At 58.1% G+C, this 57,671-nt stretch carries 50 protein-coding genes and 2 pseudogenes (2 of these 52 running past the window's edge); 30 read left to right on the top strand and 22 right to left on the bottom strand.

From position 1 onward, the window contains the following. A protein-coding gene (locus tag AC3ISI_RS17225) for an RtcB family protein (RefSeq protein WP_489337741.1) crosses the window boundary here: on the top strand, positions 1 to 814 show its 3' portion. Its footprint begins 413 nt before the window's first position; the window shows 814 of its 1,227 coding nt (coding positions 414–1,227); its start codon lies beyond the left edge, outside the window; its stop codon occupies positions 812 to 814. Positions 815 to 875: 61 nt separating this feature from the next. Here AC3ISI_RS17225 and AC3ISI_RS17220 read toward each other — a convergent pair whose 3' ends face one another. From AC3ISI_RS17220 to AC3ISI_RS17210, 3 genes are all read right to left on the bottom strand, one after another. Next, positions 876 to 1,289, bottom strand: a complete 414-nt coding sequence (locus tag AC3ISI_RS17220) for a VOC family protein (protein ID WP_489333014.1) — start codon at positions 1,287 to 1,289, stop codon at positions 876 to 878. A 183-nt stretch (positions 1,290 to 1,472) separates the two neighbouring features. After that, the gene (locus tag AC3ISI_RS17215) at positions 1,473 to 2,075 is read right to left on the bottom strand and encodes a TetR/AcrR family transcriptional regulator (protein WP_489333013.1); all 603 of its coding nucleotides are present in this window, start codon (positions 2,073 to 2,075) and stop codon (positions 1,473 to 1,475) included. Then, positions 2,062 to 2,913: a 3-hydroxybutyryl-CoA dehydrogenase gene (locus AC3ISI_RS17210; RefSeq protein WP_489333012.1), complete on the bottom strand. Its 852-nt coding sequence runs from the start codon at positions 2,911 to 2,913 to the stop codon at positions 2,062 to 2,064. Before AC3ISI_RS17210 ends, AC3ISI_RS17215 begins: the two co-directional genes overlap by 14 nt. 166 nt (positions 2,914 to 3,079) lie before the next feature. Here AC3ISI_RS17210 and AC3ISI_RS17205 point away from each other — a divergent pair, with 166 nt between their 5' ends. Then, the gene (locus tag AC3ISI_RS17205; protein WP_489333011.1) at positions 3,080 to 4,099 is read left to right on the top strand and encodes an AraC family transcriptional regulator; all 1,020 of its coding nucleotides are present in this window, start codon (positions 3,080 to 3,082) and stop codon (positions 4,097 to 4,099) included. Positions 4,100 to 4,104: 5 nt separating this feature from the next. Continuing rightward, positions 4,105 to 5,910 carry an ABC transporter ATP-binding protein gene (locus tag AC3ISI_RS17200; protein ID WP_489337740.1) on the top strand — a complete coding sequence of 602 codons (1,806 nt, stop codon included), beginning with the start codon at positions 4,105 to 4,107 and terminating at the stop codon, positions 5,908 to 5,910. Here AC3ISI_RS17200 and AC3ISI_RS17195 read toward each other — a convergent pair. The 3 genes from AC3ISI_RS17195 to AC3ISI_RS17185 form a co-directional block, all read right to left on the bottom strand. Then, on the bottom strand, positions 5,882 to 6,817 hold the full coding sequence (locus AC3ISI_RS17195) for an alpha/beta hydrolase (protein ID WP_489333010.1): 936 nt from the start codon (positions 6,815 to 6,817) through the stop codon (positions 5,882 to 5,884). The genes AC3ISI_RS17200 and AC3ISI_RS17195 overlap by 29 nt on opposite strands. Before the next feature lie 224 nt (positions 6,818 to 7,041). Further along, positions 7,042 to 8,040, bottom strand: a complete 999-nt coding sequence (locus AC3ISI_RS17190) for an NAD(P)H-quinone oxidoreductase (RefSeq protein WP_489333009.1) — start codon at positions 8,038 to 8,040, stop codon at positions 7,042 to 7,044. Between the two features lie 58 nt (positions 8,041 to 8,098). Further along, positions 8,099 to 9,310, bottom strand: a complete 1,212-nt coding sequence (locus AC3ISI_RS17185; RefSeq protein ID WP_489333008.1) for a YbfB/YjiJ family MFS transporter — start codon at positions 9,308 to 9,310, stop codon at positions 8,099 to 8,101. Positions 9,311 to 9,423: 113 nt separating this feature from the next. Between AC3ISI_RS17185 and AC3ISI_RS17180 the strand changes: the two genes are divergently transcribed. Further along, positions 9,424 to 10,299, top strand: coding sequence for a LysR family transcriptional regulator (locus AC3ISI_RS17180; RefSeq protein WP_489333007.1), 876 nt, complete (start codon positions 9,424 to 9,426; stop codon positions 10,297 to 10,299). 101 nt (positions 10,300 to 10,400) lie between these two features. On the opposite strand, the gene AC3ISI_RS17175 is transcribed toward AC3ISI_RS17180, so the two are convergent. Next, positions 10,401 to 11,123: a pirin family protein gene (locus AC3ISI_RS17175; RefSeq protein ID WP_489333006.1), complete on the bottom strand. Its 723-nt coding sequence runs from the start codon at positions 11,121 to 11,123 to the stop codon at positions 10,401 to 10,403. A 349-nt stretch (positions 11,124 to 11,472) separates the two neighbouring features. Between AC3ISI_RS17175 and AC3ISI_RS17170 the strand changes: the two genes are divergently transcribed. Then, complete coding sequence (locus AC3ISI_RS17170; RefSeq protein ID WP_489333005.1) at positions 11,473 to 12,423, top strand: GlxA family transcriptional regulator; 951 nt, start codon at positions 11,473 to 11,475, stop codon at positions 12,421 to 12,423. A gap of 185 nt (positions 12,424 to 12,608) precedes the next feature. After that, positions 12,609 to 14,117, top strand: coding sequence for an ATP-binding protein (locus AC3ISI_RS17165; RefSeq protein ID WP_489333004.1), 1,509 nt, complete (start codon positions 12,609 to 12,611; stop codon positions 14,115 to 14,117). On the opposite strand, the gene AC3ISI_RS17160 is transcribed toward AC3ISI_RS17165, so the two are convergent. Next, on the bottom strand, positions 14,038 to 16,842 hold the full coding sequence (locus AC3ISI_RS17160) for an ATP-binding protein (protein ID WP_489333003.1): 2,805 nt from the start codon (positions 16,840 to 16,842) through the stop codon (positions 14,038 to 14,040). The genes AC3ISI_RS17165 and AC3ISI_RS17160 overlap by 80 nt on opposite strands. A 315-nt stretch (positions 16,843 to 17,157) precedes the next feature. Between AC3ISI_RS17160 and AC3ISI_RS17155 the strand changes: the two genes are divergently transcribed. Further along, positions 17,158 to 17,733 carry a flavodoxin family protein gene (locus tag AC3ISI_RS17155; RefSeq protein ID WP_489333002.1) on the top strand — a complete coding sequence of 192 codons (576 nt, stop codon included), beginning with the start codon at positions 17,158 to 17,160 and terminating at the stop codon, positions 17,731 to 17,733. A 31-nt stretch (positions 17,734 to 17,764) separates the two neighbouring features. After that, entirely contained in the window at positions 17,765 to 18,589 is an 825-nt protein-coding gene (locus AC3ISI_RS17150; protein ID WP_489333001.1) for an alpha/beta fold hydrolase, read from the top strand. A 101-nt stretch (positions 18,590 to 18,690) separates the two neighbouring features. On the opposite strand, the gene AC3ISI_RS17145 is transcribed toward AC3ISI_RS17150, so the two are convergent. Next, positions 18,691 to 19,131 (bottom strand): helix-turn-helix domain-containing protein, encoded by a 441-nt coding sequence (locus AC3ISI_RS17145; protein WP_489333000.1) that lies wholly within the window; start codon positions 19,129 to 19,131, stop codon positions 18,691 to 18,693. 239 nt (positions 19,132 to 19,370) lie between these two features. On the opposite strand from AC3ISI_RS17145, the gene AC3ISI_RS17140 reads away from it, so the two are divergent. From AC3ISI_RS17140 to AC3ISI_RS17115, 6 genes are all read left to right on the top strand, one after another. Continuing rightward, complete coding sequence (locus AC3ISI_RS17140) at positions 19,371 to 20,291, top strand: LysR family transcriptional regulator (protein ID WP_489332999.1); 921 nt, start codon at positions 19,371 to 19,373, stop codon at positions 20,289 to 20,291. Between the two features lie 369 nt (positions 20,292 to 20,660). Then, positions 20,661 to 21,077 (top strand): DoxX family protein, encoded by a 417-nt coding sequence (locus AC3ISI_RS17135; RefSeq protein ID WP_489332998.1) that lies wholly within the window; start codon positions 20,661 to 20,663, stop codon positions 21,075 to 21,077. Continuing rightward, positions 21,070 to 21,663, top strand: coding sequence for an antibiotic biosynthesis monooxygenase (locus AC3ISI_RS17130; protein ID WP_489332997.1), 594 nt, complete (start codon positions 21,070 to 21,072; stop codon positions 21,661 to 21,663). Before AC3ISI_RS17135 ends, AC3ISI_RS17130 begins: the two co-directional genes overlap by 8 nt. After that, positions 21,660 to 23,498: an amidohydrolase gene (locus tag AC3ISI_RS17125; protein ID WP_489332996.1), complete on the top strand. Its 1,839-nt coding sequence runs from the start codon at positions 21,660 to 21,662 to the stop codon at positions 23,496 to 23,498. Before AC3ISI_RS17130 ends, AC3ISI_RS17125 begins: the two co-directional genes overlap by 4 nt. A 69-nt stretch (positions 23,499 to 23,567) precedes the next feature. After that, the gene (gene ycaC / locus AC3ISI_RS17120) at positions 23,568 to 24,194 is read left to right on the top strand and encodes an isochorismate family cysteine hydrolase YcaC (RefSeq protein WP_489332995.1); all 627 of its coding nucleotides are present in this window, start codon (positions 23,568 to 23,570) and stop codon (positions 24,192 to 24,194) included. Between the two features lie 217 nt (positions 24,195 to 24,411). Further along, positions 24,412 to 25,308, top strand: coding sequence for a LysR family transcriptional regulator (locus tag AC3ISI_RS17115; RefSeq protein ID WP_489332994.1), 897 nt, complete (start codon positions 24,412 to 24,414; stop codon positions 25,306 to 25,308). A gap of 72 nt (positions 25,309 to 25,380) precedes the next feature. Here AC3ISI_RS17115 and AC3ISI_RS17110 read toward each other — a convergent pair whose 3' ends face one another. The 8 genes from AC3ISI_RS17110 to AC3ISI_RS17075 form a co-directional block, all read right to left on the bottom strand. Beyond that, positions 25,381 to 26,217, bottom strand: a complete 837-nt coding sequence (locus tag AC3ISI_RS17110; protein WP_223511106.1) for an IS3 family transposase — start codon at positions 26,215 to 26,217, stop codon at positions 25,381 to 25,383. Between the two features lie 45 nt (positions 26,218 to 26,262). Beyond that, positions 26,263 to 27,612: an IS110 family RNA-guided transposase gene (locus AC3ISI_RS17105; RefSeq protein WP_489332993.1), complete on the bottom strand. Its 1,350-nt coding sequence runs from the start codon at positions 27,610 to 27,612 to the stop codon at positions 26,263 to 26,265. Between the two features lie 126 nt (positions 27,613 to 27,738). Next, positions 27,739 to 28,095: a transposase gene (locus AC3ISI_RS17100; protein ID WP_489332992.1), complete on the bottom strand. Its 357-nt coding sequence runs from the start codon at positions 28,093 to 28,095 to the stop codon at positions 27,739 to 27,741. Positions 28,096 to 28,277: 182 nt separating this feature from the next. Next, positions 28,278 to 28,964, bottom strand: coding sequence for a dTMP kinase (locus AC3ISI_RS17095; RefSeq protein WP_489332991.1), 687 nt, complete (start codon positions 28,962 to 28,964; stop codon positions 28,278 to 28,280). Next, positions 28,961 to 30,097, bottom strand: coding sequence for a radical SAM protein (locus AC3ISI_RS17090; RefSeq protein ID WP_489332990.1), 1,137 nt, complete (start codon positions 30,095 to 30,097; stop codon positions 28,961 to 28,963). Before AC3ISI_RS17090 ends, AC3ISI_RS17095 begins: the two co-directional genes overlap by 4 nt. Before the next feature lie 29 nt (positions 30,098 to 30,126). Further along, positions 30,127 to 30,963 carry an inositol monophosphatase family protein gene (locus tag AC3ISI_RS17085; RefSeq protein WP_489332989.1) on the bottom strand — a complete coding sequence of 279 codons (837 nt, stop codon included), beginning with the start codon at positions 30,961 to 30,963 and terminating at the stop codon, positions 30,127 to 30,129. Continuing rightward, the gene (locus AC3ISI_RS17080) at positions 30,960 to 32,018 is read right to left on the bottom strand and encodes a hypothetical protein (protein ID WP_489332988.1); all 1,059 of its coding nucleotides are present in this window, start codon (positions 32,016 to 32,018) and stop codon (positions 30,960 to 30,962) included. The genes AC3ISI_RS17085 and AC3ISI_RS17080 overlap by 4 nt, the downstream gene beginning before the upstream one ends. 61 nt (positions 32,019 to 32,079) lie before the next feature. Further along, the gene (locus AC3ISI_RS17075) at positions 32,080 to 32,706 is read right to left on the bottom strand and encodes an MATE family efflux transporter (protein ID WP_489337739.1); all 627 of its coding nucleotides are present in this window, start codon (positions 32,704 to 32,706) and stop codon (positions 32,080 to 32,082) included. Positions 32,707 to 32,923: 217 nt separating this feature from the next. Between AC3ISI_RS17075 and AC3ISI_RS17070 the strand changes: the two genes are divergently transcribed. Next, on the top strand, positions 32,924 to 33,283 hold the full coding sequence (locus AC3ISI_RS17070; RefSeq protein ID WP_489337809.1) for a hypothetical protein: 360 nt from the start codon (positions 32,924 to 32,926) through the stop codon (positions 33,281 to 33,283). 193 nt (positions 33,284 to 33,476) lie between these two features. Here the strand turns inward: AC3ISI_RS17070 and AC3ISI_RS17065 are convergent, their stop codons facing one another. Then, positions 33,477 to 34,535 carry a hypothetical protein gene (locus AC3ISI_RS17065; RefSeq protein WP_489332987.1) on the bottom strand — a complete coding sequence of 353 codons (1,059 nt, stop codon included), beginning with the start codon at positions 34,533 to 34,535 and terminating at the stop codon, positions 33,477 to 33,479. 304 nt (positions 34,536 to 34,839) lie between these two features. Between AC3ISI_RS17065 and AC3ISI_RS17060 the strand changes: the two are divergent. Next, positions 34,840 to 35,145, top strand: a pseudogene (locus AC3ISI_RS17060) (LysR substrate-binding domain-containing protein); the annotation flags it as partial. Between the two features lie 143 nt (positions 35,146 to 35,288). Here AC3ISI_RS17060 and AC3ISI_RS17055 read toward each other — a convergent pair. From AC3ISI_RS17055 to gspG, 4 genes and pseudogenes are all read right to left on the bottom strand, one after another. Continuing rightward, entirely contained in the window at positions 35,289 to 35,576 is a 288-nt protein-coding gene (locus tag AC3ISI_RS17055) for a hypothetical protein (RefSeq protein WP_489337808.1), read from the bottom strand. Between the two features lie 36 nt (positions 35,577 to 35,612). Further along, positions 35,613 to 36,338 (bottom strand): annotated as a pseudogene (locus AC3ISI_RS17050) (hypothetical protein); the annotation flags it as partial. A 154-nt stretch (positions 36,339 to 36,492) separates the two neighbouring features. Continuing rightward, complete coding sequence (locus AC3ISI_RS17045) at positions 36,493 to 37,680, bottom strand: type II secretion system F family protein (RefSeq protein WP_489332986.1); 1,188 nt, start codon at positions 37,678 to 37,680, stop codon at positions 36,493 to 36,495. A gap of 12 nt (positions 37,681 to 37,692) precedes the next feature. Beyond that, positions 37,693 to 38,127, bottom strand: coding sequence for a type II secretion system major pseudopilin GspG (gspG, locus tag AC3ISI_RS17040; protein WP_489332985.1), 435 nt, complete (start codon positions 38,125 to 38,127; stop codon positions 37,693 to 37,695). Positions 38,128 to 38,322: 195 nt separating this feature from the next. Between gspG and AC3ISI_RS17035 the strand changes: the two genes are divergently transcribed. The 14 genes from AC3ISI_RS17035 to AC3ISI_RS16970 all read left to right on the top strand — a co-directional run. Continuing rightward, a complete protein-coding gene (locus tag AC3ISI_RS17035; protein WP_489332984.1) occupies positions 38,323 to 38,931 on the top strand; it encodes a lytic transglycosylase domain-containing protein in 609 nt (202 codons plus the stop codon). Between the two features lie 205 nt (positions 38,932 to 39,136). Next, on the top strand, positions 39,137 to 44,950 hold the full coding sequence (mnxG, locus tag AC3ISI_RS17030; RefSeq protein WP_489332983.1) for a manganese-oxidizing multicopper oxidase MnxG: 5,814 nt from the start codon (positions 39,137 to 39,139) through the stop codon (positions 44,948 to 44,950). 157 nt (positions 44,951 to 45,107) lie between these two features. Next, positions 45,108 to 47,060, top strand: coding sequence for a YncE family protein (locus tag AC3ISI_RS17025; RefSeq protein WP_489332982.1), 1,953 nt, complete (start codon positions 45,108 to 45,110; stop codon positions 47,058 to 47,060). A gap of 13 nt (positions 47,061 to 47,073) precedes the next feature. Next, a complete protein-coding gene (locus AC3ISI_RS17020) occupies positions 47,074 to 47,730 on the top strand; it encodes an SCO family protein (protein WP_489332981.1) in 657 nt (218 codons plus the stop codon). After that, positions 47,727 to 48,335 (top strand): SCO family protein, encoded by a 609-nt coding sequence (locus tag AC3ISI_RS17015; protein WP_489332980.1) that lies wholly within the window; start codon positions 47,727 to 47,729, stop codon positions 48,333 to 48,335. Before AC3ISI_RS17020 ends, AC3ISI_RS17015 begins: the two co-directional genes overlap by 4 nt. A 9-nt stretch (positions 48,336 to 48,344) precedes the next feature. Next, positions 48,345 to 49,895, top strand: a complete 1,551-nt coding sequence (locus AC3ISI_RS17010) for a cytochrome c/ABC transporter substrate-binding protein (protein WP_489332979.1) — start codon at positions 48,345 to 48,347, stop codon at positions 49,893 to 49,895. 13 nt (positions 49,896 to 49,908) lie between these two features. Next, entirely contained in the window at positions 49,909 to 50,862 is a 954-nt protein-coding gene (locus tag AC3ISI_RS17005) for a peptidylprolyl isomerase (RefSeq protein ID WP_489332978.1), read from the top strand. A gap of 219 nt (positions 50,863 to 51,081) precedes the next feature. Further along, complete coding sequence (locus AC3ISI_RS17000; RefSeq protein ID WP_489332977.1) at positions 51,082 to 51,615, top strand: response regulator; 534 nt, start codon at positions 51,082 to 51,084, stop codon at positions 51,613 to 51,615. An 85-nt stretch (positions 51,616 to 51,700) separates the two neighbouring features. Next, positions 51,701 to 53,407 carry a GspE/PulE family protein gene (locus tag AC3ISI_RS16995; protein WP_489332976.1) on the top strand — a complete coding sequence of 569 codons (1,707 nt, stop codon included), beginning with the start codon at positions 51,701 to 51,703 and terminating at the stop codon, positions 53,405 to 53,407. Then, entirely contained in the window at positions 53,388 to 54,191 is an 804-nt protein-coding gene (locus AC3ISI_RS16990) for a hypothetical protein (protein WP_489332975.1), read from the top strand. The genes AC3ISI_RS16995 and AC3ISI_RS16990 overlap by 20 nt, the downstream gene beginning before the upstream one ends. 1 nt (position 54,192) lies before the next feature. Next, positions 54,193 to 54,738 (top strand): PilN domain-containing protein, encoded by a 546-nt coding sequence (locus AC3ISI_RS16985; protein ID WP_489332974.1) that lies wholly within the window; start codon positions 54,193 to 54,195, stop codon positions 54,736 to 54,738. Next, entirely contained in the window at positions 54,725 to 55,273 is a 549-nt protein-coding gene (locus AC3ISI_RS16980) for a pilus assembly protein PilO (protein ID WP_489332973.1), read from the top strand. Before AC3ISI_RS16985 ends, AC3ISI_RS16980 begins: the two co-directional genes overlap by 14 nt. After that, the gene (locus AC3ISI_RS16975; protein WP_489332972.1) at positions 55,273 to 55,788 is read left to right on the top strand and encodes a hypothetical protein; all 516 of its coding nucleotides are present in this window, start codon (positions 55,273 to 55,275) and stop codon (positions 55,786 to 55,788) included. Before AC3ISI_RS16980 ends, AC3ISI_RS16975 begins: the two co-directional genes overlap by 1 nt. Further along, positions 55,785 to 57,671, top strand: the 5' portion of a protein-coding gene (locus tag AC3ISI_RS16970) for a secretin N-terminal domain-containing protein (RefSeq protein WP_489332971.1). Its footprint extends 60 nt past the window's final position; the window shows 1,887 of its 1,947 coding nt (coding positions 1–1,887); its start codon is at positions 55,785 to 55,787; the stop codon falls past the right edge of the window. The genes AC3ISI_RS16975 and AC3ISI_RS16970 overlap by 4 nt, the downstream gene beginning before the upstream one ends.

Here is a 57,671-nt window from a genome sequence, read left to right as displayed (position 1 = left end):
GGCCGCATTGGATACACGGTTCAAGAAGATCACCGCCAAGTACCCAAAACTCGCCAACACCAACAGTCGCGTGCACTTGGGCACGTTGGGCAGCGGCAACCATTTCATTGAGGTGTGCCTGGATGAGACCAACCGGGTCTGGTTCATGCTGCACAGTGGTTCCCGTGGTGTCGGCAATGCCATTGGCAACCTGTTCATTCAACTGGCTCAGGCCGACATGCGCCAGCACCTCGCTAATCTGCCGGACCGTGACCTGGCCTACTTTAACGAAGGCAGCCGCCACTTCAATGACTACGTTGAAGCGGTGGGCTGGGCCCAGGACTTCGCCAGGCAGAACCGTGCGTTGATGATGCAGTCCGTGATTCAAGCGACACGCAAAGTGATCAGAAAACCCTTTGAGGTGGCGCTGGAGGCAGTGAACTGCCACCACAATTACGTGCAAAAAGAACGGCACTTTGGTCAGGACATACTCGTCACCCGCAAGGGCGCGGTGTCGGCGAAGAAGGGCGAGTTGGGGATTATTCCGGGATCGATGGGCGCGAAAAGCTTCATCGTCCGTGGGCTCGGCAACGAGCAGTCGTTCTGTTCCTGCAGCCACGGCGCCGGCCGCACCATGAGTCGCACCAAGGCGAAAAGCCTGTTCACCGTCGAAGACCAGATCCGCGCCACCGCCCACGTCGAATGCCGCAAAGATGCGGCGGTCATCGATGAAATCCCGATGGCCTACAAGGACATTGATGACGTTATGCACGCCCAGCGCGAACTGGTGGAAGTGCTGCACACGCTGCGTCAGGTGGTGTGCGTCAAGGGCTGAGCCCTTCGCCAACAATAGAAAGCCCAGTCTGTTCAGGCTGGGCTTTTCAGGCCTGACACTGTCACTGATCCTTCTCGCAATTGACCATCCACGACACACCAAACCGATCCACCAACATGCCGAATCGCGCCGCCCAAAACGTCTGTTCCAGTGGCATTTGCACGGTGCCGTCTTCCGACAAGGCAGTGAAGACCCGTTCCGCTTCCGCGATGCTGTCGACATTCAGTGAAACCGAAAAACCGGCCATATCATCGACAGGACGATCCGGTGTGGTGTCGGACCCCATGATGGCCTGGTCTCCCACGACGAGGCGGGTGTGAATGATCAGGTTGTGAAGATCCGTCGGCACGTGTTCGCCGGCCGGGGTTTCGCCAAAGGTCATCATGGCTTCGATTTTGCCAGGCAAGCTTTGGGCATAGAAGGTGAAGGCCGCTTTGCAGTTGCCGTTGAAGATCAGGTAGGGATTGATTTTCATGATTTGCTCCCGGTAACGAAGGAAGCCGAACGAGTTTGAGTTAACCGCCAGCTCCGAAATGATTGGACGTCATTAGCAAAGCGTTAGAGGGAGTGATAGGCAAAATTTGTTTAGATGTTTTTTCTATTGATGCGCTGCGTTTTATGGCCTCGAGCGCGGTAGACCCGACATTGCGTCAGGTCTTCAGGCCACAGCGCGTGGTGCCGACGGCCGCAGCAGGCGCTCAATGGCCCCGCTCACCAGATTCTCCAGCAGCTCATCACGCTCATGTTCGTTCAGCGAATGTTGCATCAGCCAACCAGGGGCGCTGTTGAGCAAGTTGGCGATGGCGTGCGCTGTGGCACGTTGCGCCTGTTCACCGACCCGGGGTTTGGTACCGATCATCAGCAGCAATCGCTGTTCGTATTGCTCGCGCAATTGCCGGACGCGCGCTTGTTGCTCGTCATTGAGGCAACCGGCGTCACGCTCCGCCAGGCGAAAATGCCAAGGCATTTCCCGGTGCAGATTCAAGTGCGCACGGATCAGGCTTTGCAGTTTGTCGCGTTTGGCCGGGCCTTTTTGATCGAGGCGACCCAGGGTCGCCAGCAGTTCTTCGTAGAACTCCTCGATCAGGTCCAGCAGCAAGTGCTGCTTGCTCGGGTAATGGTGATACAACGAGCCCGAGGAAAGCCCCAGGCACGCGGCCAGCTCACGCATGCCGACCTGACCGAAACCCTTGCTGGAGAACAACTCCAGCACTTTGTCCCGATACTCGGAAAAGCGTGAGCAACGTTCAGGCATAGGCATAGAATCCACGTCCTGTTTTGCGCCCCAGATAGCCAGCGGCGACCATCTCCTTGAGCAGTGGAGCCGGGCGGTATTTGCTGTCGTTAAAGCCGTCGTGGAAGGCTTCCATAATGGCCAGCAGGGTATCCAGACCGATCAGGTCCGCCAGGGCCAGCGGGCCGATCGGCTGATTGCAGCCCAGACGCATGCCGGCGTCGATGTCTTCGGCACTGGCCAGACCTTCCTGAAACACCAGAACCGCTTCGTTGATCATCGGTACCAGAATCCGGTTGACCACGAAACCCGGGCGGTTGCCCGCGGTGATCGCGGTTTTGCCCAAAGTTGTCGCCATGTCCAGGGCGAGGGCGTGCGTGCTGTCGCTGGTTTGCAGGCCGCGAATCACTTCAATCAGGCCCATCACCGGCACCGGGTTGAAGAAGTGCAGGCCGATGAAACGCTCAGGCTGGCTGACGCTGGCGGCGAGTTGGGTAATCGACAGCGACGACGTGTTGGAGGCAATCACGCACTCGGCACTGACCTGCGCGGCAATTTGTTGCAGCACGCGCAGTTTCAAGTCGAGGTTTTCGGTGGCCGCTTCGATCACCAGTTGCGCGTTCTGCAGGCTATCGTATTGGGTGCTGGTGCGAATCTTGTCGAGGGCTACGTTTTTCTGCTCCTCGGTCAACGTTGCCTTGGCGACCTGGCGATCGAGGTTTTTGCTGACGGTTGTCAGGGCTTTTTGCAGGGCGCTGTCGGAGATGTCGATCAGGGTCACGTTGAAGCCGGCCAGCGCACAAACCTGCGCAATGCCGTTGCCCATGGTGCCTGCGCCGATCACGCCAATGTTTTGCAGATTCATGTTGCCGTCCTTCCACTCATACCTTGCGATACCTTGGCCGTCGTAACGGTCGAAGGCGTACTATTGGCCGCGAGTCTAGAACCGGCCGGTCAGTTGTCCTATGCCGCAACTGTTCAACGGTGCTGGTGTTTTTTGCCATTCAAGTGTCAGGGAGCGAAACGTTCACATGCGGGAAAACGACTCGGTTGCCGTTTATTTCGTGCAAGCCATGATCCACGCGCTGGAAGGAGATTCGCAGCGCCTGAAGGCTGTGCTGGAACTGGCCGGTATCGACCCGGCGTTGATGTCTGAGCCCACGGCGCGGGTGGCGGCCAGTGCGTTTGCCGAGCTGTGGCTGATTCAGATCCGCGAGTTGAACGATGAGTTTTTCCGCCTCGACTCCCACGGCATGCCGCCGGGCAGCTTCGCCTTGATCTGCCGCGCCTTGATTCAGGAGCCCGACCTGCACAAAGCCATGCGCCAGTGCCTGGCCAATTTCGGTCTGTTCCTGCGCGACTTCCGCGGCACCCTGACCGTGCGCGGCAAGCGCGCATTCATCAGCCTGGACACCCACGCGCAAAACGACGACGTCAGCCGTTTTGGCGAAGAGACGTTCCTGGTGCTGATGATCAGCCTGCTGTGCTGGCTCGGCGGACGACGCATTCCCATCGACCGCGCGGACTTCCGTCATGAACGCGTGTCCCTCAGCGATGACCGTCTGTTGTGGGGCCCCAACCTGACCTTCGGCGCCGAGCGCACCGAAATCGAATTCGCCAGCCACTACCTGCGCCTGCCAGTGGTGCAAGACCTGGCCTCACTGAAAGTATTCCTGCGCACGGCCCCGCAATGGCTGGTGATCCGCTTCCGCAACCAGCATGGCCTGGCCTCGCAAGTCCACCAGCGCCTGCGCAACAGCGACTACAGCGAATGGCCGACGTTGCAGGACTTCGCCCTCGAGCAACACCTGAGCCCCAGCACTTTCCGCCGCAAACTGGAGCGCGAAGGCTGCTCGTATCAGGAGATCAAGGACGAGGTTCGGCGCGGCGTGGCCTTTGAGCAATTGCGCCAGAGCAAGGCGAGCATCAGTGATATTGCTGAACGGCTAGGCTTTCAGGAACCGAGTGCGTTCCATCGGGCGTTCAAGAAATGGACAGGGGAGAGCCCGGGGCGGTATCGGGCGCGGTTTCAGGTGGAGTGTTCGGGGTGATCCTCATGGTGGGTCGCTTCACCGCCTTGTTCGACCAGGCCCGACGCGCCTTGCTGCTGGTCTGGGGCACTTCTCGCGGTCTATTCCTCGGCCTGGTCCTGGCCACCCTGATCGCCGGTGTACTCCCGGCGCTGGCCGCCTGGATAGGTCAACGCATCGTCGACGCGGTGGTCAGTGCCATGCAGTTGCACACGCAGCAAGGCAGTGCGCCGTTGTGGCCGGTGGTGCGTTATGTGCTGATGGAGGCGGGGGTGTTGGCGTTGTTGTCCGGTACTCAGCGGGCGTTGTCGGTTCAGCAGTCGCTGTTGCGGGTGCAGTTGGGGCAGAAGGTCAACACGATGATTCTGGAGAAGGCCCAGACGTTGTCGTTGGTGCAGTTCGAGAATTCCGAGTTTTACGACAAGCTGGTGCGAGTGCGGCGCGAGGCGTCGACCCGGCCGCTGGCGTTGGTGATGAAGTCGTTGGGGCTGATCCAGAACCTGATTGTACTGATCAGCTTCGGCGTGTTGCTGGTGCACTTTTCGCCCTGGGCGCTGGTGCTGTTGGTGGTCGGCGCATTACCGGTGTTTTTCGCCGAGGCGCATTTTTCCGGGGATGCTTTTCGGCTGTTCACCCGCCGGGCGCCGGAGAGCCGCCAGCAGAGTTACATCGAGACGCTGCTCTCTCATGAGGGGTATATCAAAGAGGTCAAACTGTTCGGTTTCGCGCCGCTGCTGTTGAAGCGTTATCGCGACACGTTCGCCCGTCTCTACGCTGAAGATCGCCGGTTGACGTTACGTCGCGATGGTTGGGGATTTGTCCTCGGCCTGCTCGGCACGTCGGCGTTTTACCTGGCGTATGCGTGGGTGGTGGTCGACACCGTTCACGGCAACATCAGCCTGGGGCAAATGACCATGTACCTGGTGTTGTTCAAGCAAGGGCAAACCGCGGTCAGCAGTAGCTTGAGCGCCATCAGCGGTCTCTACGAAGACGGGCTTTACCTGTCGAATCTTTATGAATACCTGGCCGAACCGGTGGTGGCCGATTCCGGACATCTCACCGAGGGCGTGTTGCCCGGCGATGGTTTGCGTTTCGAGAACGTCGGTTTTCGTTATCCGGGGGCGACTTGTGCGGCACTCGAAGGCATCGACCTGCATCTGGTTCCGGGGTGCAGTCTGGCGCTGGTGGGGGAGAACGGTTCGGGCAAGACCACGCTGATCAAGTTGCTGACCCGTTTGTACCGACCCGATCAAGGCCGCATTTTGCTCGATGGCAGCGATTTGCAGACCTGGAAGGAGGAGGTGCTACGACAGCGCATAGGCGTGATTTTTCAGGATTACATCCGCTACCAATTCTCGGTGGGTGAAAACATCGGCGTCGGTGACACGTTGGCGTTCAACGATGAACAGCGCTGGCAGGACGCGGCAACGCAGGGCATGGCCGCGCCGTTCATCGAGCGTCTGGATCGAGGGTATGCCACGCAATTGGGGCGATGGTTTGCCGGTGGGCAAGAGTTGTCTGGCGGGCAGTGGCAAAAGATTGCGCTATCGCGTGCCTACATGCGTCGCGACGCCGATATCCTGATTCTCGATGAGCCGACGTCGGCACTCGATCCGGCGGCGGAAGCCGCGGTGTTCGAGCATTTCAGTGAGCACACCGAAGGCCGCATGACGTTGCTGATTTCCCATCGGTTTTCCAGCGTGCGCAATGCAGACCACATCATCGTGCTGGACCAGGGGACGATCCTTGAGCGTGGCGATCACGACAGTCTGGTGAGCGCGGGCGGGCGTTACGCGCAGTTGTTCAACCTGCAAGCCCGGGGTTACCGCTAGGTTTGGCTTTCATCAAACCATCGATTGCCTGGCGATATTGGCTGCCACCCAGGCTCATGCTGTTGTTGTGCGTGCCTCCGGGCACCAGCAGCAGGCTCTTGGGTTGATTGGCGGCGTTGAATAACTGCTGGCTGAAGCGCGAGGGCATGAACGGGTCGGCCAGGCCGTGGACCACCAACAGCGGCATATCGATGTCGACGATCTTGTCGATGGAATCGAATTTTTGCGACACCAGCCAACGCACCGGCAGCCATTTCACCGGCAGATTGCTGTCGGCCACTTGTGCCACGGCATCGCCCAACGTGGTGAACGTGGACTCGATCACCAGACCGCGCACCGGCACCGCGACATGCTGTTTTTTTGCCTGTGCGGCCAGGTCCGCCGCGAGGTCGATGGCCACCGCGCCGCCCAGGGAATGGCCGTAGATCAGACGCTTGTTGGCGTCCGGTTGCATCTGGGTGAAACGCTCCCAAGCGACTCGGGCGTCTTCATAAACGCTGGCTTCCGAGGGCAGATCACCTTTGCTTTGGCCGAAACCACGGTAGTCGATGGCCAGCACCGAGTAGCCCATGGCGCGCAGTTGTTCGATGCGAAACGCCTGGCCGGTCAAGTTCCAGCGCACACCGTGCAGGTAGAGGATCGCCGGCGCATCCCGGCGTGCGGCGGGCCACCACCAGGCGTGCAGGTTTTGCCCTGCCTTGAAACTCGCGGGTTTGATGTCGAATTCCTGCACGTCGTCCGGCAAGCCGCTGTACCAACCGGCCGTGCCCGGTTCGATGCGAAACAACAACTCGCGCTCTTTGTACTTGAGCACGCCACAACTGACCGGCAGGCCGACGATCAGCGCAGCCATGCACAGCAGCGGTAGCCAGCGACGGCCCAAGCGGCTCATCAAATTCGACAACATGCGGTGGTCCGGAAGATCAGCGGGAAAGGTCGGGTTTTAACAGATGCGTGGCGGGGGTGGGAACAATTGCGACAGCCGTATGAGGTTTTGTGGTGAGTTTTCTGGCCTCATCGCGAGCAAGCTCGCTCCCACAGGGGATATGCGTCGCGCCATAGTTCCAATGTGGGAGCGAGCCTGTTCGCGAAAGGGCCAGTGCTGCCAAAGCTGATCTTACTGGTGCCCGCTCAATCCACCGTCAACACAATCTTGCCTACATGATCCCCACCCTCCATCCGCGCATGGGCCTGTGACGCATCGGCCAGCGCATACACCTTGTCGATCATCGGCAGGCAACGCCCGGCGGCGAGCACGGGCCAAACGTACTCTCGCAACTGTTCAGCAATCGAGGCTTTTTCTTCACGGGTACGTGAGCGCAACAGCGAACCGGTGATGATGGCGCGCTTGGCCATGATCGCCAGCAGGTCGACATCCTTGGCGTGAGCGCCGCCGAGAAAGCCCAGCATCACCAGTCGACCTTCCATGCCCAGCGCCGCGATGTTCGGATTCAGGTACGAACCGCCCATGATGTCGAGGATCACGTTCACGCCTTTGCCGGCGGTTTTCTGCGCGATGACCTCGGCGAAATCCTGGTCGCGATAGTTGATCGGCTCGGCCCCCAACTGACGGATCACCGCACACTTGTCCTCGCTGCCCGCCGTGGCGAATGCCTTGACCCCGAATTCGCGGCACAGCATCAACGCGGTGGTGCCGATGCCGCTGGTGCCGCCGTGGATCAATGCGCGCTGGCCTTTGCTGGCGCCGCCCATCTCGAACAGGTTGGCCCAGACAGTGAAGAAGGTTTCCGGGATCGCCGCCGCGTGCACCCAATCCATTCCATCAGGGATCGGCAGCGTCTGGCTGGCCGGTGCCACGCAATACTGCGCATAGCCGCCGCCGTTGGTCAGCGCGCAGACTTTATCACCGACAATAAATTCGCTGACGTCTGCGCCGATGGCCACCACTTCCCCGGCCACTTCCAGTCCGGGGATCGGGCTCATGCCGGGTTTCATCGGGTATTTACCGGCGCGTTGAATCACGTCGGGACGGTTGACCCCGGCCGCGTGCACGCGGATCAGCACTTCGCCCGCAGCCGGTGTGGGGACCGGCTCCTGGCGTGGTTTCAACACCTCGGGGCCGCCGGGCTCGGTGATTTCAATCAGGGTCATGGTTTGAGGCAATGTCATGTCGAAGTCCTGGGATAGAGAAGTCATAAAAGTGGGACCGCATCGAAGGAGCGGTGATTCAGTTCAAGGCAGGCAACAGATCATCACGACGGTTGAGCAAACGCATGCCCTGTTCCAGCAGCAGTGCAACCACAATCGCACCGGCCGCGATGACAAACAACAAGGCGTGATGACCACCACTGGCATTGAACAGCGCCGAATAGGCAAACCCGGCGATGGCCTGAAATGTTGCGAACGAAACCGTCGCGCGGCTCCAGGCCACTTGCTGCCGGTGATGCTGCGGGATCAGCTCGTGAACCCGTGCCAGTGCCAGCGGGACGATGCCCGGCGGGAATGAGCCGAGAATCACTGCCAGTAAGGCCAGCGCCGTATAAGAGTTCGAGACTGACAGCAGACCAACGGCAATCGCCTGCACCGCCAACACCAGACGAATACTGACCTTCGCGCCGAACTGATCCGCCAGAAATCCATAACTCACCGGCCCGATAATCGCGCCGACGCCATACATCACCCAAATCAGCGCTCCGACGTGTGGCCCAGCTCCAAGGCCACGGGCCACGTAATCCACCAGGAACACCATGGCGGGCACCAGCCCGGCGGCCATGAACGCGTATTGAGCGAACAGCAGGTAAACGCGCGGATCAGTGGCTGTCTTAGGGTCGGCGACTGCTAGGGTGATGGCAGTGTGGTGAGTTTCTGACGGCCAGCCGAACCAACTGGCAGAGGTGAGAACCAAAGACAACAAGCCAAGGCCGAACCAGGTCTGCTGCAAGCCAAGACTCAGCAACGGCGGAACAATCGTCCCCGAGCCGGCAATGCCCAGGCCAATGCCCAGAAAAATTGCGCCGCTGGCCAAACCTCTACGCGATGCCGGCACATGTGGCAGCACCGTCGCGGCCACCAGCACCATGATCGCGCCGCCGGCAATGCCCGACAGCAGGCGCCAGCCGAAGAACCAGCTCACCGACAAGGGAAAGCCACAGGCGAAGAACGACAAAGTCACGGCAAGCATCATCAGCCGCAGCGCGGTTTTGTTGGACGTGCGTTGCGCGACAGGGCGGCCAATCAGGGCGCCAATCAGATAACCGACGAGGTTGGCAGCGCCGAGGTACACGACGTCGCTGGCGGAAAACCAGTGGGCCTGGATCAACGAGGGAATCAACGGTGTGTACGCAAACCGCGCCAGGCCTATGCTGACCAGGCTGGCGCTGAGACCGGCGAAGATCGGCAGCCAGATCGCGCTGCGCGAGGGGGGCGATAAACTGTGCATGAGCAGGGTCCCGAGAGGTGGTTGCTGGCCTTAAGCCTATCGCGATTTATTGATGCAATAACGCAGCGATTTTGCGTTACTGTGATGCGTTTATGCATCGGTTGGAGAGCTGCATGAATTGGGATGACGCACGGATATTTCTCGCGGTTTGCCGAGAGTCGACACTGCGCGGTGCAGCGCGGGTGCTGGGGGTTGATCAAGCCACGGTGGGCCGGCGCATTACAGCGTTGGAAAAGTCATTGAGTGCGACGTTGTTTCTGCGCACCTCGGAAGGCTATGCACTGACCGCGGTCGGCGAGGCGGCACTGGCGGCCGTGGAAAAAATGGAGCGTTCGGCATTGGAGCTGGAGCGGCAGATTCAGGGGCTGGACGACCGGCTGACCGGGCTCGTTCGGGTCAGCACCACGGACTCCCTGGCCATCGATTTTCTGATCCCGGCCATTGCGCGCCTGCATCAACAGCACCCCGACGTACGCGTGCAACTGGACGCCTCGACGCAGATTCTCAGCCTGGCCAAACGCGAAGCCGACATCGCCGTGCGCAATACCCGGCCGGAAAATCCGGACCTGATTGCGCGACGCATCGCCCGCTGGCCGGTGGGGCTTTTTGCGTCCCAGGCCTATGTGGACGCCCACGGCGTGCCGACACCTGGCTCGGCGTTTGAAGGGCATGATCTGGTGGTGTATCAGCCGTACCTGCAAAGTCAAAAGGAGATGACGCTGGTGTCGGAACCGCTGACTCGCGGGCGGATCGTGTCGAGCCTGAGTTCCAGCCTGCTGGTGCGTCGATCCATTGCGGCGGGCATCGGGTTGGGGGAAGTTCCGGTGTACATGGGGGAGAGGGACGGGTTGGTCAGGCTCTGGCTGGAGCGCACACGGCCGCTGCCGTATGACGTCTGGCTGGTGACCCACGCCGACTTGCGGCACACCGCGCGCGTGCGGGCGGTGATTGATGAAATTGTCGCGGTGTTTTCAGGTACGGGTGAGTGAAGGCAAAAAGATCGCAGCCTCGTTTCACTCGACAGCTCCTACAGGTGAACGCAAAACCCTGTAGGAGCTGTCGAGTGAAGCGAGGCTGCGATCTCTTGACCTTATGGCATTTCAGGCAGTTCTTGTGGGCGCAAGTCGAACACCAGTACTTCGGCATCCACACCGTTGCTCAACGTCAGCACCTGCTCATCACGAACCCGCACGCCATCACCTTCCTGCAACTGCACGCCGTTGAGTTCAACGCTGCCACGGGCCACGTGCACATAGGCATAACGATTCGCGGCCAGTTCCAACGCGGCGTTTTCCTTGCCGTCGATCAGCGCGGCGTACACCCGTGCATCCTGGCGCACCTTCAGCGAACCCTTGTCGCCGTCGGGGGAGATGATCAGTTGCAGACGCCCGCGTTTCTTTTGCGTGCTGAAATGCTCTTGCTGATAACGCGGTTTAGCGCCGCTGACTTCTGGCACGATCCAGATTTGCAGGAAGTGCACGGGCCGTGTTGCCGAGTGGTTGTACTCGCTGTGAGCCACGCCACTGCCGGCGCTCATCAACTGCACGTCACCCGGACGGATGACCGAACCAGTACCCAGCGTGTCCTTGTGTTCCAGCGCGCCTTCAAGCACGTAGGAGAAAATCTCCATGTCGCGGTGTGGGTGCTGGCCGAAACCTTTACCGGCTGCCACGCGATCATCGTTGATCACCAACAGATCGGAAAAACCTTGTTCTTTCGGGTTGCGGTAGTTGGCGAAGGAAAAGGTATGGAACGACTTCAACCAACCGTGATTGGCCGCGCCGCGATCCGAGGCTTTGCGAAGGGTCAGCATGATGAAATCTCCTGTTGGGACGTTGATTCGTCCGAGTGAGGAGAAGGTTAATGGTTACTGGCTGGTGCAATAAGTAGGTGAAGATTGAAACACTGTCCCTGTCAGGTTGACAGTTGTGTGCGGGGGATCACGTATTCTTCTCCGACGTTAATGCCACGATTGGCCATAATGCACAGCACACTTTTAATGCCGGACGCATAACCCCTGTGGGAGCGAGCTTGCTCGCGATGACGGTGTCACATTCAACGACAATGGCGACTGTAAGGCCGCCATCGCGAGCAAGCTCGCTCCCACAGGGGACTGGTGTTCAGCCGATGGATCTTCCTTTGACTTCAGTGATTTTTAACTCATGAAAACCGTGGCAATGGTGTTGTTCCCGGGCTTTCTGCTGCTCGACATGGCCGGCCCCATGGAGGTGTTTTCCATCGCCAACCGCTACCTGTCCGCGGCTGATCGCTACGAGCTGACGACCATCGGCACCGAACCTGGCGCATTGCGTGCGTCCAACGGCGTCAGCGTCCAGGCCGATCTGCACATTGATCAGGCGAATCAAGGTTACGACCTGCTGCTGGTGCCGGGCGGTCCCGGTGCCTATAACGAGAAACACCCACCGTTGCTCAGCTGGCTCAAGAGCGCGGTGAATCGCGCCGGGCGCTATGGTTCGATCTGCACCGGCGCCTTTATATTGGGGTACGCCGGCTTGCTCGATGGTTATCACGTGACCACCCACTGGCATTACACCGAACGGTTGATCAAAGGTTTTCCCAAGGCCACGGTGCAGACCGATCAGATTTACGTGCAGGATCGCAACCTCATCACTTCCGGCGGCGTAACCGCCGGCATCGATCTGGCGCTGGCGGTGGTCGCCGAAGACCATGGCAAAAAAGTCGCACAGGACGTGGCCAAAGTGCTGTTGGTGGTGATGAAACGCCAGGGTGGACAGGCACAATTCAGCCCGTTGATGACGGCGGTCGCACCGCACGAAACGCCGATCACCCGCGTGCAAAACTATGTGCTGGAACATTTGGATGAAGCGTTCTGCATCGAACGCATGGCCGGCCTGGCAACCATGAGTGCGCGCCACTTCACCCGGATTTTTTCCCGGGAAGTGAACATGACCCCCATGGAATTTTTGCAAAACGCACGCATCGACCGCGCCAGGAGCCTGTTGGAAACCAGTGACGTGCCGCTCAAGACCGTGGCGTTCAAAAGTGGCTTTGGCAGTGTGCGGCACATGCGTTTTCTGTTCGGCGAAAAGCTCGGTCTGACCCCCAGCCAATATCGCGAACAGTTCAGCTAGCGCCTTGTGTCCGTTGCGCGCACCGTGATGGCCGGGGCGCTCCCTCCGTGGCCGTTGTACTGTCACGCAGGACTGCCAAGATACCCGTGAACTCTTTGCAATGGAGGTGCGGGAGCCTGGAGGGCAAGTGCGAAGGATGTTTGCGGCACTTTGAGCCGGGCCAGGTTTTCAGCACGTAAACGTGCATGAACAGCCTCAGAGATTTGAACAGCGAAGCGGTGCTGCATTTCGGCCCCTACGCGTTTCACCAAAGCCAACGGCTGATCCTGGAAGGTGACCGGCCGCTGCGCATGGGTGGACGAGCCCTGGACATTTTGCAGGTGCTGCTGGAGCGGGCCGGGACGGTGGTCAGTAAGGACGCATTGATCGCGCAGGTCTGGCCGACGTCGGTGGTCGAAGAAATCAATCTGCGCGTACACATCGCAGCCCTGCGTCGCGCCTTGGGCGACGGGCGCAACGGTCAGCGCTACATCGTCAACATTCCACAGCGCGGGTATAGCTTTGTTGCCCCGGTGCAGCACGTGCCAGCGGGCGTGCCTGTGTCGATCCAGACCGTTCAAAAAGCTCAGCACAACCTGCCTGCACGGCTCACGCCGGTGACCGGTCGTGACTCGATTGTCGGCAGTCTGGTCCGGCAGTTGCCGGTGCGGCGTTTGATGACGCTGGTCGGGCCCGGCGGCATCGGCAAGACCACCGTGGCGTTGCGTGTGGCTGAACTGTTGTTGCAGCACTATCAGGAGGGTGTCTGGCTGGTTGATCTGGGGGAGATTGATGATCCCTCGCACGTGGTTGATCACCTGACGCACGCCCTCGAACTGGACGCCGGGACTCTCTTCGGGGCGTGGGCGCAGCGCCATGCGTTACTGGTGCTCGACAACTGCGAGCACCTGCTGGAGCGCTGTCGGACATTGGTCGAAAGCCTGCTGGTCGCGGCGCCCCGACTGTCGATTCTGGTCACCAGTCGCGAGCCTTTGCGGGCCGCAGGAGAAACGCTGGTACGTTTACCGCCACTGGCGGTGCCGCCCGTCTGCGAGCTGCAAAGTGTCGCGCAAGTCATGGGCTATTCGGCCGTGCAACTGTTCGTCAGTCGCGCCCGTGCCCGTCAACAAGGCTTTGCCCTGCGTGAACAAGACCTCATGGCCGTGGGTGACATCTGCCGCAGGCTCGATGGTTTGCCGCTGGCCATCGAGTTAGCCGCCGCGCAGATCGACGCGTTGGCGTTGGTGGGGGTGCAAGCTCAACTCGACAATTGCTTTCAACTTTTGACCCAAGGCCGGCGCACCGCTATCCCCCGGCATCAAACCTTGAAAGCCGCGCTGGATTGGAGTTATGAACGGCTGAGCCCATTAGAGCAAACGGTGTTGCAGCGTTTGGCCGTGTTCAAAATGGCCTTCACCCCGGACGCCGCCATCGACGTGATCAGCTGCGCGGTACTGCTGCCTGGCCGCGTGATGGAAGCGGTGGAACACCTGGCGCTGAAATCGCTGTTGTCGATGGAGCAGGGCAGTGGCGTGACCCGTTACCGTTTCCTCAACACCACCCGCACATACGCTCTGACATTACTCGAACACAGTGGAGGGGTACGCGATTTGGAAAGGCGTTATGCGTGCTACATCAGCCGGGCAGGTGGCGCTGCAGTTCGTCGAGTAACCGACGCACTTTCACCAGGTCCGGTGTCGCCAAACCTTCCGTAAACCGCTGGTAGATCGGCGCCAGCAGTTCATGAGCTTGCCGAAAATGACCCTGACGCTGCCAAAGTTGTGCCAGTGAGGTGGCGCTGCGCAGTTCCCAGGCGAGGGCGCCCTGGGTTCTGGCCACATTCAGTGCCCTGATCAGTACGGCCTCGGCGGTATCGATTTTCTGCGGGCAGTCCTCTGCCAGCAATGCGTTCGCCCTGGCCCGCAGAATTTCTGCCGTGCTCCAGCCTGCGTCGCCGCTATCTGCTCGTTGCAGCAAGGCCTCATCGACCAAATCATTGTTCAGCGTGACCAAGATGTCCTTGATCAACCCGGTGCCCGGTGAGGGGGGGATTTGCGCTTGCGCCGGGTCGATCACCTGCGCGTAATGACGCGCCCATGTATAGAACAGCAACACCGAGTGTTTTTGCGCTTGCTCCAGCAGCAGGCGTAGCAGTTCACGAGCGCTGCGGGTGTCGCCGTTGTAATGGGCGATCAGGCAACCGGCAAGGGCCAGGGTGTAACAAATGGAGGTGCCATGGTTGATCTGGATCGCGATATCCAGTGCCTGCCGGGCGGTGCGCCAGGCTTGCTCCGGTTGGCCCTGCAACCACAAGATGCGCGCCAGAATCGTCAGGGCGGCAACGCTCTGATCGTACTGCACGCCAAAACCATGGGTGAATCGGTTGAGGTGGCCGCTCTGTGCCATGCGCTGGAGTACTTGTTCGGCATCTACCCCCGCTTGTTCCTGATCCCCGGAAAAGTGCAGGGCCAGCACCCGTAAGCGGTGCGTGCTCAGCGACAGCACGGCATCGTCTTGTGCGTCCAACCGATCGAATTGCCGGCTCTGCTCCAGTGCCATTCGATAATTGCCGCAACTGAGATTGACCGCCATGTACCCGGACACCGCCCGCAGCTGACCGGCCACGTCACTGCACTGTATGGCCAGATTCCTGGCACTGACGAAGGCTTCGATGGTTTCCGGTGTGCCGCCCTGGGTGTGGTAACAGGAGCTGCCGAGGGCCAGCTTGAGGGCCATTTTCAGATGAAGGCAGGGCTCGGGCGTCGCATCGAGCAACGTCAGGGCCTTGCGCACATACACGCCGTGCTCCTTGAGCAGCGACAGTTCCTGCCACAGCGGCGTGGACGTTGCGGCCAGGCGGATCGCCAGTGATCGAGACCCGCGTCCGTTCAAGCCCCAATCGAGCGCAGCGCGAATATCTTCCAGGCCGCGGGCATAACGCTCGATCCACACACCGGTGGGGATGTGCTCCCAGTCATTCTGGGCCTGATGCATCAAGACCAGGCAGCGTTCGGCATGGCGGATTTGCGTGTCCGCCAAGTCGGTGGTCTGGTCGAGTTTCTCCAGGGCATAGCTGCGTGTGGTGTCGAGCAGGCGGTAAAACACTTCTTCATCGCCGACCTCCACGTTCAGCAGCGACTTGGCGACCAATTGGGTAATCGCGCCAAACACCTTGTCGGGGTCGATGTGTTCACCGACGATTACTTCGGCGGCCGACTCCAGGGTGAATCCTCCCCTGAACACACCCAATCGGCGCAGGCAGGTTTGCTCACAGACCGTCAGCAGTTCGAAGCTCCAGTCGAGCGTGGCGCGAAGGGTCTGGTGTCGGCCAATCGCTGGCTGACACCCTTGGGTAAGCAGGCGAAAACTGCCATGCAACTGTTCCAGCAGTCCACTCAAACCAAAGCTGCCGACTTGCGCGGCGGCCAGTTCGATGGCCAGTGGAATCCCGTCCAGGCGATGGCAGATGTCGATCAACAGTGGCAGCTCGTCATCGCTCAATTCAAAGCTGTCGTGGCTGGTTATCGCCCGCTCGACAAACAATTGCAGCGCCGAAAACGTCATGGCCTGAGCGCGGTCCAGCACGGCGATGGGCGGCGGACAGTCCAGCGACTCCAGGCGCTGAACGAATTCGCCTTCGGCCCGCAGGCTTTCGCGGCTGGTGGCCAGAATGTGCACCTCGGGCGCGCCTCGCAGGATGCCTTCACAGAGCAGGGCGATGGCGTCGAGCAGGTGCTCGCAATTGTCGATCACCAGCAGCATCTGCCTGTCGCGCAGGAAGGCTGCGAGCCCGCTCATGGGTTCGCCGTCGTGCAGGGACAAATCCAGCAGAGTCGCCAGATGCGTGGTGATCATCAACGGGTCGTTGATCGGTGCCAGGTCCAGTAGACGAATACCGTCCCGGTAACGCCCGATCAGCTGTTCGGCAACGCGCAGGGCCACGGTGGTCTTGCCGATTCCGCCGGGGCCGACGAGGGTGATGAAACGCTTGCGTGCCAGTTGCGTGACCAGAGCGTCGACCAGGGCCTGGCGACCGATCAGCCGAGTGCGGCGCATGGGCAAATTATGGCCGTTGGGCACCGGCGCTTCGGTGTCCGGGTGTAGCTCGATCAGTTCCAGTGAATAGGGCGCGACAAAGCTATAGCCGCGCTGCGCCACGGTGACGATGTAGCGCTGACCGGCCTGGCCATCACCAAGGGCTTTGCGCAATGCCGCCATGTGTACCCGCAGGTTGATGTCTTCCACCACGCTTTTGGGCCAGACCGTCGCGATCAGTTGCTGTTTGCTGACCACCTGCCCGGCGTGCTCCAGCAGGATCAACAGAATGTCCATGGCCCGCCGACCCAGGCGCAGGGGCTGATCGGCTTCCATCACCAGGCGTTGTCCGGGGTAGATCCGGTAGGGGCCGAAATGCACAGCCTGCTCGGGGGAAAGGGTCAATGGGTCACTCCTGCTTGCATCCGTCCAGGACGAGGTTTTCGAGCATGTTCCTCAGGTTTTTTGGTCGGCGCAATCCGGGTGACGAGTGACGGTCGGGTGTTGGCAACGACTGCTTGTGCCCTGCACACGCAGCAGGTGCAGTGTTTAGGGTAGCAAAGGCAGCGCCATGGTTTTGGGTGCGCCATGGAAAATTAACAACGTTTAACTCGTCCAGCGTCTGGTCTACGCCCAAAACTCTGCTTCTTCAACTTCACCGATCAGTCGCAGTGTTGGCATTGAAGTTAAGCAGGGATTCATTGTCATGAGGACACCGTAATGAGCAACGTGGTGGTGGTCTATCACAGCGGCTACGGGCACACCCGGGTCATGGCGCAGGCCGTCGCCCGAGGGGTGGAACGGCACGTGGGCAGCACCTGCCAGTTGATTCCGGTCGAGGAAGTGGAAGATCACTGGGATCGATTACACCGCGCCGACGCCATTATCTTCGGCGCGCCGACCTACATGGGCAGCGTCTCGGCGCCCTTCAAAGGGTTCATGGAGGCCACTGCGGCGTTTTACCTGGCCCAACCCTGGCGCGACAAGTTGGCCGCCGGGTTCACCAACTCCGGCAGCCTGTGCGGCGACAAACTCAACACCTTGCTCCAGCTGGCGGTGTTCGCCGCCCAACACTCAATGATCTGGGTTGGCCTCGACGTGCTGCCGGCACGCTCCGGCACGGGCGTGTTCGATGGGCAGATGAATCGCCTGGGCAGCTCGCTGGGCGCCATGTCCCAGTCAAATGTCGAGCAACCTCCCGAATTGGCCCCGCCGCCCGAAGACCGCAGCACCGCCGCGCATCTGGGCGAGCGGGTGGCCCGGTTGGCCGAGCGCATGAACCCCTCACTTGTTTGATTCACCCCAACCCCCGCTAAGGAGAAATCGCATGAGTACATTCACGACCCGAGACGGCACCGAGATTTACTACAAGGACTGGGGCACAGGTCAGCCCATCGTCTTCAGCCATGGCTGGCCATTGAACGCCGACAGCTGGGAGTCGCAGATGATTTTCCTGGCTGACAAGGGCTACCGGGTTATTGCCCATGACCGCCGGGGTCACGGGCGTTCCAGCCAGCCGTGGTCCGGTAATGACATGGACCACTACGCCGACGATCTGGCGCAGTTGATCGAGCTGCTGGATCTGCAAAACGCCGTGTTGTTCGGCTTCTCCACCGGGGGCGGTGAAGTGGCGCGCTACATTGGTCGCCACGGTACTGGCCGGGTAGCCAAGGCCGGGCTGATATCTGCGGTGCCGCCGCTGATGCTCAAGACCGAAGCCAACCCTGGCGGTCTGCCCATCGAGGTGTTCGATGGCATTCGCCAGGCGTCACTGGTCGACCGTTCGCAGCTGTACATCGACCTCGCCAGCGGGCCGTTCTTCGGCTTCAACAAACCAGACGCCAAACCATCACAAGGCATGATCGACTGGTTCTGGATGCAAGGCATGATGGCAGGCCACAAAAGCGCCTATGACTGCATCAAGGCCTTCTCCGAAACCGACTTTACCGAAGACCTGAAAAAATTCGACATCCCCACCTTGGTAGTGCACGGCGATGCGGATCAGGTGGTGCCGTTCGAAGCGGCGGGCATTGCCTCGGCACGACTGGTCAAAGGCTCTACGCTCAAAGTCTACCCAGGCGCCCCCCATGGTTTGACGGATACCCACAAGGATCAGCTAAACGCTGACTTGCTGGCGTTCCTCAAGGGGTAACGCAAGCGCAAGCTGCTACAGGTGCCTGCGTCCTGTAGCAGCTGTCGAGCCGCAGTCACGCTGGGGCTCGACAGCTGCTACCCAATTCGCGGCGTCAGGCTTTATTGCGCGTGATGTTGGGCGGTGTAGGCAGGGCGGTGAGGTTGAGGGCGCAGAGCGCGGCAGCGCCACGCAAACGGCGTGATGCCTTCGCTACGGGTGAATATGTGACAAAAATGTGCCTGATCGCAGAAGCCACATTCGAGGCTGATTTGCGTCAGCGTCAGGTCGGTATTTTGGATCAGTTGCTTGGCGCGGGCGATGCGTTGGTTGCGAATCCAGTCTTGTGGCGAGAGACCGGTGCTGCATTTGAACGCACGGGAAAAATGACTGCGCGAGAGGGCGCAGGCCCGCGCCAGTTCGGTGACCTCGACGGTTTCATCCAGATGATCGAGGATCAGTTGTTTCGCCAGGCTTTCGCGCCAGGGAGTCAGGCCACCAGTGGTCTTCTTTGGTGATTCAGTGACTGCTGCGCGGGCAGCGTTTTGCTGAGAGTGGGCCATGACAAATGTCCGTGTCGGTGAGCTTCATTCTTGGACGCAGGGCTCTGGCAGGCGAGTTAAACGTTGTTAATTCCGTCTGTGCGCAAGACGGGAAAAGGAGCTGACTCAGCACATCGCTGTAATGTATTCATGCGCGGTACTTACACGATCGGCGTCATCCGGTGGCGTTGTGCATGACTGCTGATCGAGTAAAGTCTCAGCGCTTTATGCCTGGCTCAACACACAAGGGAACCGTGCCTATGAACCGTAATGATCTGCGCCGCGTCGACATGAACCTGTTGGTGATTTTCGAAGCGTTGATGTTTGAAAAGAACCTGACCCGTGTCGCGGAAAAACTGTTCATGGGCCAACCGGCGGTGAGCGCGGCGTTGGGGCGGTTGCGCGATCTGTTTGACGATCCGTTGTTGCTGCGTAACGGGCGCGGCATGGAGCCGACCGGACGGGCGCTGGCAATTCTCAAAGAGTTGCAGCCGGCAATGGACGTGATCTCCGGCGCGGTCAGTCGTGCCAAGGAGTTCGAGCCGGCCAGCAGTTGCGACGTGTTTCGCATCGGGCTGTCGGATGATGCCGAGTTCGGCTTGTTTCCACCGTTACTGCGGCAGTTGCAAGAAGAGGCTCCAGGGATCGTCGTCGTGGTACGTCGCGCCAACTACTTGCTGATGCCGGCGCTGCTGGCCTCCGGCGAAATCTCCGTGGGTGTCAGCTATACCACCGATTTGCCAGCGAATGCCAAGCGCAAAAAATTGCGGGATATTCCCTGCAAAGTGCTGCGCGGTGATAAGCGACCGGGCACGCTGACGCTCGACGAATACTGCGAACGACCCCACGCCATGGTCTCGTTTTCCGGCGACCTGAGCGGCAACATCGACCTCGACCTGGCCAAGCTCGGTCGTAGCCGCCGCGTGGTGTTGGGCGTACCGCAATTTAGCGGCTTGCGCGCGATCCTCGCCGGCACCGAGATGATCGCCACCGTGCCGGACTATGCGGCGTGCGCGCTGGTAGAAGGCTGCGGATTGCGCGCCGAAGACCCTCCGTTTGCCATCGATGCGGCGCAATTATCGATGGCCTGGAGCGGGGTGCATGACAACGACCCGGCGGAGCGTTGGTTGCGCTCGCGGATCAGCGAGTTCATGTCCACGGCTTTGCCGATTCCGGCTTGAACAGAGTGGCCTTCGGGCCGACCAAATTTCCCCGGACATTCAGCGGCTCCCTGTAGGAGCTGGCTTGTTGGGTCGCCGTATCGCTGCGATGGCGGCTTGACAGCCAACCAGTCCCATCTCAGATGCCCCCGATCCAATTGTGGGAGCCGGGCTTGCCCGCGATAGCGGTGTGTCAACCAGATAACTTTTGACGGGTAGACCGTCATCGCGGGTAAGCCCGGCTCCTACAGGATTTTCGCTGCATTACAGATGAGCGTGTACTCGCAAAAAGAGCACACCCATCCAATTTTCCCCGTCCCCACACCGGCACTATCGAATGATGTCTCGGCACCCTCGCTGCCGGTGGTTTTTCATTTGTGCAGGTAACCCATGAACGCTTCGCAATGGGATGAACGGGCTCAGAACGTTGGCCTGTTGTTTTTGCGGCTCAGCGCCAGTTTGTTTCTGCTGTGGGTGCACGGTTTGCCGAAGCTGCTTAACTACAGCGCTCAACTGCAAGTTATCGAAGACCCTTTCCACCTCGGCACCCACCTTACGCTGATGCTGGCGATTTTCGCCGAGGTGCTGTGCCCGTTGCTGATCATTGCCGGGCTGTTGGTGCGCTTGGCGTGCCTGCCGATTTTGTGTGTGTTGCTGGTGGCGATGGTGGTGGTGCATCCGCAATGGAGTATCGAAGAAGGGCAATTCGGCTGGCTGTTGTTGATCTTGTTCACCAGCATTTTCATCGCCGGGCCCGGTCGGCTGGCGCTCAATGTCCGATTCGCCGGAGCGTTGCGTTATGCCTGAATCCAAACCATTTGAAGAAGTCGTGACCCTGGTCATCAAGCACCGGGTGAAGGCCGGATTTGAAGTGCCTTACGAAGCCTGGTTGCGCAACATTGTCAGCATCGCCGGGCAGCAGGAAGGGCACTTGGGTGTGGACGTGATGCGCGGTAAAAACGCCGGGCTCGACTTGTACACCTGCGTGCTGCGCTTTTGCACCACCGAAGCGATGCAGCACTGGCTCGATTCGCCGCAACGCCTGGAACTGGTCCGCGAAGCCACGCCGATGCTGGCTGACGGCGACCAGACCGAAGTTAACCCGATCAAGGAATTCTGGTTCGCGCCCCAGGCCGACGCCGCGTCGCCACCACCGCCGCGTTGGAAGCAGGCCGTGGTGACGTTGTTGGTGATTCTGCCGCACACCTTGCTGGTGCCGCTGATCTGGGGGCCGCTGCTGCAGCTCAATGCGTTTCTCTCCAGCTACGTGATCGCCACGTTCCTGATCACCCTGACCATTGTGGTGTCGGTGGTGTACCTGTTCATGCCGATGGCAACGCGCCTGTTCGCGCCCTGGTTATCTCCTTCTACTCAGCCCAAGGAAACGCGATGAACGCCGATCTGATTTTATTCAATGGCCAATTTCATACCGTTGACCGTGAAAATCCGCTCGCCAGTGCCGTGGCGATCAGCGACGGCCGCTTCGTTGCGGTCGGCACCGATGCCGAGGCCATGGCCCTGCGCGGTTCGGGCACCCAGGTCATCGACCTCAAGGGCCGCTGCGTCATCCCCGGCCTCAACGACTCGCACTTGCACCTGATCCGTGGCGGCCTCAATTACAACCTCGAGCTGCGTTGGGAAGGGGTGCCGTCGCTGGCCGATGCCTTGCGCATGCTCAAGGATCAGGCCGACCGCACCCCGACGCCGCAATGGGTGCGTGTAGTCGGTGGCTGGAACGAATTCCAGTTCGCTGAAAAACGCATGCCGACTCTCGAAGAATTGAACCAGGCCGCGCCGGACACGCCGGTATTTGTCCTGCATTTGTACGACCGTGCCTTGCTCAACCGTGCCGCGTTGCGCGTCGCCGGATATACCCGCAATACGCCGAACCCGCCGGGTGGCGAGATTGTGCGTGATGCCAATGGTGAGCCGACCGGGATGTTGGTCGCGCGGCCCAACGCGATGATTCTGTACTCGACGCTGGCCAAGGGGCCGAAGTTGCCGCTGGAGTATCAGGTCAACTCGACCCGCCAATTCATGCGCGAACTCAATCGTCTGGGTCTGACCAGCGTCATCGATGCCGGCGGTGGTTTCCAGAATTATCCGGACGATTATCAGGTGATCGAGCAGTTGGCCAAGGACCAGCAACTGACCATTCGCATCGCCTACAACCTGTTCACCCAAAAGCCCAAAGAAGAGCTTACCGACTTCAAGAACTGGACCAGCAGCGTGACCCTGCACCAGGGCGATGATTACCTGCGGCACAACGGCGCCGGGGAAATGCTGGTGTTCTCGGCAGCGGATTTCGAGGACTTCCTCGAACCGCGTCCGGACCTGCCGCAATCCATGGAAGGCGAGTTGGAACCGGTGGTGCGCCACTTGGTGGAACAGCGCTGGCCGTTCCGTTTACACGCCACCTATAACGAATCGATCAGCCGCATGCTCAACGTGTTCGAGAAGGTCAACCGCGACATTCCGTTTAACGGTCTGCCATGGTTTTTCGACCACGCTGAAACCATCACCCCGCAGAACATCGAGCGGGTGAGGGCGCTGGGCGGTGGTATTGCGATTCAGGACAGGATGGCGTTTCAGGGCGAATACTTTGTCGAGCGGTATGGCGCCAAAGCCGCCGAAGCAACGCCGCCGATCAAGCGTATGTTGGCCGAAGGTGTACCGGTCGGCGCTGGCACCGACGCCACGCGAGTGTCCAGCTACAATCCTTGGACCTCGCTGTACTGGATGGTCAGCGGTCGCACCGTGGGTGGGCTTGAGCTGCACGCTGAGGGCCTGTCCCGGCAGACCGCGCTGGAACTGTTCACCCATGGCAGCGCCTGGTTCTCTTCCGAGCAGGGCAAGAAAGGCATGATCAAGGTCGGCCAACTGGCAGACGTCGCGGTACTTGGCGCGGACTTTTTCAGCGTCGACGAAGAAGCGATCAAGTGGATCGAGTCGGTATTGACGGTGGTCGGCGGCAAACTGGTGTATGCCGCCGGTGACTTCGAAAAACTTGGACCGGCCAGTGTGCCTGTGCTGCCGGACTGGTCGCCGGTGGTGAAAGTGCCGGGCCACTGGCGTCCGGCTTCGCCGATGCAGGCACAGGTTCACCATTGCAGCGGATCCTGTGGCGTGCATTCACATAGCCATGAAAAGGCACGTTTGTCGAACGCCCCTGTCAGCGATTTTGCGGGTTTCTGGGGCGCCTTTGGCTGCTCGTGCTTCGCGTTCTGACGATCACATAAAAAGCGCCGGCCGCATTGGCCGACGCCCTGAGCGATAAACATCCACGAGGAGTTTCACATGAGCAACGTTCCGTACAAACGCCTGAACAAAGACGATGCCGTTGTCCTGTTGGTCGACCACCAGACCGGCCTGATCTCACTGGTACAGGATTTCTCACCCAACGAATTCAAGAACAACGTGCTGGCCCTCGCAGACCTGGCCAAGTTCTTCAAACTGCCGACCATCCTCACCACCAGTTTCGAAAGCGGCCCTAACGGCCCGATGGTGCCTGAGCTCAAAGAGCTGTTCCCGGACGCGCCGTACATCCCGCGTCCAGGTCAGATCAACGCTTGGGACAACGCGGATTTCGTTAAAGCCGTCAAAGCCACGGGTCGCAAGCAGTTGATCATCGCCGGTGTAGTGACTGACGTTTGCGTGGCCTTCCCGACACTGTCGGCATTGGCGGAAGGGTTTGACGTTTTCGTCGTCACTGACGCCTCGGGCACCTTCAATGAAACCGTGCAGCAAGCCGCCTGGGCGCGTATGACGGCGGCCGGTGCACAACTGTTGAACTGGTTCTCGGTGGCCTGCGAACTGCAAGGTGACTGGCGCAACGACATGGAAGGCCTGGCGAACCTGCTGTCGCAGCGCATTCCGAACTACCGCAATTTGATGAACAGCTATTCGGCGCTGACGTCGAAGTAAGCCACTTCAACTACAACGCATAAACCTGTGGGAGCGAGCCTGCTCGCGAAAGCGGTGGATCAGCCAGCATCTTTGTTGGACGGGCTGCCGCATTCGCGAGCGGGCTCGCTCCCACAGGGTTTGTGCTGCGCGCAACACCGTGGCCCACACATTAATAGCATGCCAAAAAGCGAAGAAGCGGCTATAAAAGTCGTCGACTGTCAACCAGTGAATGACAATGAACCCGTTCGAAGACATGCGTATTTTTTGCCAGGTCATGGAATCCGGCAGCTTCACCGCGGCGGCAGATCAATTGGGGCTGTCCAAGCAGTTCGTCAGCCGGCGTTTGATGCAACTCGAAGAGCGCCTGGGCGTGCGCTTGCTCAATCGCTCGACACGGCGGCTGGACGTTACGCCACTGGGGCAGAGTTATTACGAGTCGGCCTTGCGCCTGCTGAGTGAGGTCGAGCAAGTAGAGCAGGGCATTGCCGGGCAGACCACCGAGCCACGCGGCACTATCCGCATCAGCGCACCGTTGTCGTTTGCGGTGGCGCATTTGAGTTGCCTGCTGCCGGTGTTCTTGCAGCGTTACCGTGACGTCACCGTGGAAGTGGACCTCAGCGATCGCCCGGTGGATTTGCTCGGTGAAGGCTACGACCTGGCCTTGCGCATCGGCATTCTGGAAGACTCGACGCTGATTGCCCGACGCATCGCGTCGATCCAGCGTGTGTACTGCGCCAGCCCGACGTACCTGGCCGAGCGCGGCACGCCGCTCAAACCCGAAGACCTGCACGGTCATGACTGCCTGCCTTATGGCCACGGTCGTCAGGTGCAATGGCGGTTCGACGGGCAGGGCAAACCGCAGACCGTCAATGTCACGGGCAGGATGCGGGTCAACAACGGTGAGTTGCTCAAGGACGCGGCGATTGCCGGGATGGGGATTACCTACTTGCCGACGTTTATCGTCGGTGGGGCCTTGAAGGACGGCATGCTGGTGCCGGTGCTGGATGCGTTTCGGCCTGAGCCGTTGACGTTGTCGGCGGTGTATCCGCAGCATCGTCAGAGTTCGCGACCGGTGCAGGCGTTGATCGAGTTTTTACGGGAGCGGCTGGATCGGGCTGAGGGGGGGCTTTAAGCCTCACACACAGAACCCCCTGTGGGAGCGAGCGTGATCTGGTCCAGTAATTTTGGACATTGTTTTCGGTTCTCACGCCGCCATCTTTTCTGCCGCTACCGGCGAGTGGTAACCGTTGTAGCTGTGGCGCCTTACATTGTTGTAGCGCGCCACATATCGGTTGATATCTACTCGGGCCTCATATTCCGAGTGGTAGCCCTCTTCAGGCACCCATTCGGACTTCAAGCTGCCAAAAAAGCGCTCCATCGGGGCGTTATCCCAACATTGGCCTTTTCGACTCATGCTCTGCTTTAGCTCGTGAGCCATCAGTTCGTCCCTGAATTTATGGCTGGTGTATTGGCACCCTTGGTCAGAATGAAACAGCACACCTTTAGGTCGTCCTCTCAATTCGACAGCCATACGCAGTGACTCGCTTGCTAGGGTCGCGTCGGCGACCAACGAATACGACCATCCCACCACCCGTCGTGCAAACAAATCCAAAACCACAGAGAAATAGAGCCAACGCTTGCCCAGCTGGATAAAGGTGATATCTGCGCACCAGACTTTATTGATATCAGCTACGTAAAACTCACGGTCCAGCACATTCTCAGCCACGAGCGATTCAACACCCGACGACTTGTACTTATGGCGGCGGCGTTGGCAACTGGAAATCCCAGCCTCCTTCATCAAACGAGCAGCCATGTAGCGCCCCACCTTATGCTTTGCGCCCTGCATATCCTTGGAGAGAGTGCGGGCGCCCGCCGAGCCTTTTGATGCTTTGTGGTACTTGATCAGAGCAACCCTGAGCGCTTCGCGCTCGGGGTTCGTTTTTCCTTGGCGCTGACGCCAGGCGTAATAGCTGCTGCGGTTGACTTCAAACACGCGACAACAATCTGAAATGCCGTACTGTTCTCCTAGCTCGCTGATCAGAGGGAATGATCTTTGGAGTCCAAAAGCAGGAGAACACTGGCCTTCCTAAGAAACACCCTCCACGGGTTGCAGAGTAAAACCAAACTCAGCCGCGCGTCGGTGTAGGCCTTTGACGACTCGCTCGCGATATTTTTGCTCATAGTGATCGGCTCCCGGGTCTTGATAATTCATACCGAAACGCATGGCGTTGTAGAACAGGATCGCGATCTTTCGAGCGGTAGCTGTGACGGCCTTGGCTTTGCCGATTCGAGCCGCGAGCCGCCGATAAAACGCACCCAATGCCGTGTTCGTTCTGCCGACGGTCACAGCGGCTAAGCGCAGATGGGCGGTCACTCGATTTTTGGTCTTGCGGGTATGGGCCGAAAGTACCTTGCCGCCACTGATACGACAGCCGGGCGCAAGGGTGAGCCAGGAAGTGAAATGATGGCAAGTCCGCCATCGACTCAGATCCGTGCCGCACTCGGCGACTAGCCGCAGAGCCAGGTAGGGGCCGATGCCGTGGATCTGGGTCAGATCAACACCGACCAGTTGATAGAGCAAGGTACGTACATCGAAATTGAGCGCATTGGGTTGCCGAGTGTTATGCCGTGGTTTTGGCAACGGTTCGAGGGGTGATACCTTTTTTTGCGAGAGTTTGAGCAGCGTTTGTGCTATCTGCTGGTCGCAAACCAGTAGCTGCGATTGATAAGCGTCATACATGGACAGCGCCTGCGTCAAAGCGAATACGTGCTCGGGCTGGTAGTTGCCGACCAGCGATGCCTCAATCACATCAATACCCGCCTTGCAGCGCTTGTCACTCAGCGCCGCTAACGTGGAGGGACTGCGCTCGCCTGCGACGATGGCGCGGATTATCCGCATCCCCGACAAGCCGGTGATATCGGCCACGACGTGATGCAATTGCAGGTTCATGTGCGTGAGAGCTTTTTGCATGTGCTGAATGTGCGCCGCGGCGTAATCGAGATGACGCTCCCGCAGCCGCAGATAACTGCGCAAAGCCGAAATCTCACGATCTGGGTGAAAGCTGGCTCTAAGCAGCCCACAGGCATGCAGTCGTTGTATCCACTGCGCGTCATTCACGTCGGTTTTGCGTCCAGGCACGGCGCGGGCGTCTCGGGCATTGGCCAGCACGACCTGAAGGCCATGTGCTTCCAATATTTCGTAAACCGGAATCCAGTAAACGCCTGTCGATTCCATCGCGACCGTCGTTATACCGAGATTGACCAGCCAATTGGCCAGGCGCTCCAAGTCGGAAGTAAAAGCCTGGAAAGTTTGAACAGATTCTGTGGCAAGGTCTGCAGGAACGGCCACCACATGGAAACGTGAGCCAATATCAATGCCGGCTGCGTGATCATGAATAACCGGTAACCCACGCTGCTTTAGATCGTGCTTTTTCATGAGCACCTCCAGTCAAGTTGAACTGGACGGGGACTCGGATCAAATCACCTTCCTAAACGGGGTCACGGAACGTGCCACCACTAACGGGTCCGCAGCTTCCCCTGGGTCAAGTTTTTTGACGGGGACTTAGCCTCCAAAAAGCCAGCGACCACTGTCCAGTCGGATAAGTGTAGAACGCAGTGTTTCTAATCCAATGGGCCGCGGAGCGCCGGGGAGGCGGTTTTTTAGGATTTCGATATCCCGGTCTTTCTGCCTGAGCAGAGTCTTGAGTTCCTGGATTTGTTTTTGGTCGGCGGTAATGGCTTTTGTTCCCGCTAACGTCGAGCCTGCACGTTCTTTCCTGACCTGCTCGACCCAGCGGCGCAACGCAGTAGGGCCGATATCGAAGTTGGCGCAGACCTCAAGAATGGGCTGGTCTTCATCAAGCACCATGCTTGCAGCATTGAGCTTGAACTCGCTGGAATAGGACTTTCGCATCATCATGCACACCTTAGATTTGGGCGCCATCATAGCGCCCTATTGATGTGTCCAATTTCATTAGGCCAGATCAGCGTGCTCGCGATGGCGGGGTGTCAGACGACATCAATGTTGAATGACGAATGGCTATCGCGAGTAGGTTCACTCCCACAGAGGGGCGACAGTTAGCACGTTTGTCATCCCGAATCCTATAAATCGCTGAGTAAGCTTTGTACCGCGATCACCGCCTTATCAAGCACCGCTTCCTCACTAAGGTCGGTCGTATCAATCCTCACCCAATTTGCCAATCCACATTGCTCGTAGCTGGATCGAACTCTATTTTGATACGCGATGAAACTTTTAAGGCGATCTTCATTGCCACCGTCAAAGGCGCCGCTTTCACTGAGGCGGAAAGACCCCTTTCTTTGCGCTGCAAGAGCGGGGTCGACATCCAGGAAAATGACGGCGTCCGGTTTTCTAATGGTTGAGAATATTGTTAATGCCTCTTCAGCCATGCCTGTATTTTTAAGTAAAAAACGTGCTAGATATTTATAGTGCCAGCCATCAGCAATGCAACTAACGCCAGAATCGATTAATGGCCTGATGGCAGCATAATCTGTGGCTTGAAACCAAGCGGATATTAAACTTATCCAATGTTTATCGCCCAATTGGTCTAGAGGGGCGTTATCCGGATAATCCCAAAGAACCTCTCGTATACGAGACATGTGAAACTCCGTATAACCTGATGGCACCGGTGGCCGGTTTTTATCTATATAACTAATTTTGGAATAGGATTCAAAAACTTTGTCAAAGGTTGCCCTTGCAATAGTTGACTTTCCTGCTCCGTCAGTGCCTTCGAACGCGATAAATATCGGTTGGTCAGATGAACCGCTCATGCAAATCCCCCTAAGTAGGCTTCGGTATCTAATGAGTTTCTACCACTTCCCTCGATTAATGGCTGAAATCCTTCTCTATGATATATTTCAGACATCTTTTTCCCAACTTTCATCAGGAAATCTTTCGATGGGCGCTGTCTGTTAGAATATTGCGAGCCCGCGTCAGGGTGAAATGCTGCAACAGCAGGTACCACTCCCATGTCTCCGAAAAATTCGATACCTTCAATGATTGATTCCAGCGGTTCCATCCCGGCGACAAAACCAGCATATACGTTGCCACGGCCTAGAACTTCGACAGCGGCTTCAAAAGCGGCTAAAAACCGTTCGCGAGTATAGTCACGAGCTTTTCCTGGGCAAATTTCTTTAAATAAATCCGGATCGAATACTTCTATACTCATAGACATATTATTACCATTTTGTTTGAATCGATCAAAAAGGCGAAAATCCTTGGGCGGCATAGAAATTAAGTGGTAGTCCAGGGTGCTCTGGAGGTTGGATTCTTTTACTCTCTCCAGCAGATCTATATGTATTGAGTACCCTTTGTCGTAGTTTGGTATCGTCCCTCCGTTCAATAGAACCCGTTTATATCGTCCGCTCTCTTCATTAATGGCTGTAGCTACGGCTTCGCCAGCGATATCACCTTTTATTCGCATCTTATGATCAGATAGTGTCTCTCTTGCTGAACCTAAAGAGCAGAATTTACACTCGTCACCATTTTTGAAGTAATGGCAGTGGCCTGGAGAGAAGATTCCGAGAGTCGAGTTGCCATATACGGTTATGTGCTGCTCAAATAGTTCGCTATTACTGAGGTGCATTCCATAAGATTTAGGTCTCTGTGGAAATGTAATTTTCACAGTTCTATCTCCATGCTTGAGTATGGGGATTTGTTTCTCTAAGGAAATGCAGTAATTTGAGTCTGGGTTGTAATTTGCGGCAGCAATAATCTGTCCATCAAGAATGATTTCTTGCGGAGTGCGAGTGCCATGGTTGAGAATAATGCTGTCTCCTGTGCCATAAGCTCGCCTCTTTTCAATATGGTCTGTTCGGATTTGAAAGTACTCTAGAAATTCCTTGGAAAAACTAACGCCATTGCACAATAATTCAAGTTTTAAGCTTACGGTTTCGGCTAGCATGATTTTTCTCCAGTTAAGTTAGTTGTGCGCTACAAAATAAGTCCTACCAGCTCTGTGGAGGACAAAGCAATGACAGTTCCGGAGTCTGAAAGGGAAGCGAGGGAGGGGGGGAGGGAATATCTAGGGTTTCCTGTTTTGTCAAATAGAGCGCCTCCGGCCTCTCTTAAAATCAACTCTGCCGCGGCAATATCACAACTACGCTCATGTCCTGGTGTATCTATATCTATAAAGGCATCTAGAACTCCGGCAGCAATAAGGCAGATTTCTAACGAGGAACATGAATAAACGCGGATTTTACTTGCTGTCCACATGAGATTTTGAATTATTATTTTTTCTCTATCCTCTTTGGGTCGATGGAAAGAGATTCGCATGTCCTCTATACAGTTGACTTTGCGGGTATAAAGTCTTTTCACTATGATCGGCGACTGAAGGTAGGATCCCTCGCCCAATGCAGCGGTATAGACTAAATCCCTCGAGATATCGTAAACCCAACCAAATACATACGCTCCCTCGTGGTAAAGAGCCACGCTAGATGTATACATTGGAAAGCCTAAAATTGCGTTATGTGTTCCATCTAGAGGGTCTATAAGTAGGTGGAAGTTTTCATTTTCGCCATATGTGGTTGCTGAAGTACTTTCTTCTGAATAGATGGTGGTTCGAAAACTTATATTGGAGAGGCAGTCATATAATATTTTTTGGCAGTCTAAGTCGTACTGGGTTTGTGCGTTGTCCCAGTGTTTTGTTTCTGTTGTGGCGTCTGGCAAACAAGCCAGAGTTCCCGCCCAGTAACGGCGCAATTGTTTTCTAGCCTCGTAAAGGCATTCTTCTATCTCGACAATATGTTCGCGCTTAAATAATGGCCTCATGTCGGTTGCCCCAATATCAATTGTATATGCCACTGCTCCCTGTCTAATCGCGGAGCGCAAGACTTGACCTCAAATAGTTTTCCAGCATAAACAGCGTAGTCTGCGCTCATGAAGGCACTAAATGATTTAGGAAATAGTGCTACAGTTTTTACTTCGATATCGTAACCAAATTTTTTCCTGATCGTGTTTGCTGCCTGCCTGAGGCTTCCTCCGGTATAGGCTTTATCTATAATCAGCCATGGTTCGTTCGATGAGGTTGGGGAAGGGAAAATATCTTGAAATGCGTTATCCCTACTCAGCAGGTTAGAATCATTTTGCCGATGAACCTCTGAGAAAAAAATATTAGGATCCCCTGTTGCTGCCAAGTAGCCAAGGGCAATCGGTAAACCTGCTGAGAGTAAAAATAATTTGTTTTTTGATATTTTTTCGATTTGAGACCAAATTTCATGATTCTCGTAAACATACCGCGTGTTAAATGCAGGGCAACTATCCCAATGTTCATGGGATATATACTTGCTATAGAAGGCGCAGAACTTATTGTGGAACTCTAGGGTTTCGTTGTTTGTGTTTGTAAGTAACCGGCTCTTGGTAATGCCGCGAGTGGCGTTGTTCATAAGGGTTGGAGATGTGTCTCGACGAATATGCGCAAATGCCTCACTAACAAGTTTCCTTTTTAAATTGCCAAGTTTTGTTTTTGACGGGCCAGAAATGGCTATTTCTGGTGATAGGCCGTCTCCATTAATTCTGCGTACCTCTGTGTCCGAAATTTTAATTGTTGTTAAATTTAAGTAATCCCATAAGCGCACAATTTCCTCGTCAAACAGGTCGTTATAAATGGGTTCGAGGTTGCTTAAATCGCAAACCATTTCTTCAGGGTGTCTCAGGTCAAAAGACGCTCTTTGAAGATGGCAGCCATTTAGAATGGCGTTGCGATAAGTGTAATAGTCGTTTGTTTGTACTCCACTTAATGTTCGCCAGGCATGATGCTCACTGATGATAGTGATGGAGTTGGTGCGCTGGCTTAGTGAATGCGGTGCGGGATTTACCTTGTTCATAGTTAAGTCCTCACTACAGCGTGCAAAATAGACAGTTAGTTTAAAGGTTGTATTTTGTGCTTTATATTAATTTCTTATTAATTGGCTGTTCGCTGCTTTTTAGAATGCTACCTAGCCGCCAGAGTAGAAGCAGCATCAGAAAAAACGAACAAAAGACTAGCGCTACGAATAGGGAGCGAACGCTATAGTCATGAAGTGATAGTAAGCCAATAGAAAGTATTAGTCCGAGGATGTTGAGTGACAATATAGTTAGCAGTGTGGGAATCCAGAAATCCCACATGCTTCTTAATGTCATTCGGGTCACAACATAAATGTATTCAAATATTAAGAACGGAATCGAGATCAAAATATTTTCCTCGATCAATCTTCTGGTTGGCACATCGGATGTATAGATTATTGATATGTTTTCCTTTAGTAATAGGCAAGCTAGTAAGATTGGAGTCAATATGAATAAGCCGAACTTTAACCCTTCAGAATAGGTTGCTCTCAAGGATTGGAAGTCCCTTAGTTCGTAATGCCGTGCGACTACTATTCCTGTAGCATTCCCCACTCCAATTGAAATCATATATACGATACTTAAAAAGTGCAGTGATGCCTGATAGGCCGATAAGTTCGTATCGTCTATGGTTTTTGAGATGAATGAGAATATAAAATATAGTGAGCTTTCACCTCCGAAGCAAATTGCCATTGGGATGCCGTTAATTAAGTAATTTGCATATGTCGCCTTTGGGATATGTTTTGAATACTTAAATTGTGAGATGTATTCGCGGATTTTTAAATTAAATAGTGTGACTGCAAGACTAGCAAAAAAGCATCTCAAGCCAGAATATGTGAGAGCGAAATAAATAACATTGGTGTTTGAGTTCATGTGAACAAATAGCGTGCAGGCTAAGGCGAGAGTAGCAATGAATGACCATGTGTATATCAGTTCGTATTTGGCTCTTTTAATGGCGTTGAAAAAATTGAAGATGACTATCTGTACGTATAGGGCAGGAACTGAAATTGAGAGTGCCAGTAGTGTTTTAAGGCCTTCGAACTCTCCGTTGTCTGTAGGTGGTCTTGATACACTGGTGCCAAGTATGATTATGGCGAAAACAACGATTGCCCCAAGAAAAATTGCAAATCTAAATGAAACAACTAATTCGATTTCAATTTCGTCCGTATTTAGGTCGGTCGACCTGGCTGTCTTGACTAGTGATACTGAAAAAAATCCGATAGCTACTACGGTTACAAAAGAGATCAGCGCCCATGCGAGTGATGCATGACTAAGTGAATCAACTATGTAATGACCGATAAACGAAAAATAAATTAGTGAGGCAGTCAGCTCTCCTATTCTGGAAAATATTAGTGGAATGGCTATTCGGGTAATTTCCATACTTGGTAACCCGTGTTCGTCCTAAGGATACAATGAAGGCGGTCGGGGCGTAGAAGTTTGCTGCGTTGAAAAATGTATTATTATCAATCCCATTCTTTGAGTAGGCTAATTAAAGATGGTGTATCCTTCGCAGCGAAATATTTTTTCCTGAAATAATATTCACACATTGATATTTTGTGCTTGGTCTGCTTTCGTTTTTTGAACTCCTCATCTAGGGCAGAAAGAGATTTTTGCGTTGATGGGTAAACTTTGGATTTTTTTAACAGTCCTTCAATTTCTAAAAATACCTGGTCCATGTATATCAGCGTATCCTGGATATATGATCTGCATTCGGTTTCTGTGATCGCGCCCCGTCTGGCCAAAGAGAAAAATCTATTTTTAATTTCATCGTATCCATCCACTCTGAACATATTTGAGTAAACCCATTTGTAGTGTTTGTTTGTTGTGCCTGTTAGGTAGGTAAAGCTCATCGTCGTTTTCAGCATCATGTCCCGGGCGATCTCACAACCCATCCAAAGATTTCCCGACTGCCAGCAACCCTGAACATCTTGAAATGCATAAAATACGGGGAGCTTTTCACGATGAGCTACATAAATGTGTTTCTCAACAGGTATTTTGGATTTCAGTCGATTGAATTTTTCCTCATTTTCCAATGCGTGCCCAATTAAAGATCTATGAACGATATTATTCTCTGTGTTTGACAGCACTGGACCATAGAGAAATCGCTGGTCATCAGAAATCTCATCAAATGCTGTCTCAATCTTGGTAATAATGTCTTCCAGTTCGGAAAATGTTATATAGTCAGCATCAATGTGTATGCTGGTTTCACCGTAAAAATCTGTGGTGTTATGAACTTCTTCATTTTGGTTGATGTAGTGATAATTTATATCTGTAACTAATGCGTGTTCACAGTCTTTAATGCGACTTGCTTTAGGTCGTTGTTCGCATAGAATAATGCAATCGATATCGGAATGGATGGTGCCTATTCCTTCGATTAAAGAACCTGAGATGACAAGAATACTTGTTTTTTCTAAAAAAGCCCTTTCGCGTAAATAGCTTTTTGGAATTGATATTCGTCCATTTAATATAGAGATCTCATTGCCTGAGATTTTTGATTGCTCGGTTTTAATAAGTGGGATCATATTTGTTACTCCTTGCGCAAGGGTGAGCAACTGCGTCGCGATCCGAATAGCAGGGGAGGTGTAAGTCTCTTATTTTCGGGCGCGTTGTAGTTCAGGGGTTGCGGCGTCTGCTTACTCAAACCCTAGTTTCGATATGGGCTGGTGGTCAATATTTATATAAAAAATCAGAATATTCTTACAAGCTTTGAAGTCCAGGTGTTTAAACAACGAAAGAAACTTCCTTTTTTGTTGAGAGATTACTCCTACAGAATTGGCGCCCGAGAACGTGGAGTTGTCCAAAGCTACGACACCGAGTGGACGCTAGGTGCAATGGCGATTCGACGGGCAGGGCAAACCGCTGATCGTCAATGTCACGGGCAGGATGCGGGTCAACAACGGTGAGTTGCTCAAGGACGCGGCGATTGCCGGGATGGGGATTACCTACTTGCCGACGTTTATCGTCGGTGCTGCCTTGAAGGACGGCAGGCTGGTGCCCGTACTGGATGCGTTTCGGCCTGAGCCGTTGACGTTGTCGGCGGTGTATCCGCAGCATCGTCAGAGTTCGCGACCGGTGCAGGCGTTGATCGAGTTTTTACGGGAGCGGCTGGATCGGGCTGGGGGGGGGCTTTAAGCCTCACACACAGAACCCCCTGTGGGAGCGAGCGTGCTCGCGATGGCGGGGTGTCAGACGACATCAATGTTGAATGACGAATGGCTATCGCGAGTAGGTTCACTCCTACAGGGGATTTCTGGGGCTCCTGTGTTTAGCGGTTATCAGGTCCTCTTGTCATCGCCGACTTTACTGTTGGCATGTACGCCATTGTCATCGCCGACCTCTCCTTTGGCGTGTACGCCATGGTCATCGCCGACCTCGCCATTGGCGTGCACACCATGGTCATCGGCCACTTCACCGGCGCGATGAACGCCATTTTGGTTGTGGGCCACTTCACCGGCGCGATGAACGCCATTTTGGTTGTGGGCCACTTCACCGGCGCGATGAACGCCATTTTGGTTGTGGGCCACTTCACCGGCGCGATGAACGCCATTTTGGTTGTGGGCCACTTCACCGGAGCGATGAACGCCATTTTGGTTGTGGGCCACTTCACCGGAACGATGGACGCCATTATCGTGGGCTACTTCACCGTTGGCATGAACGCCATGGTCATCGCCAGCCTCACCGTTGGCATGAACGCCATGGTCATCGCCGGCTTCACCGTTGGCATGAACGCCATGGTCATCGCCGGCCTCACCATTGGCATGAACGCCATGATCGTCGCCCGCTTCGTCGTGCGTGCCATTGCGCCCGGAGTTGGACGAGGCTGTGTTACCGGCATTGCCTGGGCCATGGTCGCTGCCACTGTGGCTGCTTGCACTGTTGCCACCACCGTCGCTTCCACTGTGACCGCCGCCATTGCCTCCGCCACTGCCACCACTGCTGCCGCCACCGCCGCCATTGCCGCCGCCACCGCCGCCATTGCCGCCGCCACCACCGCCATTGCCGCCGCCACCGCCGCCATTGCCGCCGCCACCGCCGCCATTGCCGCCGCCACCACCGCCATTGCCGCCGCCACCGCCGCCATTGCCGCCGCCACCACCGCCATTGCCGCCGCCACCGCTACCGCCGCCGCCATGACTGCCACCGCCGCCACCGCCACCGCTGCCGCCACCACCACCACCACCACTACCTCCACCCCCTCCACCGCCACTGCCACCATCCTTGGCCTGAGCGGTCGACATACTGGACAAACTGTCCGGTATCAATACGGTGGACGCCGACAAGACCGCGCCAATAGCTACTGCAAGTAAAAGCTTGTTGATGTGCATGTCGTTCTCCGTCTTCTTCAGGGTTGGAACGTAGATGAACACTGCAACGTGCCGTGCTGCTGGATTCAGTAGATGAACACCTCAGCGTTCTGCTTTATTCAGTTGAATCTTCGATAAAAGATGCAACGTACCGCTAGACCCTGTTCCAGAGGGGTCAGTGGATGCTTGAAGCCAGCTCGAAAATCGGCATGTACATCAGGATCACGATGACCCCGATCAATAGGCCGATGAAGGTCATGAGCAGCGGTTCAAACAACCGCACAAACCATTCGAGCCAGCGACTGATTTCTTCGTCGTAGAAGTCGGCGCTGCGCTCCATCATTTGCCCGAGGTTGCCGGACTGTTCGCCGGCACGTAGCAAACGCAGGGATACCGGGGTCACGAGGTGATTGAGTTCAAGCGCGGCCGATAGCGATTGTCCCTCGCGCACCCGCTCGCAGGCTTCGTCCAGGCGTGTGCGGGAGGCCACGGTGAGCAGGCCACGCACCATGCCCATGGCGGTGACGAGGGGAATACCGCCCTGCAGCAAAATCCCCAGCGAGCGGTAGAAGCGCGCCAGCTCATACATGAAGATGCGTTGATGGATAGCCGGGAGTTTTTCAATCAGACGGTCTACGCCCCGACGAAAGGCCGGTTGGCGCTGGAGGAAGGCGAGGGTGGCGATGATCGCCAGCAACCCGCCGAAGAATTCGCCCTGATGCGCGTGGAGGAACATCCCGCTGGTCATCAGGACTTGCGAGAGCCACGGCAGGTTCGACCCCAGACCTTCGAACACCAGGCTGAAACGCGGCACCACGTACCCCATCAAAAACAAAACCACGCCACCACCCACCACCAGCAACAGCATGGGGTAGATTGAAGCGCTGACGATTTTCTGGCGAACCTCGTCCATGCGCTGGCGATAGCTGACATATCGGCCCAGGGCTTCGCCCACGGCACCGGTCTTTTCACTGGACTGCACCAGCGCAACGTACAACGGGGGAAAAACCCCCGACAACTGGCCCAAGGCCTGGGAAAACGATTTGCCCTCATACAGCAAGCGCACCAGCTCACTCAAGGTTTTGCGGGCTTGTGGCGCGGATTCTTTTTCCGCAAGACTTTCCAGCGCATCAATCAACGGCAGGCCCGCATTGAGCAATGTGGTCAGTTCCTGGCTGAATAAAACCAGGTTGAAAGTCTCCCGCTTTTGCAGACGCAAGGCGCGCCAATGCCGCTCGGCGTGCAGGCTGACCACCCGCATCCCCTGGTCTTCGATGATGCGCCGGGCTTCGCTGTGGCCGGGGGCCTCGACGGTCATCGAAACCACACCGGCCTTGCCCACGGCTTTGAGATGAAAGCGCATGGTCTTCCCCCGTCATTGCCAGCTGGTGATTTCGGCGTTTTCGCCTTCGCCGCCGGGTTGCCCGTCCTTGCCCATGGACAGTAAATCGTACTCACCGTTTTCGCCGGGATAGCGGTAGGTGTAGTTACGGCCCCATGGGTCCTGCGGCACTTTTTTCTGCAAGTAAGGGCCGGTCCAGTGGGTTTCATCGCTCGGCGCGGTGACCAGCGCCTGCAAGCCTTGTTCAGTGGACGGGTAATGGCCGACTTCCAGACGATACAAATCCAGTGCCTTGCCCAGGCCCTCGATTTGCGCCTTGGCGACTTTGACTTCGGAACGGCCCAGTTGGGCGAAGTACTTCGGCGCGACGATACCGGCCAGCAGCCCCAGCACCACCAGCACCACCAACAGTTCGAGCAGGGTGAAGCCGCGTTGAGTACGCGGGGCACTACACAGACGTTGTTTCATGATGACCTCACACTATTGGCAGAAGGGTCGCAGTAAAGGCTTATGCAATTGCCATGCTCAGCCTTGGGCAACCTTCTGGACTCCCCGTGCCAAGGGCCTTCGCGCTTCCGGCACAGTGCTTGCGTATGGCTTGTTCACGATCGGCCATTGGGGCATTACCCCCATTTTTAGGGGCCGGCCAGGGGAGAACAACACATGAAAACACTCACCACTGGATTGCTCGGATGTTTGCTGTTGACCAGCATTGCACAGGCCGATGTATTCATTTCAGTGGACGCCAAGGGCAGCTATGTACTGTCCAATGTCCATCGTCCCGGCCGCACCTATGAACGGGTCATCCACGAGCCCACCGCAGCGGTCGTCAGCCTCGATCAGCAGCCCCAAATGATCGCCGCGCAACCCTATGCCGAGCTGGTCTCGGCGGCCGCCAAGGCCAATGAAGTGCCGGCGGCGCTGTTGCATGCGGTCATCCGCGCCGAGTCCCGTTACAACGCCGATGCAACGTCCGCCAAGGGCGCTGGCGGGCTGATGCAATTGATGCCCGACACCGCGCGGGAGATGGGCGTCAAGGATGTCTACGATCCCAAGGCCAACATCCAGGGCGGCGCCAAATACCTCAAGCACCTGTTGACCCTGTTCGACAACGACATTGCTCTCGCGGTGGCGGCCTACAACGCCGGGCCGCAAGCCGTGCTCAGCCATGGTGGAGTGATCCCGCCGTTCGCCGAGACCCAGCGTTACGTGCCGGATGTTTTACGCCAATACCGGCGCTTGCAGGGCCTGGCCGTGGATGCGCCGTTGTAATCGAAAGCGGCGTGCCGACACCCCCCAATAGTGGGGAACGATAGCCCCGGCAGAAAAGTGGGGAATAAGTGGGGAATATCCCCCGGCTTATCAAGTCGTCGATGTAACCAACTGAAAAACAACAAGATTATTTATGGCATGGGGATTGCTGCACAGCCCTTGTCGAGAATTATTCCTGTGAGCACCTATAGCGAGGCCCGTGATTATGTCCGGCATACCCCACGCTCATCAGTTGGTTAATCTGCTGTTGTTTTTTGCGCCACTGTTTGGCATCGAGATGGCCGACGCAGCCGCCCGTTGTGAACGAAATCTGGTCGCTAACATCGTGGCGCTGGATCAGCCGCTGATGTTCAATCGCCTGGGTGCACAGAACGCAAACGGCATGATGTTTGCCCTGCGCCGCGACGTGGTCGATGCCAACAATATGTCTTTGGCCCAGGGCGGGGCGGCGGTGCCGGGCAAAGTCTCGCTGCGTCCCGACAAGCGCCCGCGCCCATTGGTGCTGCGTGTGGCCGCCGGTGATTGCCTGACGATCAACCTGCAAAACCTGCTGGCGTATCAAGCCAACCCCGGCAAAAACGAAGGTGCTGATGTCGAGGGTGAAGTGGAGAACATCGACGGCTTCAAGGTCGATGAACAAGTTACCGACCGCCACGTCGGCTTCCAGGTCAACGGCCTGCAAGCGGTCAACAGCATTGACGACATCGCCTCCTTTACCGGGCGCAACGCCAACACGTTGATCCCGCCAGGTGCCACCCGTTCCTACACCTTGTATGCCGAGCGCGAAGGCGCGTTTGCTGCCAGCAGCCGTGGTGCCACCTTCGGCGGTGAAGGCGATGCGGGCAACGTGGCCAACGGCCTGTTTGGCGAAGTGGTGGTGGTCCCCAAGGGGGGCCGTACCTATCGCAACACCGTGACCGAAGAAGAGATGCGCCTGGCCAGTGCTGGCCGTACCCCGGCCGGTCAACCGATTGTCGATTACCAGGCGCGTTACCCGCAGCGCGAGCCGTGGATCCGTGAAGGCAAGGCGGGCACGCCGATCATCAGCATGGTCGACGGCAGTGAAATCATTTCCAGCGAAAGCGACGCGATTGTGATGGGCAGCAACGCCGACGGCAGCTTCCCGCCTTCGACCTATCCACTGGAAGCCATCGGCAAGCGCAACCCGGCGCTGCCAAACCGGCTGGAACCGTTCCGTGATTTCGCCTCGCAGTTCCAGGATGAAACCGCCGCGACCCAGGCATTCCCGGCCTATTGGGCAGACCCGGTGATGGCCCACGTGCTGGAGCCTACCCGCGACTCATTCATGATCAACTATGGTTCTGGCGGCATGGGCGCCGAAGTGGTGGCCAACCGTTTGGGCGTCGGGCCGATGCACGATTGCCTGTCCTGCGCCTATGAAGAATTCTTCCTCAGTTCTCACACCGTGGGGGACGTGGCGATGCTGGTGGACGTACCTGCCAACGTCGGCCTGGAAAACATTCGTCCGGGGGAAACGCCACGTGCCGATCAGGTCGGGGTAAAGGCGACCATGGCGCTGTATCCATCCGAGCCGTCGAACGTCAACCACAGCTACATCGGTGACTTCGTCAAATTCCGCAACACGCACAATGGCCACGAGCAGCACATCTTCCACCTGCACGGCCATCAATGGCTGTTCAATCCCAACGACGATAACTCCGACTATGTAGACGCCCAGGGCATCGGCCCGGGCGCCGGTTACACCTATGAAATCGCCAACGGTGGCTCGGGCAACCGTAACCGGGTGGCGGGCGATGCGATCTATCACTGCCACTTCTATCCGCACTTTGCCCAAGGCATGTGGGCCATGTGGCGAGTGCACGATGTGTTTGAGGAGGGTACCAAACTCGAAGTTTCCCAGCAGGGTAACGATGGCTATCACAGCGAACCTTATGCCCTGCGCAGCGGTAAACCGGCGGCGGGCGCACGGGCTCTGCCCGATGGCGAGATCATTGCCGGCACGCCGATTCCAGCGGTTGTGCCGCTGCCGGGCAAAGCCATGGCGCCGATGCCAGGCAAAGTGGCGGTTGTGCCGAAGATCAGCGAAACCCTGGTGGCCAGTCATGGCGATGATGAGGAGGAGGGCGATGACGACGGCGAACATCACGGTGGCAGCGGTGGTGCTCAAGCCATCGGCTCCCTGGCCTTGGTGGACCGTAGCGAAGCCAATAGAAATGCCGACGGCAGCCTGAAAAACCCTGGCTATCCGTTCTGGATCGGCGGCATGGAAAGTTCGGTCGGCCAACGTCCGCCCACTCCGCCGCTGGACATGCTCGACGCCGCCAAGGCGCAATCGCTGAAAACCAGCGGCAATGCCTTGTGGGCCAACCTCGACCCGGCGCAGTCCGGTGGCTGGGACGGCGGTTTGGGGCGCCACTCGCTGGATGGTTTCTCCTCGGGTGGTGAGGCGCACACCGTCACCACTTCGCTGGATTTCTCCAAGGAAGTGACCCGCGCCAAACCGATTTACATGCCTGAGGAAGGCACCGAAGTCGAACAGGCGGCCATGGCGTTCCACGCCAAAAAAGAACACGCGAGCTTCGCCGTGCTGCCGGGCAATCAGGTAGTAGCGCGCAACTTCCGCACCAACGGCGCGTTGCCGATGGCCGGCGCGCCGTACTACGAACCGTGCATGGACGACCGGCAAAAACGCCTGACCGCCAGCGCCGGCACCGGCGAGTTCAACAGCGGCGAACGGATCGACGGCCTGTCGTTCACGGGTTCGTCGACCTTCACCGCCGACCGTCCGCGCATCTATAAAGCGGCGAACATCCAGTTCGACGCGGTATACAACAAGGTCGGTTACCACTTCCCGCAAGCGCGCATTCTGGCGTTGTGGGAAGACGCCTGGCCGGTGATCACCAAACAGCGTCCGCCGGAGCCTCTGGTGATGCGCATGAACACCTTCGACTGCGTCCAGTACCAGCAAACCAACCTGGTACCGGCCATCTACGAGATGGACGACTATCAGGTGCGCACACCAACCGACGTAATCGGCCAGCACATTCACCTGCCTAAATGGGACTTGACCGCCGCTGACGGCTCGGCCAACGGCTGGAACTATGAAGACGGCGTGCTTTCCCCCGGTGCCGTGCAGGAGCGCATTCACGCGATTCGTCTGTTCAACCAGTGCGAAGGCACCGACCCGCGCGACGGCACGCCGGTTTGCCCGGTAGCCAAGACGCATCCGTACTTTGGTCAATATGGCCGGGCCGACTGGATGGGCGCACGTACGGCGATGCAGCGCTGGTTTGTCGATCCGGTCGTCAATACCAAGGGCGTCGATCGTGGGCTGGGCACCATTTTCACTCACGACCACTTGGGCCCGTCGACGCACCAACAGATTGGTCTGTACGCCACCGTGCTGGCCGAACCGGCCGGTTCCACCTGGTTCCACGCCGAAACCGGCGAGCCGTTGTACAGCGGCGCACGGCAAGACGGCGGGCCGACCTCGTGGCAAGCGGTGGTGTCCACCGGTGACCTGGACGGTGATGGCAAGAACGACAGCTTCCGCGAGTTCTTCCTCGAATACAGCGATTTCCAGCACGCTTATGAAGCCGGTGTGTACGTCGGCGCCGGCCCCAATGGCGTGCCGGATGCACGAGCCTACCCAGCCACCGCCGACAGCTTCCGCTACGCGATCAACCCGCCGGTGCGCAAAGAAGCCGAGACCCTGCTTGAACAGGTGGTTGAAGCGCGCGGTGGACTGTCGCCTGGCTGCCCAAGCCGGCCTTGCCCGCAAGCCATCTCGGTGGATGATCCGGGGATGTTTGTGGTCAATTACCGCAACGAACCGCTGGCCCTGCGGGTCTACGACCCGAACAAGGTCGGCCCGGACGGCAAGCGCGGCATGCAGGCCGACGGCCTCGGCGGTGACCTCGGGTACGCCATGCAAAGCCGTACCGACCGGGCTATCCCGGCGATGAACCTGGCGCCCAACCAGGTTACCGCCGCCACCGGCCCAACCGGCGGCACCACGCTGTTCCCGCCCCACATCAACCGCGGCGGTGCGGAGCCGGGTGACCCGTTTACCCCGATGTTGCGTACCTACACCGGTGACAATGTGCGGCTGCGGGTGCATGCCGGCGGTCACGAAGAAGAGCACAACGTGACCCTGCACGGGGTGAAATGGCTGCAAAGCGGTTCCGGTTTCGGCAACAGCTCCAACTCCGGCTGGCGCTCGTCGCAAATGATCGGGATCTCCGAGCAGATGGGCTTCAATGCGCCGGTCTCGATGATCTCCAGCTCAGCCGCGACTACCGGGGATTACCTGTACTCGATGGATGCGTCCCTGGAAGGTTACTGGAGCGGAATCTGGGGCGTGATGCGCAACTACACCGCGCAACGCAGTGACCTGTTCGCGCTGCCGAACAACCCGAAACCGGCCGGTATGCGTAACACCGTGGCCTTCGATGGTATCTGCCCGCGGATTGGGGCCAACCCGAACGGCATTGGCACCCGGCCGACCGTGCAACGCAACTATGAAGTGGTCGCGGCGCTGGCCAACGATATTCTCGGCAATCCGCTGAGCCTGTCCATCGCCGACCCGGCGGGGCTCGGTCAGAACGTCGGCGGGCCGTTGAATCCTGCGGGTGGCACGCTGGTGTACAACTCCCGTGCAGTGAGCATTCCACAAGTGACCGTGACCGATCCTGAGGATGGCGAGACCTTCACCGTCGGCGGGCAAAGCGGCCCATTGCATGACCCGACGGCGATCCTCTACGTGCGCAAGGCCGACCTCGACCCGACCACCGGCAAGCTGAAACCCGGCGTGCCTGTCGAGCCGCTGGTACTGCGCGCGGCGGCAGGTGACTGCATCAACATCACCCTGGAAAATCGTTTGCCCACCGTCATGCCGGACCTGACACAGACCGCCGTGATGCAAGGCTTGGTCAAGCGTGACCGCAACGGTAGTGAAGGCTCGACGACCTTCAGCAACAACCTGATGCGGCCATCCAGCACGGTGGGTTTGCACGCACAACTGCTGGCGTACGACATCACCAAATCCGACGGCACTAACGTCGGCACCAACCCGATCCAGACCGTCCCGCCACGCGTTGGCAACACCGGGGCGTACCCGACGCGTACCTATCAGTACTACGCCGGGCACCTGGAACGCGAAGGCAAGCCGATCACGCAACTGGGCCGCAGTGTCGACAACATCAACGCCACGGCGGTGGAGTTCGGCGGGTTGAATTTCACCCCGGCGGACGTGATCAAGCAGCCGCAGAAGGGCCTGGGTGGTGCGATGAGCATCCTGCCGGTCGGCGCGACCTGGGTTGAAGACACGCGCAAAGTTAATGCCACGGTCACCGCGTCTGGGCAGACCACCTACCGCGACTTTGCGATGGTCTGGCAGAAAGCGTTGAACATGCGCTGGGCCAACGGTCGGCCGGTGGAAGGCATCGCCTCGGAAGGCAATGGCGTACCGACCGATCCGCAGGACAACTCGAGCATGGCGATCAACTATAAAACCGAACCGATGTGGTACCGCTTCGGCCTGGCGCCGGACGCGCCGTTCGGTCACGCCGGCGGCAACGGTTACGGCGACGTGCCCAACGCGCACATGGCCTATAGCAACGCGCTGGTGGGGGGCGATCCGCAGACACCGGTGCTGTATGTCAAACCGGGACAACCGTTCCGCACCCACATCCTGATGCCGACCGGTGGCAGCCGCGGTTCGACCTTCCAGCTTGACGGTCACGTCTGGTCGGTCAACCCCTTCCAGTCCGAGAAGAGCGACACCGGCGGTTACCCGATGATGACGCCTGGCGTGGGTTCGGTGCGGTTCGGCTACAACCCGATGTCGATGTACATCGGCGCCCACGAAAGCATCCTGCCGGCGGCGCACTTCAGCTTCATGCACCCGAGCGCCGGGGGTAGCAATGCGATACCGGGCGACTACCTGTTCCGTGATTACGCGGCTTACGGCAATACCGCAGGGCTTTGGGGATTGCTGCGGGTGACCAACGAGCCTGAACCGGCGCCTGCGCCGTAGACCATGAGATGGGAGTGGCACCGTCCCTGTGGGAGCGAGCCTGCTCGCGATGAAGTCACCTCGGTGTCATGGGGGTGAGGCAAATGACGCTATCGCGAGCAGGCTCGCTCCCACATGGGGGCGCGGCGGCAGGAAGAGAATTGAAGAGGGGAGAGGGATGAACAGGACCATCAAAATCAGCGGTTGTGTGGTGGCAGTCGGGGTCGCTTTGATCAGCCTCGGCGTCTGGCGCACCACGCCACCCAGCATGCTGAGCGAGGTCGCCCTGCCGGACATCTGGAGCAGCCAGAACCTCTCGCGTGACGGCGTATCGGTAGCGCTTGAAGTCAAACCGTTAGCCAAGGACGGCGTGCTGCGCGAAGGTGAATTTGCCGACGTGCAGTTCCGGGTCAACGACAGTGCCTCGGGCCAGCCGTTGTCGGGCGTCAATCCCGGCGCCTGGCTCGACCCCGAAACCGTCGCCGCCGATCAGGCCCAGGGCCGCGAGCAAAGCTGCAAGTCGCGGGTCGGGGTGTTCCTCAAATCCAGCATTGGCGCGCGGCCGTTGCTGGACCTGAACAGTTATTTCCTGCTGGTGATGAATCGCGATGCCAGCGTTTCGGTGGTGGATCCGTCGGTATCGGTGGGGGGCATCACCAGCACCATGGCCCGAATCAACCTCAAACAGCCACCGATGGATTGGGTGACCCCAAAGGACAACAAACGGGTGTTTGTGTCGATGCCAACGGCCGGAGAAGTGGCGGTGATCGACAGCGAGCAATTCAAGTTGCTGGAGTCGGTGGCGGCCGGCAGCAACCCGGTCCGTGTGGCCCTGCAACCGGATGAGCGTCTGCTGTGGGTCGGCAACAATGCGTCGAAATCCGACGAATCCGGTGTCACGGTGATCGACACCCACAGCCTCAAGACCCTCAAACACCTGTCCACCGGGGCCGGGCATCACGAAATCGCCTTCAGCAAGGACAGCCGGTTTGCCTTCGTCACCAATCGCGACGACGGCACATTGAGCATCATCGACATCGCCAGCCTGACCGTGAGCAAACAACTCAAGACCGGCTCCCACCCGTTGTCAGTGGCGTACTCGCCGCTGTCCCAGGCGGTGTATGTCGCCGATGGCCAGGACGGCACCGTGACGGTGGTCGACAGCGCCAGCCTGGCGGTGCGTCGGGTGATCAAGGTGAAGCAAGGCCTTGGGCCGATGGGGTTCAGCGCTGACGGTCGATTCGGCATTGTGCTCAACACCCTCGAGAACCAGGCCTCGGTGATCGACGCCGCCACCGACTCGCTGATCCATGAACTGGACGTGTCGGCCGAGCCCTACCAAGTGGTGTTTACCAAAGCCTATGCCTATGTCCGCGGACTGGCGTCGGCCAAAGTCACGATGATCAACCTGTCGTCGCTGGGCCAGGGACGCACGCCGATCAGCCAGGGGTTCGAAGCCGGGCCGCAGCCGCCACGGCTGGCCGGTGATCTGCCGCTGGCGTCGAGCCTGGCGGTGTCGCGAGACGACAACGCGGTGTTCGTGGTCAACCCGGTCGACAACACCACCTATTTCTACGCCGAAGGCATGAACGCGCCGATGTCCGGTTACCCCAATCGCGGGCAAGTGGCACGGGCGGCGATGGTCATCGACCGCAGCTTGCGCGAGGTCGAACCGGGGCTGTACAGCGCACGGATCAAATTGCCGTCGGCCGGTCGTTTCGACGTGGCGTTTCTGCTCAATCAACCGAACATCATCCATTGCTTCACGGCATTGGTTGAGCCCGACAAACAACTCGCCCAGCGCCCTGGCGTGCCCAAAGTGGAGTTCATGCTCGACAAGGCAACGACTGCCATCGGCAGCCCTTACGTGGTGCGCTTTCGCATCGTCGAGGGCCAGCAGAAAGCCCAGCGCAGCGGGGTCAAGGATGTGCATGTGCGCTACTTCCGCGCCCCGACCTCACGGGCTCAGGAAGTCGCCGCCCTCGAAGTGGGCAATGGCATCTATGAAGCCCCGGTGACCCTGGACCAGAACGGCGCGTGGTACTTGCACGTCCGTGCGGCGTCGCTGGGTGCGAATTTTGACGACAAGACTTTTGCCAGCGTGCGGGTTCTGCCCGGCAATACGAACTGAAGAGGACACCGACATGAACCGTTTCGCAAATCGTGGATTGCTGACGTTCTGCCTATTGACTGCTGGTATCGGTCAAGCCCTGGCGCACTCGGCGGATGAACACGCCGGGCACGACATGCCGGCCAAAAGCGCCAGCTCCGAGAGTGCTCAGGTCAAATTCGCCGACGTGGCACTGGTGGACCAGAACGGCAAATCGGTGCGCCTGGAAAAGGACCTGATCAGCAACAAAATCGTGGTCATGAGCTTCATCTACACCAGTTGCACCACGGTGTGCCCGGTGGTGTCTTCGATCATGGGCAAGGTGCAAAAGCAACTCGGTGCGCGGGTCGGGGGCGAGGTGCAACTGGTGTCGATCAGCGTCGACCCGCAGCGCGACGACGCCAAACGCCTGAACGACTACGCCCGCAACTTCCAGAGAGGCCCAGGCTGGAGTTGGCTGACCGGCAGTTCGCAGTCGATCAATGACACCCTCAAAGGCTTGGGCTCGTTCAGTGGTGACTTCAAGAACCATCAGCCATTGATCCTCGTCGGCGACGGTAACAGTCGTCACTGGACTCGCTACTACGGGTTCACCGACCCGGCGGTGCTGACCCGTGAAGTCGAGAAAATCAGCGGCCAGCGCAATGCCCACGCCAAACACACCGCCATTGCCATGGAGGAGCAGCCATGAGAGCACTCGCCTTGACCTTCATGTGCCTGCTCAGTTTGACGGCGTTTGCCCACGAAGGGCACGAAGAAACCGCACCAGCTGTGGCTGCCGCGCAACCGGCGACTGGCACGCACGACGCAAAAACCTGGTTCACCGACACGCCGTTGCAGGATCAGAACGGCGAGACCTTGCGCTTCTACAGTGACGCGCTGCAAAACCGCGTGGTGCTGCTGAACGTGATTTTCACCAGTTGCACCGATGCCTGTCCGCTGATCACCCGCAAGCTCAAGGAAGTGCGTGAGTTGCTGGGCGACAAGGCGGATGGCATCACGTTTATCTCCCTTACCAGTGATCCGCTGCGTGATACACCGGCGGTACTCAAGGCCTACACCTTGAAACAGGGCGTCGATGGGCCCCACTGGCTTTTTCTTACTGGCGACAAGGCGCAAATGGACCTTGTCCTGGGGCGTATCGGCCAGATTGTGCCGACCCCCGAGCAGCATTCCACACAGTTGATCGTCGGTGATGTGGCGAACAAACGCTGGAGTAAAATCCGCCCCGATGCCCCGGCTGCCGCCATTGCTCAGCGCTTGCAGTTGCTGACCATGCCCGTGGCCGGTCGCTGAGTGCGCGCCATGAAAACCTCCCTCGTCCTCGCCTTGCTACTGCTTGGCGGCATTCCTTTCGCCGCCCAGGCGTTAGCGTTGAACCCCAGCGAAAGTGCGGGCAAACGCCTGTACCGCGAAGGTGTGTCCGAGAGCGGTGAACCGGTCATGGCACGGGTCGGCGCTGCCGACATACTGCTGCCGGCCACCAGCTTGCCGTGCGCCAACTGCCATGGTGCTGACGCTCAGGGGCGGCCGGAAGGCGGGGTGCGCCCCCCGGACATCAGTTGGTCGCGCCTCTCCAGCCGCTATGGCCAGGTGCAAATCAACGGTCGCGACTATCCGGCTTACACCGAAGGCACGCTGGCCCGTGCCATTGAGCAAGGTCGCGACTCAGCCAATAACCGACTCGACCCGGCGATGCCGCGGTTCGTGCTGTCGATGAAAGATCAACGCAACCTCACGGCTTACCTCAAGCGAGTAGCCAATGACAGCGACCCCGGTTTGACCGCCGACAGTTTGCACCTGGGCACGCTGTTGCCCAGTCAGGGGCCATTGGCCGACGAGGGCGCCACAGTAGCGGCGGTACTCAAGGGCTGCGTGGCGCGGATTAATGCGGCGGGCGGCATTCATGGCCGGCAATTGCGCCTGACCATTCTGGACCCTGGCCTGGACCGGACCAGTGCCGAGTGGGCGCTGGACCAATTGATTGAGAAAGAGCAGGTGTTCGCCCTCATTGCACCCCTGGCACCGGCGCTGGATGCGGACCTGGCGACGCGTCTTGAACAGGTGGGGATTCCGCTGATCGGGCCGCTTTCATTGCAGGGCTCGGCGCAGGCCAGTCGGCAAATCTTTGAACCGTTGCCGGGGCTGCGCGAACAGCTGATCGCCCTGGCTAACTATGCCGCGGCCAGTTTGCGTGTGCTTCAGGGACCGACGCTGATTACCTACCCGGACGAACCGGGCCAACGGCTGGCGGCGCAAAATCTCAGTCAGTACCTGCAAGATAACGCCTGGAAACAGGTGCGTCTGCAAGCCTACGACGAGGCAAAGGACGAACTGCCGCTGGGCTCGCGGTCAGTATTCTACCTGGGCAGTGGCAGCGGCTTCAGTCGTCTGGCCGAACGTTTGCAGACGGCGGGGCAGGTGCCTTACCTGTTCGCCGCGTCGAATCAGGTGGCCGGTGAGGTGTTGAAAGTGCCCAGTGGATTTTCTCGTCGATTGTTTTTGGCCTACCCCTTCGTGCCCAGTGACTGGACGCTGGCCGGACGCCTGGCGCTGACGCAGTTGCGCGAAACACAGGGGCTTGGCGGTCAGCACTCGGTGCTGCAAGTCGGCGCCTACAGTTCGATGCAACTGTTGAGCGAAGGCATGAAGCAGGCCGGGCGCGACGCCAGCCGCGAGAAGCTCATCAGTGCTCTGGAAGGCCTGCACGATTTCGATACCGGGCTGACCCCGCTGCTCAGCTTTGGCCCGGGTCGCCGCCTGGGCTTGAGTGGCGCCCATGTCGTCACGGTAGACCTGTCCGACCAGCGCTTCTTCCTGGTTGCCCCCTACAAACCCATTGGTGTCATGCCTTGACCGGAGGCCGATCATGAAATTCAACACTGTGCTGATACTGCTGACGCTGTGGGCTCCGGTGGCGTTCTGCAACAACGGGCCGGCCGCCGCGCGGGTCAATGGAGAAGAGATTTCAGAGTTTCGCCTGGAGCGCTATTTCGCCGAATTCCTCGAAGATCAGGGCAGGGCAGTGGGTAACATTCGTAACCCCAAGGCCTACAAACAACTGCGTCAGAAGGCGCTGGATGCATTGATCGACAAGGAGTTGTTGTGGCAGGAAGCGGTCAAGCGCGGCGTGGTGATCAGCGACGCCGACGTGCAAAACCAGGTTGCCCAGACCCGGCAAGCGATCGGCGGCCCCGAGGTGTTTGCCCGCCGTCTCGAAGACGCCGGTTTCGATGAAGCCAGTTTTACCGAATACACCCGCCGTGAGTTGGCGGCGCAGCAGGTCTTTGCCGAGCTGGTCCAGATGGGCAAGCCGGATGAAAAACAGGTCCGGGCGTTTTACGAGGAACACCGTGCCGACATGAGCAGGCCAGAAGAAATCCAGGCCCGGCACATCCTGATCAAAGTGCCCCAAGGTGCCGATGCCGCCACAGTGGAAGCGGCGCGACTACGATTAATAGAAATGCGCGCGAAAATTAGCCAGGGCGAAGACTTTGCCAGCGTTGCCCGGGCAGGCTCTGAAGATGCTTCTGCCAGTGTAGGCGGGGATCTGGGCTCTTTCCCTCGTGGACGCATGATGCCGGAGTTCGAGGCGGCGGCGTTTGCGTTGGCGCCGGGTGACGTCAGTGAGCCGGTACGTACGCCATTGGGTTGGCATCTGATTTATTTACAGAACCACTTGGAAGCGACCGATGTCACAGAAAAGCAAGGGCTTGAAATGGTCCGGGCTTATCTTGCCCGACAGGAACAGGCCCAGGCTCGCCTGCAAGTCTTGGCGCAGCTTCGATCAAGCAATCGAATCGAACGGATTGATGATGATTAACGCTCGTCCCCCAATTGTGGGGGAAAGCATCATTGCAAATCCTGGCGCTTCCCCGTCTTTGGGGGACGGTGTTCGCGAGCGAAAAAGTTTTATCATGAAAATCAAAGAGATGTGCCGGCCAAAAACCGGTTCTGAGTCTGGCATGAAGTGTGCGTTAGCCTAATTAAGGCGCGTACTCCGAGGCACGAATATCGGACCTGCGGTTACAAGGAGTCGACCTTGTTAAACAAAATACTGGTTGTTGAAGACGAAAAGCTGCTTGCACAAAACCTCCAGGAGTATCTGGCGGCGCAAGGGCTGGAAGTCCTGGTAGCGAACGACGGTGCGAAGGCGATCGGCGAAGCCGAAAGATTTGCACCCGATGTGATGGTGCTCGATTACCGCTTGCCCGATATGGAAGGCTTTGATGTGCTCGATGCCGTCCGCCAAAACAGGAAGTGTCACTTTGTGCTGATTACCGGGCACCCAACCGCTGAAGTGTGTGAGCGGGCCCGGCAACTGGGAGTCAGCCATATCCTGTTCAAACCGTTTCCTTTGGCGGAATTGGCCCGTGCAGTCTGTGACCTTTTAGGGATGAAGCGCGAACCCAAAACGGGCGTGAGCACTAGCGAAGGATTCGTCGAACGACGCCAGAGCAGGACCGAGAGTTTCCCGCTGCAGTTGTACGACGGTAGTTGGGTGCTTGCGGATCGCCGACGAAAAACCTCGGCCTCCATGGCGCCAGACGACGAACAACTGCTCACCGGGGAGTAATTGGCGCGACAAGACGTTCCGGCACCCGCCGCAATGACTCGCCGCGCCGACAGGGCTTAAAACCCCGGGTGTTGGAGAGCATTTCATGGACCGTCTATCCCTTGCCGTCGAACCGGCGTTGTTGGACTGCGTACCGTCTCGTTTTTCCAGTGAGCAATTAGCCCAGGCCCGGGCTCGCGCCACCAGTTCCGGCGAGCGGGTACTGGAATCCCTTGGGGTGTTGTGCGAACTGGCCCCGATGCCCTTCATCCAGTGCCTCGGCACAACCCTGCATTATCCGGTGCTCGACACCGACAGCCTGTTCAAGGCCATTCCGGTATTCGACCGGGTCACCCTGGCCCAATGCCTCAAGCGCGAATTCATCCTGCTGCGTCATGAGGATGCGGTCATTGGCGTGTTTGCTGACCCCTTCGATACGTCGCGCCTGGCCTGGATCGACGACTGCCTGCACGGTGCGCCGCTGTACCTGGTGCATGCCGACGACCTGAAAGCCTACCTGGCGCGTCACGAAGAGAGCTTCCACGCGGTGGAGTCGCTCAATGCCCAATCCGATACCGGCGTCGAAATCGATAACCTGCAAAGCCTGTCTCTGACCAGCATCAGCGAAGACGCCAGCGTCGTCGTCAAACTGGTCAACTCGACCCTCTACGACGCCTTGAAAATGCACGCCAGTGATATCCACCTGGGCACCACCGGCAGCGGCCTGGTGATCAAGTACCGGATCGATGGCGTGTTGAACAACATCAGTAAAATACAGGGCAGCGAATTCGCCGAGCAGGTCATCTCCCGGGTCAAGGTCATGGCCGAACTGGACATCGGCGAAAAACGCGTGCCTCAGGACGGTCGCTTCAAGATCGGCATCAGCGGCCGGCAAATCGACTTCCGGGTGTCGATTATGCCGAGCATTTTCGGTGAAGACGCGGTGCTGCGGGTCCTCGACAAACAGGACCTGGCCGACAAGGTCAGCGGCGTGCAATTGCAGGCGCTGGGCTTCGAAGAGGAAACCCTGCGCCAGCTGCGGCGCCTGGCGGCTGAACCTTACGGTATGGTGCTGGTGACCGGGCCGACCGGTAGCGGCAAAACCACCACGCTGTACGCGATGATCACCGAGATCAACCACGGCGTGGACAAGATCATCACCATCGAAGACCCCGTGGAATATCAATTGCCGGGCGTGCTGCAAATCCCGGTCAACGAAAAGAAAGGCCTGACCTTCGCCCGTGGTTTGCGCTCGATCCTGCGTCATGACCCGGACAAGATCATGGTCGGTGAAATCCGCGACCCGGACACCGCGCAAATTGCCGTGCAATCGGCACTCACCGGGCACTTGGTGTTTACCACTATCCACGCCAACAACGTGTTCGATGTGATCGGCCGTTTCACCCAGATGGAAATCGACCCCTACAGCTTGGTGTCGGCCCTTAACGCGGTGCTGGCGCAACGGCTGATCCGCCTGGTCTGCGCCAGTTGCAGCGCGCCGGTCACGCCCACCGACGACGAGTTGCTGGCCTCTGGTCTCGACCCCAAAGAAGTCGGGCACTACCACTTTGTGCATGGCAAGGGCTGCGGCCATTGCCGGGGCACCGGGTATCGCGGGCGCAGTGCGATCGCGGAGCTGCTGCACCTGGACGACGAGCTGCGGCAAATGATTGTCGAACGCCAACCCATTTCCAAGATCAAGGCTCACGCCTGCAAACGTGGCTTGCGCCTGCTGCGCGAGTCGGCCCTGGAACTGGTGCAACAGGGGCGTACCACGCTCGAGGAGATCAATCGTGTCACTTTTGTCTCGTGATCGTTATGTCGCCGTCCTCGGCGCCAGTGGTGTTGGCCTGGGTCAGCGCAAGGGCAGCGAAACCCTGTGGCTGGGCAGCGTCGGCTTTATCGACGAAGGCTTTCACGCCTGGGCAGTCGCCCTCGAAACCCTCGACCGTTTGCTGGGCGAATACGTTCATGCCGGAGCGGATTTGAGTGTGGTGGTTTCCGGACATTTCAGCCGTTTTTGCCTGGTGCCGTGGAGCGAAGCCATCAGTACCCCCGACGAATTGCTCGGGTTCGCCCAACTGTGCTTCGAAGACCTTTACGGTGTACCGGCACAACCCTGGAGCATCGTGCTGTCGGCCGAGCCTGCGGGTTACGACCGGATCGCTACTGCGCTGCCGCAAGACTTGCTGACACGTTTGCGCAGCCTGGTCAGCGATCGCGGCCTGCGTTTGCGTTCGGTGCAGCCGTATCTGATGGCCGCGTTCAACCACTTCGACAAGAGCTTTGACGGTGGCGACTTTCTGTTTGTGGTGGCCGAGCCCGTGCGCAGTGTGTTGCTGCTGGCGCGGGAGGGGCGTTGGGTGGCGGTGCGTTCGGTGGGCAGCAGTGACAGCGATGCCGCACTGACCGCACTGATCGGCCGTGAAAGCCAACTGCAAGCTTCCACCAGCGAGCGGCCGTTCAATCTCTACCTGCATGCCCCGGCGCGCATCGACTCCCACCCTGATGTGCCCGGCGTGCAATTGCGCACCCTTGAAGAAGACCAGACATCCGTACGCGACAGTTTGTACGTCATGTCTCGGGCGGTGGCCTGACATGCGCCCGCTGATGCTCGATTTCCAGCCGCGTCGTCGTTCCGGCCCATTGGGCTGGAGCTTGCTGGGTGGTGGCGTGGTCCTGGCGCTAACGTGTTTCTTCGTCCAGCAGCACCTCGACGAACAGGCCTCGCAACAGCAAGGCCATTTGCAGCACGCCCAGCGTGCGCTCACCGGCGATACCGGCAGCAAGGCCACACTGACCCCGGCCGAAATCCGCGAGCAGGCACAGAATCTGGCCGAAATGCGCAAAGTCTCCCAGCAACTGCGTCGGCCTTGGGAGCGCTTGTTCGCGATGCTCGAAGCCATGCCGCGGGAAAACGTCGCCTTGTTGACCCTGACCCCGGACGCGCGCAAAGGTCAGGTGCGCATCAGTGCCGAAGCGCGGGATCTGGAAGCCATGCTCGAATTCCACCAGCGCCTGGAGGCCAGTGACGAACTGTCCGACGTGTCGTTGCTCAGCCACGAAATCGTCGCCAACGTGCCGGAACACCCGGTGCTATTCAACCTGTCGGCCAACTGGGAGATCGGCGATGCGAATCCCTAGATTGATCGTCCACGAATACCTGCAAGGTCTGGGTATTCCCGGCCTGGCCGGCATGGCGCTGCTGCTTGTCGCCCTGGTTTACGGCCTGGGCGGCCTGGTGCCCGACTGGCAAGCGCTGCAACAGCTGAGCCAGCAGACCCGCGAAGCCGGCGAGTACCTGGCCAAGGTCGAAGACGGCAGTGTCGCGGCCCCGGTGATACCGCAACGCCAGCTCGACGACTTCCGCAGCAAATTGCCGTCACAGCCTCAGGCCACCGTGGCCATCGACAAGATCTACGCATTGGCCGCCCAGGAACACATCACCCTGGCCCGCGGTGAGTATTCACTGGGCATTGACCCCAAGACGCACCTGGCCCGCTACCAGATTCTGCTGCCGGTGCGCGGCAGCTATCCGCAACTGCGGCGCTTCCTTCACGCCTTGCTTGGCCAGTTACCGGCGGTGGTGGTGGAAGACGTGGAGTTCCAGCGTAAAAAGATTATCGACACCGACCTGACCGGACGGATCCGCATGACCCTTTACCTGTCGAGGTCATGATGAACAATAAGCGCGTAATGGGTTGGCTGGCGTTCTTCGGCGTGGCCGCGGGGCTGGCCTGGGGGCCTCAATATTTCCAGAAAACCGATGAGGGTGATGAGTCCGTCGCCGCCGCGACCACCGCGGCCAAAAGTAAAACCGGCGCGCTGCCTGCTGCAGTAGCCAATGGCAAACCGGTGGTGATCAAGGACCTCAGCCCGTCCGGCGATCTGTTCACCGCCCGTAGCTGGAAGGTGGCACCACCCCTGGCCAGCGTCATCGAACAACCCGTCAACCAGACCCCGGTGGTCCAAGCCCCCAGCGTACCGCCGATGCCTTTCCAGTTCATTGGCAAGCTTGATGACCATGCCGACCTGCAGGTGTTTTTGCAGAACGGAGAAAAAATATACGTCGTACGCAAAGGGGATGTAATCGACGACACCTGGCGGATCGAGCGGATTTCCGATTTGGAACTGAGCTTTGTCTACTTGCCTCTGCATTTGTCCCAGACTTTGTCTGTGGGGAGCGCGCAATGAACCGATCCCGTTTACTGTTGAGCGTCTGCATCGTTGCAGCGCTGACCGCGTGCAGTTCGGCGCAGATCGCGAACAAGGAAGGCTCGGAGCTGATCGAGTCGGGGCAGTACGAAGCCGGTCTGGCGCGTATCGAAGAAGGGTTGCGCGAAGACCCTCGCGATACCCAGCTGCACATAGCCCTCAACAGTGGGCGGGCACTGGCAGTGACAACGTTACTGTCCGAAGGCGACATGGACCGTGCGCAACGCAATTTCCCCTCTGCACGCATGGCTTACGGCCGGGTGCTGAACATTGAACCGAACAACCGTCGTGCCCAGGAAGCGCTCCACCAGCTCGACTACCTGCGCAGCATGGACGAAAAGCTCGAACTTGCCCGGGGGGATCTGCGTCGTGGCGACATCTATGGTGCCGACCGTCAGGTCAAACAGATCCTCGAACTCGACCCCAAGAATGAGGGGGCCCTGGATCTGCAAAGCAATATTCGTCTGGTGCAGAGCCGCAACGTGGTGCCGTACCCACAATTGCGCACCCGTCTTGACCGTCCGGTCACCCTGGAGTTTCGCGATGCCAACCTGAAAACCATTTTCGAAGTGCTGTCCCAGGTGGCCGGTCTGAATTTCATTTTTGACAAGGACCTGCGTCCGGACATGAAAGCCACCATCTTCGTGCGCGACGTGCGCATCGAGGACGCCGTGCAACTGCTGCTGCAACAGAATCAGCTGCACCAGAAAGTGGTGAACGAAAACACCTTGCTGATCTACCCGGACTCGCCACAGAAGCTCAAGGATTACCAAGAGCTGGTGATGCGCACGTTCTATCTGACCAGCATCGATGCGAACACCGCGCTGAACATGATCAAAACCATGCTCAAGACCCGCGACGTGTTTGTGGACGAACGCCTCAACACCTTGACCATGCGCGACTCCGAAGACGCTATCCGTATGGCGGAAAAGCTCCTGCAATCACAGGATCAGTCCAACCCGGAAGTGGTGCTGGAAGTCGAAGTGATGGAAGTGGCCCGCCAGCGCATTCTCGACCTCGGCCTGCAATGGCCCAACACCTTTGGTGTGGTCAACGGCGACGGTTCGCCAGTGACCATTCTCGATCAACTCAAAGGCATCGACTCCAGCCGGATCACCATCAATCCATCGCCTCAGGCCAAGATCAACGCTCAGGACAAGGACATCAATACCCTGGCCAGCCCGGTCATTCGTGTGAGCAACCGCGAGCAGGCGCGCATCCACATCGGTCAGCGCGTACCGATCATCAGTGCCACCTCGGTGCCATCGACTCAGGGACCGGTGATCACTGAAAGCGTCACCTACCTTGATGTCGGTCTGAAGCTGGAAGTGCAACCGATCGTGCATTTGAATAATGAAGTGGCGATCAAGATCGCCCTGGAAGTCAGTAACGCCACGCCGCTGGAACCGACCCGCCAGGGCACCATTCCGGTCCAGGTCGATACCCGTAACGCCCAGACCACCCTGCGTCTGCATGATGGCGAAACCCAGATTCTCGCCGGGCTGGTGCGTAACGACCATGGCAGCACCGGCAACAAGATTCCCGGCCTTGGCGACATTCCTGGCCTGGGACGTTTGTTCGGCAGCAACAAGGACGATGTCAGCAAATCGGAACTGGTGTTGTCGATCACGCCTCGGATTGTGCGCAACCTGCCTTACCAGAGCCCTTCAGACATGGAATTCCCGACCGGTACCGAAACCAGCATGCACGTCCAGGCGCCGGATCGGGGAATGCAAACTTCGATTGAGCCTCAGAGCAATGAACAGCAGGTGGCTGGCGTGACCACCCAAGTAAGCGTCGGCAAGCCGGTGGCTGCCACCCCCCAAGTGAGCGTCGGTCGGCCGACTGCCACCACCACTGAA

It is taken from the genome of Pseudomonas sp. GL_139_B, assembly GCF_057834475.1.
Note: the sequence above shows the minus strand (reverse complement) of the source record. Positions and strands in the feature narration are given on the sequence as shown.

Coding starts and splice junctions, on each gene's coding strand:
- AC3ISI_RS17095 (WP_489332991.1), bottom strand. CDS start 28,964: ATGAGCGGTTCATCTGACCAACCGATATTTATCGCGTTCGAAGGCACT.
- AC3ISI_RS17210 (WP_489333012.1), bottom strand. CDS start 2,913: ATGAATCTGCAAAACATTGGCGTGATCGGCGCAGGCACCATGGGCAAC.
- AC3ISI_RS17085 (WP_489332989.1), bottom strand. CDS start 30,963: ATGAGGCCATTATTTAAGCGCGAACATATTGTCGAGATAGAAGAATGC.
- AC3ISI_RS17125 (WP_489332996.1), top strand. CDS start 21,660: ATGAACGCCGATCTGATTTTATTCAATGGCCAATTTCATACCGTTGAC.
- AC3ISI_RS17220 (WP_489333014.1), bottom strand. CDS start 1,289: ATGAAAATCAATCCCTACCTGATCTTCAACGGCAACTGCAAAGCGGCC.
- AC3ISI_RS17015 (WP_489332980.1), top strand. CDS start 47,727: ATGAGAGCACTCGCCTTGACCTTCATGTGCCTGCTCAGTTTGACGGCG.
- AC3ISI_RS17045 (WP_489332986.1), bottom strand. CDS start 37,680: ATGCGCTTTCATCTCAAAGCCGTGGGCAAGGCCGGTGTGGTTTCGATG.
- AC3ISI_RS16980 (WP_489332973.1), top strand. CDS start 54,725: ATGCGAATCCCTAGATTGATCGTCCACGAATACCTGCAAGGTCTGGGT.
- AC3ISI_RS17150 (WP_489333001.1), top strand. CDS start 17,765: ATGAGTACATTCACGACCCGAGACGGCACCGAGATTTACTACAAGGAC.
- AC3ISI_RS17185 (WP_489333008.1), bottom strand. CDS start 9,310: ATGCACAGTTTATCGCCCCCCTCGCGCAGCGCGATCTGGCTGCCGATC.
- ycaC (WP_489332995.1), top strand. CDS start 23,568: ATGAGCAACGTTCCGTACAAACGCCTGAACAAAGACGATGCCGTTGTC.
- AC3ISI_RS16985 (WP_489332974.1), top strand. CDS start 54,193: ATGCGCCCGCTGATGCTCGATTTCCAGCCGCGTCGTCGTTCCGGCCCA.
- AC3ISI_RS17135 (WP_489332998.1), top strand. CDS start 20,661: ATGAACGCTTCGCAATGGGATGAACGGGCTCAGAACGTTGGCCTGTTG.
- AC3ISI_RS17200 (WP_489337740.1), top strand. CDS start 4,105: ATGGTGGGTCGCTTCACCGCCTTGTTCGACCAGGCCCGACGCGCCTTG.
- AC3ISI_RS17105 (WP_489332993.1), bottom strand. CDS start 27,612: ATGAAAAAGCACGATCTAAAGCAGCGTGGGTTACCGGTTATTCATGAT.
- AC3ISI_RS17145 (WP_489333000.1), bottom strand. CDS start 19,131: ATGGCCCACTCTCAGCAAAACGCTGCCCGCGCAGCAGTCACTGAATCA.
- AC3ISI_RS17025 (WP_489332982.1), top strand. CDS start 45,108: ATGAACAGGACCATCAAAATCAGCGGTTGTGTGGTGGCAGTCGGGGTC.
- AC3ISI_RS17020 (WP_489332981.1), top strand. CDS start 47,074: ATGAACCGTTTCGCAAATCGTGGATTGCTGACGTTCTGCCTATTGACT.
- AC3ISI_RS17155 (WP_489333002.1), top strand. CDS start 17,158: ATGAGCAACGTGGTGGTGGTCTATCACAGCGGCTACGGGCACACCCGG.
- AC3ISI_RS17075 (WP_489337739.1), bottom strand. CDS start 32,706: ATGGCAATTTGCTTCGGAGGTGAAAGCTCACTATATTTTATATTCTCA.
- AC3ISI_RS17195 (WP_489333010.1), bottom strand. CDS start 6,817: ATGTTGTCGAATTTGATGAGCCGCTTGGGCCGTCGCTGGCTACCGCTG.
- mnxG (WP_489332983.1), top strand. CDS start 39,137: ATGTCCGGCATACCCCACGCTCATCAGTTGGTTAATCTGCTGTTGTTT.
- AC3ISI_RS17205 (WP_489333011.1), top strand. CDS start 3,080: ATGCGGGAAAACGACTCGGTTGCCGTTTATTTCGTGCAAGCCATGATC.
- AC3ISI_RS17100 (WP_489332992.1), bottom strand. CDS start 28,095: ATGATGATGCGAAAGTCCTATTCCAGCGAGTTCAAGCTCAATGCTGCA.
- AC3ISI_RS16995 (WP_489332976.1), top strand. CDS start 51,701: ATGGACCGTCTATCCCTTGCCGTCGAACCGGCGTTGTTGGACTGCGTA.
- AC3ISI_RS17065 (WP_489332987.1), bottom strand. CDS start 34,535: ATGATCCCACTTATTAAAACCGAGCAATCAAAAATCTCAGGCAATGAG.
- gspG (WP_489332985.1), bottom strand. CDS start 38,127: ATGAAACAACGTCTGTGTAGTGCCCCGCGTACTCAACGCGGCTTCACC.
- AC3ISI_RS17175 (WP_489333006.1), bottom strand. CDS start 11,123: ATGCTGACCCTTCGCAAAGCCTCGGATCGCGGCGCGGCCAATCACGGT.
- AC3ISI_RS17090 (WP_489332990.1), bottom strand. CDS start 30,097: ATGCTAGCCGAAACCGTAAGCTTAAAACTTGAATTATTGTGCAATGGC.
- AC3ISI_RS17070 (WP_489337809.1), top strand. CDS start 32,924: ATGAATGACCATGTGTATATCAGTTCGTATTTGGCTCTTTTAATGGCG.
- AC3ISI_RS17115 (WP_489332994.1), top strand. CDS start 24,412: ATGAACCCGTTCGAAGACATGCGTATTTTTTGCCAGGTCATGGAATCC.
- AC3ISI_RS17130 (WP_489332997.1), top strand. CDS start 21,070: ATGCCTGAATCCAAACCATTTGAAGAAGTCGTGACCCTGGTCATCAAG.
- AC3ISI_RS17035 (WP_489332984.1), top strand. CDS start 38,323: ATGAAAACACTCACCACTGGATTGCTCGGATGTTTGCTGTTGACCAGC.
- AC3ISI_RS17010 (WP_489332979.1), top strand. CDS start 48,345: ATGAAAACCTCCCTCGTCCTCGCCTTGCTACTGCTTGGCGGCATTCCT.
- AC3ISI_RS16975 (WP_489332972.1), top strand. CDS start 55,273: ATGAACAATAAGCGCGTAATGGGTTGGCTGGCGTTCTTCGGCGTGGCC.
- AC3ISI_RS17190 (WP_489333009.1), bottom strand. CDS start 8,040: ATGACATTGCCTCAAACCATGACCCTGATTGAAATCACCGAGCCCGGC.
- AC3ISI_RS17170 (WP_489333005.1), top strand. CDS start 11,473: ATGAAAACCGTGGCAATGGTGTTGTTCCCGGGCTTTCTGCTGCTCGAC.
- AC3ISI_RS17215 (WP_489333013.1), bottom strand. CDS start 2,075: ATGCCTATGCCTGAACGTTGCTCACGCTTTTCCGAGTATCGGGACAAA.
- AC3ISI_RS17180 (WP_489333007.1), top strand. CDS start 9,424: ATGAATTGGGATGACGCACGGATATTTCTCGCGGTTTGCCGAGAGTCG.
- AC3ISI_RS17165 (WP_489333004.1), top strand. CDS start 12,609: ATGAACAGCCTCAGAGATTTGAACAGCGAAGCGGTGCTGCATTTCGGC.
- AC3ISI_RS17140 (WP_489332999.1), top strand. CDS start 19,371: ATGAACCGTAATGATCTGCGCCGCGTCGACATGAACCTGTTGGTGATT.
- AC3ISI_RS17005 (WP_489332978.1), top strand. CDS start 49,909: ATGAAATTCAACACTGTGCTGATACTGCTGACGCTGTGGGCTCCGGTG.
- AC3ISI_RS17080 (WP_489332988.1), bottom strand. CDS start 32,018: ATGAACAAGGTAAATCCCGCACCGCATTCACTAAGCCAGCGCACCAAC.